This is a genomic window from Bacteroides sp. QWL-09, assembly GCF_058683585.1.
The window spans coordinates 2306861-2364531 of record NZ_CM178748.1 but is presented as its reverse complement, the minus strand read 5'-3'; the positions used below and the strand labels follow the sequence as shown (position 1 = coordinate 2364531).

Below are 57671 nucleotides of genomic sequence, written 5' to 3'. Positions count from 1 at the left end.
AAAGTGAGTATCACTATTGAGAATTCAAGTGAATTTAAAGCAGGTGACATAGGTAAGTATTTGACTGGATTTGAAGTGTTAAATCCGGAATTAGTTATTTGTCATTTAGATTCTGAGGCAACTATGCAAATTGATATTACAATTAACAAAGGCCGTGGTTATGTTCCTGCTGATGAGAATCGCGAATATTGCACAGATGTTAATGTAATTCCAATTGATTCCATTTATACTCCGATACGTAATGTTAAGTATGCTGTAGAAAACTTCCGTGTTGAACAGAAGACTGACTATGAAAAGCTTGTACTTGAAATTAGTACGGATGGTTCCATTCATCCGAAGGAAGCATTGAAGGAAGCTGCTAAAATTTTGATTTATCATTTCATGTTATTCTCTGATGAGAAAATTACTCTTGAGACTAATGATGCAGATGGTAATGAAGAGTTTGATGAAGAAGTTCTTCATATGCGTCAATTATTGAAGACTAAGTTAGTTGATATGGACTTGTCTGTTCGTGCTCTTAACTGTTTGAAAGCGGCTGATGTAGATACATTAGGTGACTTAGTTCAATTTAATAAAACGGACTTATTGAAGTTTAGAAACTTTGGAAAGAAATCGCTTACCGAGCTTGATGATTTGCTGGAAGGTCTGAATCTTTCGTTTGGAACTGATATTTCTAAATATAAATTAGATAAAGAATAAAAAATGAGACATAATAAAAAATTCAATCACTTAGGTCGTACTGCTTCTCATAGAAATGCGATGCTATCTAACATGGCTTGTTCTTTGATTAAGCACAAAAGAATCACTACGACTGTTGCTAAGGCTAAAGCGTTGAAAAAGTTTGTTGAGCCTTTACTTACTAAGTCGAAACAAGACACAACTAACTCTCGTCGTGTTGTGTTTAGCAACTTGCAAGATAAATTTGCTGTAACAGAATTGTTCAGAGAAATCTCTGTGAAGATTGCTGACCGTCCGGGAGGTTATACTCGTATCATCAAGACAGGTAATCGTTTAGGTGATAATGCTGAGATGTGTTTTATTGAACTTGTTGATTTCAACGAGAACATGGCTAAGGAAAAAGTGGCTAAGAAAGCAACTCGTACTCGCCGTTCTAAGAAAACTGTAGCAAATGCAGAAGCTGTTGAAGCTGAAGCTCCAGTTGCAGAAGAACCTAAAGCTGAATCAGCAGAATAATTTAAGGTTATTCTTATAGATACAAGTATAAAGGGAGTCCATATGGACTCCCTTTTTATATGTCTCCAATCTAGCTCCTCTTATCTTTTGACGCTCGTGTGACATATCTATCTTCTGAGATCATTAATGATTCAATGTTTTGCACGCTCTGTCGAGATTTACAGACTCTAAAGTACAGGTGCTACCAAAAGCAACCGCCCAGGTCAACTTCGGCTGGAGTAATTTGGCTCTCTCAATTTGAAGAATTTTCCATTCCAGGCGTTCCTCCTGAAGGAGCTGTACACGACTTCCAGTTAGCATTTAGTGAAGGAAGTTCAGGCGACCGTTTTTCAAGAGAAAGGCCTCTAAAACCCGATTGGGTATTTGATGTATGCATCCAGTTTCTAAACCGACATTTATCAATTAATTGCCCCGTGGCAGTGATGAGTACGAGTATTCCATCTGAGTTATTTAAAGGAGGGAAATTGCTGATTTCAACGAGAGATTCATCAGTCACGTTATGAGTTCTCTCTAGCTTTTCGATTGATTTGGTAAAACACAAGTAGTGATATGGAGGAATGGTACGTTTGGCATTGCCCGTATAAAGCCATGTTTTGCTCATGTATGTACCATTTTCACGAAGTTTACCCAAATAAAGTTCATCTATGGGAAGGGCTGCATTAGTCGGATTATAAATCTCTACATATTCTGCACCGTCACTTTTTGCATCGTACATGACTTCATTGAACAACAATAGCCCTCTAACTTGATCCGGTAAATCGGGCGTTTCGTCTGGCTGATCCGGTTTCGTTCCAGAAGTATCCGAGAAAGTGGGAACTCCTTTGGTTAAACAAATATGATGAAAGCGAAACCCTTTAGAGCGTGAGGAAGTATAGACACATAGTAATCCGCAACAAGAGGTTGTTGTGATTTGAGTATCTTTCATCCTTCCTTCAATAAAATAATCTTTTTCTTCCGCTTTGTGAGTCCACAAGGACCAAACCCCATTGACATCACATTCCACCTTAATGGCAATATTAGGTGAGTTATCTCCCTGCATAATCATCCGTCCACTGATTAGCAACGTACAGTCATCACTTTCTTGTCGATAGAGCGAGACGTTATCACTCACTCCTCCGATTTCTAGAAAATAGCCATTCAGCTCTTCGTTTAAGATGGGAGAGGAGGACGTTAAATAGAAACGCGCAAAATTCCTTGAAGAGGGATTAAACTTAAGTGTGACCTCTAATTCCCATCGTCGGTCACAGATTTCATCTAATGGGGTGGATAGATAAGCGACTCCTTCTGTTTGTTCTTGAGCATTAAGTTGAATACCCTTTTGTGAATCAATGATAAACTCTTCCTTATTGCCCGACCACTGAAGATCTGCTGTATGATCAGTAGAAGATTCTTCACTCTCTTCGTCTAGAGGTAAACTACAACTGAGAAGTAGGGACGAGAGTGAGGTCAGTACACATAGAATAGCGTGATTAACTTTCTTATAGTACAACACTTCTGTATTAGAATTTGGTTTTCTTTCCTACAAAATTAGAACTAAAACGTGAGAACGGTCTATTTACTTGTTTATATTTTGTTAAAAGTAAACCTTCTAAGGAAACTAAAGTGGTAATGACCTATTGAAATCTGTAGCAAGTAGATGGGCCTATTGTAGTGTGATGACGCCCTACGCTTATGGTTTATTCTTGATGAGTCTTGAGTCATGATCTATGGTTCACGGCCCACGGTTCACGACTCACGGCTCACGGCTTTTGCTTGATGCTTGACAATTTTTGTCTCATGAATTACCTGAACAGTCCGGTAGACAGAAAAAGAATAATTGGAAGCCTCCTTTAATCGTATTTCTTACTTCCTTACCCAATAGTGATTATCGTAATGGTGATTATCATAATAGTGATAATGATAGTTTAATACTAATACAAATGCAAATACGAATTAATGCTAATGATGCTAATAACGTTAATAACTCTAATACTAATAAGCGGTGCTAAAGTTCCTTTCTATTGCTAGTCCAAAGAGGTTGTCTCAACAACGGTGAGTCCCTCAAAAGGTTGCGGAAACTTTAGCAGCGCCTATCGCTAAGATTTATGATACTAAGACTTATTGACTATTTAAAGAATCAGTCCGTTGAGCGCCTCAAGATAGAGTCCGATTGCCTCTTCAATCTCTTTTAGCATGATGTATTCATCCGCGGTATGCGATCGTGAAGATCGTCCCGGTCCCATCTTTATAGACGGGAAATTCATTAATGCTTGATCAGATAATGTTGATGAGCCAAAAGGAATTCGTCCCATGCCAACCACTTTCTTAACAAATGGATGATTAGGATCAATCCTAGAAGAGTTGAGTCGGAATGAGCGTGCTTTAGCTTCACAACCAATCTGTTTTCTGATGTCATCGTATAGCATCTCATTACTATAAAGCTCATTACTTCTGATATCCACCACAAAAGAACATTTATCCGGTACGACATTATGTTGAGTGCCGGCGTTGATCATCGTTACGCTCATGGTTACCGGACCCAATAATGGAGATTCCTTTTCAAATTGATGATCACGGAACCAAGCGATATCATTCAGCGTTTTATAAATAGCATTGACCCCTTCTTGGCGTGCGGCATGTCCTGCTTTTCCTGTAGCGGTGACGTCCAGAACCATTAGTCCCTTTTCCGCAATGGCGGGTTGCATCTCTGTTGGTTCACCCACAATGGCGAATGAGATAGGAGGAAGGCCCGATAGAACAGACTCTATTCCTCCTTTTCCGGAGATCTCCTCTTCGCAAGAAGCCAAGAAGATCAAGTTATAATGTTGGGTGGTCCGACAAAGTTGTAAGAAGACCTGTAGTAATGAGACTACACTAGCGCCGGCATCGTTACTCCCTAGTCCGTAGAGCTTTCCATTCTCTTCGTGCGGCATGAAAGGAGATTTCCGCCAACCGTTGACCGGTTTTACGGTATCGATATGAGAATTAAGTAAGATGGTCGGTTTATTTAAATCGAACATTGGACTTAAGCACCATACATTATTCCCTTTTCGTCCGGTTTGCATACCTTCGGCTTCAATATAGTTCTGCAAGAAATCGGCCGCTTGTTCTTCTTCCCGGCTAATAGAGGGAATAGCTATTAACGACTTTAAGAGGCTAACAGCTTCATTGGTCATATAAGGAATGTCATATTTCATACGACAAAATTACTGATAATTATCTAAAAAGACGATAGTTTCAAATAAAACCAATAACTTTGCACTGATTTAATAAAAAGAACAATATGGTTTATCATCATTTATCTGTCTTGGTTCATCGCCAAGCCCAAAAGTATGGCGACAGAATTGCTTTGAAATATCGCGATTACGAGTTGGGGCAGTGGATTCCGGTGACCTGGAATCAATTTTCGAAAACGGTTTCTCAAACGGCTAATGCTTTCGTCGCTTTAGGAATTGAGGAAGAAGAAAATATTGGAATTTTCTCTCAAAACAAACCCGAGTGGTTCTATACTGATTTTGGGGCTTTTGCCAACAGAGTGGTCACCATTCCCTTTTATGCGACAAGTTCACCTGCACAAGCACAATACATCATCAATGATGCTCAGATCCGTTTCTTGTTTGTGGGCGAACAATATCAATATAATGCAGCTTTCAGCGTTTTTAGCGTTTGTCCTTCATTGCAGCAGATCATCATCTTCGACTCTTCCGTAGTCAAAGACCCGCGTGATGTTTCTTCGATCTATTTTGAAGATTTTCTCAAAACGGGTGAAGGCTTACCCTTTAATGCTATTGTTGAGGAACGTACAGCTAAAGCTTCTGAAGATGATTTAGCCAATATCCTTTATACATCGGGTACAACCGGTGAACCTAAGGGCGTGATGTTGCATCACTCTTGTTATTTGGAACAATTCCGTTCACATGACGAGCGACTGACAACAATGTCTGATAAAGATGTATCGATGAACTTCCTACCGCTAACTCACGTCTTTGAGAAGGCTTGGTGTTACTTATGTATCCACCGAGGTGTGCAGATCTGCATCAATCTTCGTCCGGCAGATATCCAAACGACCATTAAAGAGGTCCGCCCTTCGTTGATGTGTAGTGTCCCTCGTTTCTGGGAGAAGATTTATACCGGTGTTAAAGAAAAAATTAATGAGACGACCGGATTGAAGAAGACCCTAATGCTCGATGCGATTAAGGTGGGTAAGGTGCATAATATTGACCATTTGCGTTTAGGAAAGACGCCGCCATTATTGAATCAGTTGAAGTATAAGTTTTATGAGAAGACCATTTATTCTTTACTGAAGAAGACGATTGGTATTGAAAATGGTAATTTCTTCCCAACGGCAGGTGCGGCAGTACCTGATGAGATTAATGAATTTGTGCATTCGGTAGGGATCAATATGATTGTTGGCTATGGATTGACAGAATCTACGGCGACGGTTTCTTGTGCTTTGCCGACCAATTACCAGATCGGATCAGTCGGCGTGCCACTCCCTAATGTGGAAGTTAAGATTGGTGCTGATAATGAGATTCTTCTTCGTGGAAAAACGATCACTAGAGGTTATTATAAGAAGGCAGAGGCTACAGCAGCCGCGATTGATGCCGATGGATGGTTCCATACCGGAGATGCCGGGTATATTAAAAATGGAGAGCTGTTCTTAACCGATCGCATCAAGGACCTGTTTAAGACGTCGAATGGAAAGTACATTGCGCCACAAGCCCTAGAGACAAAACTTGTGATTGACCGTTACATTGACCAAATTGCAGTTATTGCCGATCAACGTAAGTTTGTTTCCGCCCTGATTGTGCCGGTTTTTGAGTTCGTCGAGGAATTTGCAAAGAGCAAAGGCTTGCCATATGCCGATCGCAAAGAATTGATCAGTCATCCTGAGGTGATTCAATTGTTCCGTACGCGGATTGATACGTTGCAGCAGCAATTTGCCCATTATGAACAGATCAAACGTTTCACTTTACTCCCCAAACCATTTAGCATGGAGCAAGGAGAGGTAACCAACACCTTGAAACTTAAACGTTCGGTGGTGGCTGAAAACTATAAAGAAGTGATTAATAAGATGTATGAGGAATAAAATCTAACGGGTTTTAATCCATTTGAAAATAGAATCTTATCATATTGCCCTGGCTTGTCGAGAATGCAAGCTAGGGCAATTTTCTTTTCTGCATTGTTGAACCCCAATTCCGAGACGTTGATGAGTTGGCGTGACCCTGTTATTAGCTGCTGGCGCAATTGAAATAAAGCCCTATTGCCGTTGCTTTTCTTGAGCCCTCGAACGAAGGCCGATCAGCCCTCGAACGAGAGCCGAAGAGCCTTCGAAGGAAAACCGTTGAGCCCTCGAACGAGGGCTCAAGAAAGGAAGTGACGAAAACGATTAATGATTATAGGAAAACCGTTAAATGCATTAAGATGGCCGCTCATGCCCTGCTGCTTTGGTTTTATTTCATAGGCGAATGAGAGTTATACGTTAAGGTCGGCCGGGTTTAAATCAATAAAAGAGCACCATCGACAACCAATCGTTCATTATTGGTTTGTCAATGGTGCTCTTTCTATGTTCTAAACTCCACGTTTTCAACCGGAGGAGAAGGGAGCTTAACGCTTTCCTTCAATGCCCCCGTTTATGAACGTTCTTTTTCTGATGAACAATCAAGAGATGTACGGCTTAGTAACCAAAGATCTGTTCTTGTGTCAGTTCTTCGATAGGGCCAACTTGTTTGAGTTTCTCTAAATCCAAGTCTTTCTTATCTCCAAGGATACAGTAAGTATAGGTGCGTCCCTTTACCCATTTCTGTTGGAAGTTGATGATATCTTTCAGCGTTAAATTCTGTACCTCTTTATATAGAGTGCTTCTTGAATCGACATCCAATCCTAAATCTTGAGCTTCAATGTAAGCCCAGATGACATCTTCTTTAGTGGTGCGATCAGTGCGTAAACGATTAATGATTCCATCTTTGGCTAACTTAAATGCGGCTTCTGATTCCGGCATCTGATTGATGATTTCATTGAACGTGTTGATCGCATCAATCATCTTGTCGTTCTGAGTAGCAATGTATGTTTGAACAATATAAGGATACTTCAAGAATCTAGGCTTAACCATGCCGGCCCAAGCTGAGTAGGCGAGCCCGCGGCTTTCACGCATTTCTTGGAAAACGATTGAGTTCATGCCACCTCCGAAATATTCATCGTATAATTCACGAGTCGGCTCTATTGCTGGATTGAACTTTTCATCATTGTTGGAGACTTGAGCCATATAGATTTGCTTAGCTTCGTATGGGGCAATCAGTACCTTGTTCTGACGAGTCGTGAAATAAGGAAATACTTTCCCTGCCGGAATCTCTTTCAGTTGTTTTGGAGTGCGATGATTTTCCTTAATGATAGCTAGTACTTCTTGCTCAGCCTTTGGTCCGTAATATAAGATACGGTGGTTGTAAGAGGTTTGTGCATGAATACGGTCGACCAATTCTTGCGGATTCATCTGCTTGAGTTCGCTTTCCGAGACTAAGTTTGTAGTCGGCGAGTTTTGGCCATACATGCCGTAGCTCATTAATCTTCTGAAGTTTTGAGCCTGATTGAGTTTGCTGTCTTTACGGGCTTTTAGGATATCTGCCACCATATTGGTGTAGGCCTCTTGGTTCACTTGGGCATCAGCCAATAGCTTTTCGAAAAGGCGCATGGCCGGTAGCATGTTTTCACTTAAACCTGATAGGGTTACATACGTGCGTTCATTGCTTGGGCTAACAGAAAAGTTACAAGCCAATCGGTAGAATTCGCTTTTTACTTCTTCAGGCGTCATGTCTGAGGTTCCTAAATATTCAAGATAGTCGAATGCTGTACCAAGTACTTTATCGTTGTTATTACCCATCTCGAAGACATAAACCAATCGGAAAAGATCGTTAGTGGTGTTCTTCTTGTAGAGTACAGGGAGGCCTAATTGAGCTTGTAACTGGCTTAGATCTGTTTTGAAATCTAAGAATTTAGGCTCGATAGGACTAACTGCGCTGTGCTGAATCTCTTTTAAGAAAGGACTGACAGCATCTCTATTCATGGCTATCGGAGTGATGGCCGGTTTAGACATCTTCTTCTCATTAAGGTCTTTGCCTTGCTTTTTGTAGATAATCGCCAGGTTATTTTCTTTTAGATATTTCTGAGCGAAGTTGACAATGTCATTCTTGTTTAACTTGCTCATTCGTTCGATAGAGTTGACTTCGTCAGCCCACTTGCTTCCGTTGATGAAAGAGTTGACAAACATATCAGCACGACCTTCGTTGTTTTCAAGTTGCTTCATTAGGTACATCTTGAAATTGTTGATGTTGGCTTGGAGCATTTTCTCATCAAAATCGCCTGCACGTAATTTCTTAAGTTCGCCAAATAGTAATTGCTTGAGTTCATCTAAAGTTTGTCCCTGTTTTGGACGAGCTTGCATGAATAATACTGAATAATCGGACATTCCCATCGGATAACAATAAGCCGATAAAGCTTTCTGTTGTTGATTGATGTCTAGGTCGATTAACCCGGCTTTGCCATTGTATAGAATTTGAGAAACAACTTGTAGGATTTCATAATCTTTGCTAGCTGCTCCCGGGAAACGCCAAGCTAAGGTTAGGCTTTCGGCATCAGGCCCAAGGATCTCGCGGACAACCGGTTGCTTGATTTCGCTTTCTTGTTGACGTTTCAACTTTGGAAGTTGTTGGTTTGGATGCATCTTTCCAAAGTAGTGGTCAATGGTCTTGATGGTTTGATCAGGATCGAAATCACCCGACATACAGATGGCCATGTTATTGGGCACATACCATGTTCTATGGTAATTCTTGATATTCGTGATGGATGGATTCTTCAAATGCTCTTGTGTTCCCAAAACGGTTTGTTGTCCATATGGATGGTGTGGGAACAATGAGGAGAGTGTGGCTTCATAGACCTTACGAGGATCTTTGGTTAACGACATGTTTTTCTCTTCGTATACCGTTTCCAACTCAGTGTGGAATCCGCGGATCACATTGTTCTCAAATCGGTCGGCTTGGATCTTGGCCCAATTATCGATCTGATTGGATGGGATGTCCTCTACATAAACAGTTTGATCGAAGCTGGTGTAGGCGTTAGTTCCTTTAGCTCCGATGGCTGCCATAAGCTTGTCATACTCGTTAGGTATGGAATATTTTGAAGCTTCGTAAGATAAACTGTCAATGATGTGATAAATCGCTTTCCGTTTGGCTTCATCTTTCGTTTGGCGGTAGATCTCGAAATTCTTTTCTATTTGGTCGAGTAAAGGTTTCTCTGCCGCATAATTTTGAGTTCCGAATTGTTGACTTCCTTTAAACATAAGATGTTCAAAATAGTGAGCTAGTCCGGTGGTCTCTGCCGGATCATTCTTTCCGCCTACGCGTACGGCGATGAATGTTTGAATTCTTGGAAGCTCCTTGTTTACAGTTAGATAGACTTTTAATCCATTATCCAACGTATAAATACGTGCCTTCAAAGGATCGTTTGGAACGGTCTCGTAGTGATAGGCTTTTTGAGCACTACACAGGCTTGAAGCTAACATAAAGAGAACTGTCAAGCTGTAAAAAATAAGACGTTTATTCATAATGAAACTACATTTTGGTTATAAAAACAAAGGTAAAAGATTTTTGTGTATATTTGCATTTTTAATTATAATAAACCATAACGTCATAAAAAAACGTGGTGTTTATTGATAAATTCTAGACAAACAAGATGATTACAATTGAACAATTAAAAGACATGAAAGAGCGCACTGATGCGCTGAGGAGGTATCTTTGACATCGACGGGAAGAAAATACAAGTCGAGGAAGAACAACTGAGAACTCAAGCTCCGGGCTTCTGGGATGATCAGAAGAGAGCTGAAGCTCAGATGAAATTGGTGAAAGATCTTCAGAAATGGATCGAGGGGTATACGAGTGTCAAAACGTTGTGTGATGAATTGGCCTTGGCTTTCGATTTTTACAAAGAGGAGCTGGTCACTGAGGAAGAGGTGGATGCGAATTATGCCAAGGTTTGTGAGGCGGTTGAAGCTTTAGAACTTAAGAATATGCTTCGTGAAGAGGCCGATCAGATGGATTGCGTCTTGAAGATTAACTCCGGAGCGGGGGGAACTGAGAGTCAGGATTGGGCCTCAATGTTGATGCGTATGTATTTGCGTTATGCTGAAATGAATGGCTATAAAGCTTCGGTTGCTAACTTGCAAGAGGGTGATGAGGCCGGAATAAAGACCTGTACCCTTAATATTGAAGGTGATTTTGCTTACGGTTATTTGAAAGGAGAGAACGGGGTTCATCGTTTGGTGCGTGTGTCGCCTTATAATGCCCAAGGAAAACGAATGACCTCTTTTGCTTCAGTATTCGTAACGCCATTGGTCGACGATTCTATTGAAGTGAACATCGAACCGGCTCGTATTTCATGGGATACTTTCCGATCGGGTGGTGCCGGTGGACAGAATGTCAATAAGGTGGAGTCGGGTGTGCGTTTGCGTTATCAGTATAAAGATCCTTATTCGGATGCGGAAGAGGAGATCTTGATTGAGAATACCGAGACTCGTGACCAACCGAAGAATAGAGAGAATGCAATGCGTCAGTTACGTTCGATCTTATACGATAAAGAACTTCAACACCGTATGGCCGAACAAGCTAAGGTGGAAGCCGGAAAGAAAAAAATCGAGTGGGGGTCGCAAATCAGAAGTTATGTCTTTGACGACCGTCGTGTAAAGGATCACCGTACGAATTATCAGAGTTCTGATGTGAACGGGGTGATGGATGGAAAACTCGATGGCTTTATAAAGGCTTATTTGATGGAATTCTCTTCAGAAGAGATTTGATTCGAGTTTTATATATTATTCTTCTTGGATTCTTTGAAAAAAAGTTCTTACTTTGTTTATGTTGAACCTAAAAAACTAAAGTATGAATAGTAACAAGAAGAAGGCAAAGAGCAAGAAGGAAGAGCAGAAGGCTAAGCGTTTGATTACAACGGTTTTTATATCGTTAGTTGTACTAGCTTTTCTCATGATGGTTGTTTTTTCTGTCTTTGCTTAATGGAATTCGCTACAGACCCTAATGTCTTACATTGTCCTTATTGAATAGGGGCAAAGGCGTAGGATCTGGAGCGATTTTTTTGTTATTCTGTTTTGGAAGGCTTTTCTACCAATGTGTGTTGCCTGGTTTTAAGTCGGTTTAAATAGAATTTAATAGCGCGGTATTAACATTGTCATATGAATCGTGTTTTTTTGTATCAACAGTGGAAGTCATCATCGGCATTGCTTCTCTATACTTTTTTAATGTCTTTAAGTAATAATCTATGGCTATAGAAATAGAACGTAAGTTTCTGGTACAAGGTGATTTTAAATCACAGGCTTTTTCAAAAAGCCGAATTATTCAAGGTTATATTAGCTCGTCTCACGGGCGTACTGTTCGGGTTCGAATCAGAGATGATAAAGGATACTTAACGATTAAAGGGCCTACGGACTTGTCGGGGATGAGCCGATATGAGTGGGAAAAGGAGATTTCGGTGACAGAGGCGCAGGAATTAATGAAGTTGTCCGAACATGGCGTTATTGATAAAGTACGCTATTTGGTGCGAAGTGGAAAGCATATCTTTGAGGTGGATGAGTTCTTGGGTGATAATTGGGGACTCATTATTGCGGAGGTGGAGCTTGACGATGAGAATGAAGAGTTTCTTAAACCTTCTTTTGTTGGAGCAGAGGTGACCGGTGACAAACGTTATTACAATTCCTCACTAATGAAGAAGCCTTTTAAAAACTGGAGCTTAGATAAAGATATTTAAGGAATTAGGATGCTGTTGTTTTCTTGTTGTTTATTTCTACTTTATCAAAAAAAGTCCTATATTTGTTTCTGTTGTTGTTTGGAAAGGAGACAGTATGGAACAATTATATCATTATCTTCCTCAAGAGTTGGTGACCTTTATTTTGGTCACTCTGTTCTCTTTACTTATTGGCCTTTCGCAGCGGCGTATCAGTCTAAAGCGTGAGGGAGAAGCAACCCTTTTTGGGACAGATCGCACGTTTACTTTTATTGGCATATTAGGCTATTTGCTCTATATTCTTGATCCTCAAGAAATGCGCTTATTTATGTTAGGTGGTGCCATTCTTGGGGTTTTATTAGGGATAAACTACTATGTTAAGCAATCTCAATTCCACGTATTTGGGGTGACTACCATTGTTATTGCACTCATTACCTATTGCATTGCGCCTATCGTTTGTACGCAGCCTTCATGGTTTTATATTATGGTGGTGGTGACCGTTCTGTTGCTCACCGAACTTAAACATACATTTACCGAATTGGTGCAGCGCATGAAGGGAGATGAGATGATTACTTTAGCTAAGTTTTTAGCCATAAGTGGCATTATTCTGCCAATTTTGCCAAACAAACCGATCGTTCCGGGAATTAATCTAACTCCTTATTCTATTTGGTTGGCCACTGTGGTGGTTTCTGGTATTTCTTATTTATCTTACTTACTGAGAAGATATGTGTTTAAGGAATCCGGCATTTTAGTGTCGGGCATTCTGGGAGGATTGTATAGTAGTACTGCTACCATATCTGTTCTCGCTCGAAAGAGTTGTAATGCTACGGAGCAGAATGCTACTGAGTATGTTGCAGCGATGTTGATGGCCGTGAGTATGATGTTTCTCCGTTTCCTCGTTTTGATTCTGATCTTTAGTCGGGAGGTTTTTGGAGCTATTTATATTTACTTGCTGATCATGTCTTTAGTGGCTGCTCTCGCATCGTGGTATTTGCATTCAAAGCATAATGTCATTAAAGGTGAACTCGAAGAGGAAGATTCGAGTAATCCTTTAGAGTTTAAAGTCGCCCTAATTTTCTCTTTATTGTTTGTCGTCTTTACACTTTTGACTCATTATACGCTTATTTATGCGGGAACTGAGGGGTTGCGTGTTTTATCGTTTGTCTCTGGATTGAGCGACATCACTCCATTTATTCTCAACTTGTTACAGGGCACGGGAAATATTACTGTGACTATTATTACGGCCTGTACACTGCAAGCTATTATTAGTAATGTCATTGTAAATATGGGTTATGCGATTTTCTTCTCTGGACTTAAAAGCCCTTTAAAGCGTTGGATCTTGAGAGGTTTTGGCTTTGTTATCGGAGTAAATCTGTGCTTACTCATCTTGATTTATATTCTTTAATTCTTTTTTTAAGACTTATTTTATTACTTTAAATGTCGTGTGTGTAATGAAATAGGCGATTTTGCGTCTATTAATGTAATTATGGACTAAAAATATAGATATGAGAAACTACTTGCTTTTTTTACTGTTCTTGCTAACGTCTGGAACAGCTCTTGCCCAATCTCCAAGTATCTTCACCGTGAAAGGAGTCCTTGTTGATTCGTTGACAAACGAGGGAGAACCTTTTGCCACTATTCGTATTGTCAATAAGAATACACCTAATAAGGCGGTTAAGATGGGGGTTACTCGTAATGACGGGCGATTCCAAGAGACATTATCGACTATAGAAGGTCGATATGTCCTGACGATTACTTCTATTGGTAAAACGACTGTGGTTAAAGAATTTGCAGTATCTTCCAAGCAAAAAAAGATCGATTTAGGAACTTTGTATACAACAGAGGCAACGAACCAGCTGAAAGGAGTTGAGATCGTAGCTCAAAAATCTTTAGTTAAGGTGGATGTTGATAAGATCGAATATAATATAGAGGATGATCCGGATGCAAAAACCAATAGCGTATTGGAGATGTTGCGTAAGGTGCCTTTGGTGACTGTTGATGGAGAAGATAACATTCAGGTTAATGGCAGCAGCAGTTTTAAAGTGCATGTTAATGGGAAACCGAATACGATGATGAGTAATAATCCAAAGGATATTCTTAAAAGTATGCCGGCTAGTTCGATTAAACATATTGAAGTGATTACCTCTCCTGGGGCAAAATATGATGCAGAGGGCGTAGGAGGTATCTTGAATATTGTGACTGTCGGAGGTGGCTTTGAAGGCTATACGGCTAATGTACGTTCGGATGTGAGAAATGATGGATTTGGACTTGGGGGATATGCCACAGTGAAAAAAGGAAAGCTGACGGTATCTGGTAATTATAACTATTATCACCGGAATTCTCCGACGATTTATTCAAGTAGTTATCGTGAAAATTATAATTCAGACTCGGAAAAGTATTTAGAATCGGATCGCAGTTTTAAGAGTAATGGTGAGTTTCAACATGGCAATTTGGAAGCTAGTTACGAAATAGACTCATTGAGATTATTAAGCATGTCTTTTGGAATTTATGGTGGGGCTAATAATAGCAAACCTTATGGAACAACGACGATGTATAACTCCGGACGTACTCCGGTTTATGGATATAATTCTGCAGGTGTTGATAATGGTTCTTGGTATTCGGTTTCTGGAAATATCGACTATCAGAGAGTCTCAAAAAAGAATAAGCAGAGAATGATTACCTTGTCGTATCGTATAAATTCGAATCCGCAAACTGGTAAATCATCTAGCGTCTATACAGATATCACACCGGAAGCTGAGAAGACTGAAATTGTTGATCGTTTGAATTTGTATAATTATCGATCTAATAATAAGCAAAATACGATAGAACATACTTTTCAAACGGACTATACAACCCCTATAGGAAAATATCAAACAGCGGAGGTTGGGGTTAAGTACATCTTTAGAAACAATACGAGTGATGATAAGTATTATGATGCTAAAGCAAGTGAGGATGTTTACAAGTATAATGAGGATCGGAGTAGTAAGTATGAACATCTTAATCAGATCCTTTCGGCTTATGCGGGATATACGTTACGTTACAAAGTTTTGTCGTTTAAACCCGGCTTACGTTATGAACATACCAAACAGAACGTGAAGTTTCATGTTGGATCAGGCGAAGACTTTAACTCAAGTTTTAATGACTTGATTCCTTCTGTATCGCTAGGCGCGAAAATCGGCAAGACTCAAAACCTGCGTTTGTTGTATGATATGCGAATTTCTCGTCCGGGAATATGGTTCTTAAATCCTTATCTAAATTTTAATAATCAGAATCGAATGATTATCTCACAGGGTAATCCTGATTTGAAGAGTGAAAAAATGCATTCATTCGATTTGAGCTATAGCAGCTTTAGTGCAAAGTTCAACTTGAATTTGGCCTTGAGACACTCTTTTGGAAATAATGGCATCGAACGAATCAGTCGATTGATCACAGCGGATGGTGGTGAGACAATCGGTGAGCACGTGCTGCCTCAAGGAGCGATTTATTCGACTTATGAAAATACTGCAAAGAATAATGAAACAGGATTAAATGTGTATATGAATTGGAATTTGTCTCCTAAAACTCGCTTTTATATGAATGGTCGAGGTAGTTATAAAGACATTAAGAGTGATGGTCAGAATTTGCATAATTATGGTTGGATGGGTTCTGCTTTTTGTGGAATTCAACATACCTTACCGTTGAAATTGAGGCTGAGCTTGAATGGAGGGGGAAGCACGCCAATGGTTAGCTTGCAAGGGAAGAACTCCGGATATTATTTTTATAGTTTGAGTGTGAATCGTTCTTTCTTAAAAGAGGATCGTTTGACTGTTAGTGCGTTCTGCGGAAATGTCTTTGAGAAGTATCGGTCATTTAATAATACGACGATTGGGGATAATTTTATCTCAAAGGATGTAACTAAGTATCCGGCTCGTCGATTTGGATTTTCTGTTAGCTATCGTTTAGGTGAACTTAAAGCGAGTGTTAAGAAGGCTGTGCGTAGTATTAGCAATGATGATGTGAAATCGGGTGGAGATTCCTCTCAAGGTAAAGAAAGTTCTTTATAAGACAACTATTTTTTATAATGTAAGTGAGCCGCCTTCTAGAAAATAGAAGGCGGCTCATTTTGTATGAATTAAACATTTGAAATCTTTATGAGGTCGTTTATGGTTAACGTTGAAAGTTTTTTTGGTAATGTTCAGAAAAGTGTGTATGTTTTATTTCTTAGGCATAAATATTTCTCAAAAATATAATTATTCTGTTTTGATAAAAAGCTTTGATTCAAGAAAGTTGTAAATTGGATATTTAAATACATCTTTATTCATAGCCACATTGCCAAGCAATAATATCACAGAATCATAGTTTGGCATCGCACCACGCATTTTCAGCACTCTTTTAAAATCCTTATTGAGTCGTTCAATCCAATTGGTTGTATATATCATACCTCTTATTTCTCTCTCATATTTGAAATAAGTGAAATAGAATTTGTACCTTTCATGTTTATACCTTTTAAGCATGGGGTAACTCTTCACCCATTTATCTATAAAATCTAGAAATTGTTTATGTGAGCTTTCAGGGGTGGCCAAATCTTGATCCGGCCTAAATACTATCTGCATTTCAGCCGCAATTATTTTTTTATCTCGAGGTTTAATTTTCCCCAATATATTCCTCTTTAAATGCACCGTGCACAATTGGATATCTGCACCAGGAAATGCATGTGCGATAGAATTTTCAATACTAGATAAGCCATCGCATACAAATAAATTAATCTCACTAACTCCTCTTTCTTTTATATCATCGAATATATCAAGCCAGTTGGAAGCACTTTCGGTTGGGAAATTCACAATTGATAAGACCTCACGAGTTCTATCTTCTTTTACTCCTAATATTACGTAGTATGCTTCATTTGAAACCGAGTCATTGCGCCTGGTGGCAACATACGTAGCATCAATATAAACGATTGGATAACGTGCATCTAATCTACGGTTCAGCCACGCAGAAACATCTCCACGTGCCGTATCAAGGAGCCGGCTTACTTGACTCTTACTATAATGCTTACCGTAAAATTCCTCAGAGATATCACCAACTTGCTTGGTGGTCAAGCCTTGAGCGTATAAACTACAAATTAAGCGCTGAACTTCAGCTTCTTGATCTTTAAGTACCCCTAATAAAACAGGATAAAAGTTGCTCTCACGACTCCGAGGAACGCGAATCTCAAACATTTGACCGCCATGACATACTCGACGATCACGATAGCCATTACTCACATCATCAGTCTGAGAATTATAAATCTTACGCTCTGATTTCATTAATGATTCCATCCCTAAACGGATTAATTCCTGAAATCCTTCTTTACCATTTGTAAGTGAAGAAATAATTTCAGACATTTGTTCTTGTGTAAATTCCATTTCTCTTTCATTTTAGGTTACAATACAAATCTAAGAAATATTGGGATTTACACACTTTTTAAAACGCTATCCTTTTTTTGGATCGGGATTCATTATGATTCGTGAAGAATCTTTTTTTGAATAAAGAAACAGCGCAAATACTTTGTTAAAGAGTACTTGCGCTGTTTGTTGTGCGGGTGATAGGACTCGAACCTACACGTCTCTCGACACCAGATCCTAAGTCTGGCGCGGCTACCAATTACGCCACACCCGCATTTTTTGTTGTAGCTTTTCTTGTTTGCGGTGCAAAGATAGAAAGAATATTTGAACTGGCAAACTTTTCCAGTCTATTTTTGTTGATTAATTAATTTTCTTGCTGTTTCTATCAGTGTATCTTTATTCCTTTTTTCATCCTCAACGGATAAGTTAACCTTATAATCCGGATCTATTCCGAACTCTATTTGTTCTTTGTTTCTATCTAGCATAGGGCTGGCAGAGAAGCGTATACTCCAACCATTCGGGAGTTCAGAACTAAAAGGAAGTCCAGAACCTCCACCCGTTTTATCGCCTACTAGGATCGTGTTTGGTAATGCATTCATGGCATTAACAAAATCGTTGGTTGCACTGTAACAACGTCTGTTGGTTAATACAACAACTTTTTTCTGCCAACGTATTCTTTTGGATGGTTCTAGATAGATGGCGTTTGGCTCAGAAAAATTATCATGCTGTGTCCCCGTTTTATGATAAATATATCCTGTAAGCACCGATTTATTGGTAAATCTGGCTGCTATCCTTGTGGAGTTTGATAATTTCCCACCACCATTATCTCTCACATCGATAATTAAACCATTGCATACTGCTAAATAAGAGAGTACTTCGTCTAGATTTCCTTCTCCTATGTCATTGCTGAAACTCTCATATCGGATATATCCTACATTATCATTTAAGATTTTGTATTTCATACCGGCCGATGTGCGAAAGTCGCTGCTAGCTTTCCCTAAGTAGTAAGTTGACACAATATCTTCTCTAAAGTTCCATGGATAATCTTGATACCATGCATCATAAAAAGAGACTTGACCTGCTGAAGCTAAATTGACGTGTCCGTCTTTTAGTTCATATAACATGCGACTAAGGACTTCAAATAATTCACTATCGGTCATGGACGGAGTGATGAATTGTTTGTATTCGTCGTGAACAGCCTTCCAGTCAATATCTTTATAACTAAAGAAACAATATTTCTCGTCGATAATTTTCCATAACTCCTCAAAATTACCCAGAGGATCGTTTGTGTAATTCTCTTCTCTAATACATCCAACTAAAGATAATAATAGGATATAAATAGCAAGGTGATAGTTTAGGATTTTGTATCTCATTGTTATACCTTCTTTGTTTTAGAAATTTAATAGGCTTTTATGGATGCCGGAAATTTATCCATAGTCTTGTGACTGATTTTATAGAGGTTCTTCACCCATCCCAGCATAAAGACGTGAGAGTATGTATGCGATTTGACCCCATTGATATGAGCTTGTTGTATGTCGGCGATATAACTTACTCTCATTTTAATGTTTTTGATTGGGAAGTCTATAGATAACATTTGACGTAGAGCTGGCTGGTTGAATGGAGTCGTGAATTTTACGACTCCATCGGAGTTCTTAAGACTAAATATTTCATAGTAAGACTGTCCGTAGTGTGGGGAAAACATAAGTCCTACAACTGGAAGATTGGCTTGATAACGTAAAACTAAGGGGTATTTCTTTATTCTAATTTTCCAAATAGCCATTCCTGAGAGATCGAGGTTTACGTATGCTCGAGCAGATGCGGGATTGTTGGTATTCCGTAGGTTGTACACAAAGCCGGCATTTACATCGGTCAGTCCTCCGGCTAAAAGCTTGAAGTTATCAGTTAGTCGGAATTGGTAATGAAGACCGTAATTCCAGTTAACTAATCCGGAGAATGTATTGTTATTGTCAGCGATATTGTGGGTATAGCCGACGTGAGCCTGAAAAAGGTTTTGAACAGAGATATTCCCATCGAAAAGATTAGTCATCCGGATACTTTCGCGTAGAAAGCGAAATTCGGTACCTTGATATTCCTGCGGAGATAGATACGTGTCGAAAACATTGGTGTATCCCGCTCCATACATGATGGCGCGGGTGATGCATTTGGGGGCTTGTATGGTGTCTACAACCTGAGCATTCAAGTGAGTACCTAAAAAGATGAGCAATCCGGCAATGATGGTTGATCTAACCGTAATTTTCTTTCTCATTGGCTAATGTGTTTATTGCCAGATGTCTTTGCTTTCTAAAAAAGTTTCATCTGACCGGTTATCTCGTCAATAATATCTTTTTCACTTTTCCCTTGGTCTGGGTCTAAATTCTCCGGTTCGTCTTGCTCCTCTGATTCCGATTTTGGAGGTTCCGGAAAACGAATAGGTTCTAATTCATTAATGGTGTCAATGGTGTAGGTGGTTATACGCTTTCCTTTGGCTTTAACTCCTTTCACGGCGATAAAATCTTCGGCATCAATGATTAATGATTCTCTAAAATCATCGTGACCGCCAAAAAGGACTTCCAATCTAGGGAAGTGCTCATCAGTTAACAATATTAATCGACTGTTGTCATTTTCACCTAAATAGTTCATCTTCTTAGATGAGGCCTCAAAACAGAATCGCTTGATATATGGATAGTTCTGTTGGTCTGCATCGTATAGAGCAGCTGTCCAAATTTTATTAGGATCGAATTTTTCAATAACCCGAATATCGTCATCGTAGTGATTGCTTAAATCAAAGCCAGAGGTGTAAAACTCCCCGTTGTTTTGTATTACGAGGATGCTATCATTACTTTGGAACTCGCCTAGATACTCTCCGCGACCATCATAGTTGAGGCGGAGTACATCTCGGTCAAACCAAACTTTACGTCCGCCAAGAGTTGAACCTCCTTTTTGCTTCAATGTGATTTTATGAACCGGTAGACGGGTTAAGATAATTCCCATGGCTTGTCTTGATCGGATACTGAGCTCACTAAAGTCGCGTTCGAATATGATGCGTCGGACTCTAGGGTTTGGTTTTAAAGTAACCTTAATAACCTCTGCTTCACCATTCGGGTTAGCACTGAAATAGGTAATCTTAGAATCTGGAGTACCTTGAGTTAAATCGTATTCCTTATCACGAATAACTGAGGTTACTGCAAATCTCTTGATGTAGGTGGTTCCTTCTTTTCCGTCCCTATAGGCTACATTATAAATGGTTCGTTTATCATTTTTCTTGAAAACAGCAATGTAAAGGATATTTTTGCCGACAAACTTTTTGTCCGCTACAGGGGTAATCATGTATTTCCCGTCTCTGAAGAAAATAATGACATCGTCAATGTCTGAACAACAAGCAATAAATTCATCTTTCTTCAATGAAGTGCCAATAAACCCTTCTTCGCGATTGATGTAAAGCTTTTCATTGGCTTCAACGACCTTTGTTGCTTCTATCGTATCGAAATTTCGGAGCTCTGTTCGCCGAGGGAAATCTTTTCCGTATTTATCTTTAAGCATCTTATACCATTGGATGGTATACTCTACGATCTGGCTAAGGTGTTTGTTGATGACTGTGATTTCGTCTTTCATACGAGCAATCACCTCGTCGGCTTTATCCGAGTTAAATTTAAGAATACGTCCCATTTTGATTTCCATCAATCTGAGGATATCATCTTTGGTAACCTCTCTGATGAATTGTGGATAGAAGGGCGTTAATCTAAGATCAATGTGCTCGCAAGCCATATCAATGCTTTTAGCTTGCTCAAACTCTTTGTCTTTGTAGATTCGTTCTTCTATGAAGATTTTCTCAAGTGAAGCAAAGTGAAGACTTTCTTGTAGTTCTTGTTTTTTGATCTCTAGTTCTTGACGGAGGAGATCTTTTGTATTATCCGTTGATTTTTTTAAGACATCACTGACGCGTAGAAAATGAGGCTTATTATCATCAATGACACAACAATTCGGAGATATGCTGACTTCGCAATCCGTGAAAGCATAGAGAGCATCTATTGTTTTATCGGAAGATGTACCACTAGCCAAATGGACTAAAATTTCCACATTGGCAGAAGTGTTGTCGTCCACCTTCTTAATCTTTATTTTACCCTTGTCGACAGCTTTTAATATAGAATCAATGATGCTGGTCGTTGTTTTCCCATATGGAATTTCCGAAATACATAAAGTCTTATTATCTACTTTAGTGATTTTAGCTCGCACTTTAACCACACCGCCTCGTTCGCCGTCATTGTACCTTGAAACATCTATAGAACCTCCGGTTTGAAAGTCGGGATAAAGTTTGAATGTCTCTTCTTTCAAGTAGTGTATAGAAGCATCACATAACTCATTGAAGTTATGTGGTAAGATCTTCGATGACAAGCCGACTGCAATACCTTCTACGCCTTGTGCTAAAAGAAGGGGATATTTTACAGGAAGGGTAATTGGCTCTTTATTTCTGCCGTCATAGGATTGTTTCCAAGTTGTCGTTTTTGGATTAAAGACCACATCTAATGCAAACTTAGAAAGTCTGGCTTCGATGTAACGTGGGGCCGCAGCTCCGTCTCCGGTTAGGATGTTACCCCAGTTTCCTTGACAGTCGATTAATAAATCTTTTTGTCCGAGTTGCACGAGTGCGTCTCCAATTGATGCATCACCGTGAGGGTGAAATTGCATGGTATGCCCTACAATGTTAGCGACTTTATTGTATCGACCGTCATCCAAACGCTTCATCGAATGTAAGATGCGGCGTTGTACGGGTTTTAAGCCGTCGTTGATGTGTGGTACTGCACGCTCCAGAATAACGTACGACGCATAATCTAGAAACCAACTTTGGTACATCCCTGTCAGTTGGTGTTTGATATTTTCGTCTCGTGTTTCCGATGGTTTATAATCTGAATGTTGCTCTGTGATTTCGTTGCTTTCGTCGCTCATAAGTCAGTTCTTACTGTTTTTTTACATACGAAGGCAAAAATACAAAAAAAGAAGAGACTTTTATTATAATGAAGCGAAAGTTTCTAGCAGATAAAAGTTTATAAACCTGAAAAATGAACATCGTCTATTTTATTATAAGATAAATTAATAAGCAGCATGGCCTATTTTGGATATAAATCTCTATCTTTGTGACGTTTTTACTGAATTTTGAGAAATTAAAATAAACATTAGTTATAAGATGGCACAAGAAGATGTTTTTAAGAAACTAGTATCGCATTGCAAGGAATATGGTTTTGTTTTTCCGTCTAGTGATATTTATGATGGATTAGGTGCAGTGTATGATTATGGTCAAATGGGCGTTGAGCTTAAAAATAATATAAAAAAATATTGGTGGGACAGTATGGTCTTGTTGCACGAGAATATCGTGGGTATTGATTCTGCTATCTTTATGCATCCGACCATTTGGAAGGCTTCCGGACATGTTGATGCATTTAATGATCCGTTGATTGATAATAAGGATTCTAAAAAACGTTATCGTGCTGATGTGCTCATTGAAGATCAGCTGGCTAAGTATGACGATAAAATAAATAAAGAAGTCGCAAAGGCGGCTAAACGTTTTGGAGAGACATTCGACGAAGCTCAATTCCGTTCGACTAATGGTCGTGTTTTGGAACATCAAGCTAAACGTGAGGCGTTACATGAGCGTTTTGCGAAGGCTCTAAATGATAATGATTTGGAAGAACTTCGTCAGATTATTATTGATGAAGAAATAGCTTGTCCGATTTCTGGAACTAAGAACTGGACTGAAGTTCGTCAATTCAATTTGATGTTCTCTACTGAAATGGGATCTACTGCCGATGGTGCAATGAAAGTTTATTTGCGTCCGGAAACTGCTCAAGGTATTTTTGTGAACTATTTGAATGTTCAGAAGACTGGTCGCATGAAGATTCCTTTTGGTATTGCGCAGATTGGAAAAGCTTTCCGTAATGAGATTGTCGCTCGTCAGTTTATCTTCCGCATGCGTGAGTTTGAACAGATGGAGATGCAGTTTTTTGTTAAACCGGGTACCGAACTAGATTGGTTTAAAACTTGGAAGGAACTTCGTTTGAAGTGGCATAAGGCTTTAGGCTTTGGCGACAGCCAATATCGTTATCACGATCATGATAAATTGGCTCATTATGCAAATGCGGCTACTGATATTGAGTTTTTGATGCCTTTTGGCTTTAAAGAAGTTGAAGGTATTCACTCACGTACGAACTTTGACTTATCTCAACACGAAAAGTATAGTGGTAAGAATATTAAGTATTTCGATCCGGAACTTAATGAATCGTATACGCCCTATGTTATCGAGACTTCTATTGGTGTTGACCGTATGTTCTTAAGTATTATGAGTGCGGCTTATACTGAGGAAACACTTGAAAGTGGTGAGAGCCGTGTGGTACTAAAACTCCCTGCTGCACTGGCTCCTGTTAAACTTGCGGTGATGCCGTTAGTTAAGAAAGATGGCTTGCCAGAGAAAGCTCGTGAGATTATTGATGGTTTAAAGTTCCATTTCAATTGTCAATACGATGAGAAAGATAGTATCGGTAAACGTTATCGTCGTCAAGATGCTATTGGTACCCCATATTGTGTGACTGTCGATCATCAGACATTGCAAGATAATTGTGTAACCTTGCGTAATCGCGATACGATGCAACAAGAACGTGTGGCTATTGCTGATTTGAATAATATTATTGCAGACCGAGTAAACATAACTTCTTTATTGAAGTCAATCCAATAATACCTTAAATAGATGAATACAAAAAGCTGCTTTTTAACACTGATGTTACTTGTGTCTATGCTAGTAACTTCTTGTGACGAAACCAAGGAAGTTGGTCTGTATGATAATTGGCGTGAACGTAATGAGGCTTTTATCGATTCTTTGCAGAATGTATATGATACAAAAACAGATCATGGAGGTTTAGATACAATACATTTGGTTTCGGATCCTTATGGGTATCTTTTCTTTAAAAAGAAAACTGCTGTTGCGCCAGTGGGGCAAGAACCTGTTATAAAGGATGTCTCGCCTTTGTTCACTGATGACGTTTTAGTATTCTATAAAGGATCAAAGATTATTGGCTCTGTTGATGCTAAAGGGAATTTTGTAGGAGAAATTTTTGGTGGCAATTTTACGGAGTCTGATCCGAGTTTTGAGTTCTCAAAGCAGGCCCAGCTTAAAGTAAATGAGATGATCACTGGCTGGACTGAAATGTTACAACGAATGAAAGTGGGTGAGCGCCGTGAGATTTATATTCCTTGGAAATATGGCTATGGCGCTTCTGGAAATAGAGACATTTTGGGTTATTCTACTTTAATTTTCGATATGCAATTAATTGATATTGTTGAGAAATAATTTTCAATAAATAAAATATTGAACTTCCCCTTCGATTAGATTTTTTTATAATCTATCGGAGGGGATTTTTATTGAAAAGAATGTTAGCCTTAAGTTTTTAGCAAATGATCTCACGCTTTATTCTCCAATATTCTAATCTTTGTGCGATAATCCTTTTCTTTTCCTCCTCTTTTTTTGATCATTTCTTATTTAACCTTTTTCATTGTATAAGTGTTTTTATATTGTAATTTATAGGTGTACTCTAGTGGTTTCTATTTGACTTTTATAGAGGAGTTGACATGCATTTTCGTTTGTCTTACCGATGATTCATCGTTCTTAATCCTTTATTGGTCGATTTTGTCCCTATAATGGTCGTTTATTGTTGGGCCCTATGCTGTAATTGATCTATTTTTGTGAGGTTGATTAACAGTCTTTTAGGATTTGGTTGTTTTCTATAAATTAGTTAAATCTATGATAAAAAGTAGAAAACTATTTATGATGATAAAGTTTTCTGCGTATATTTGCCTCGGTTTTTAACGAAGTGTCTTCTCTTTGATTTTTTAAGACACTTATTAATGAGTAAAAGAAAAAACGATTTATGGTAAATCAGTCAAAGGAAGATTCTTCTAAGGAGTTATTAAAAGATAGAATAATAAAAACAGCAACAAAAGCTTTTGCGGAAAATGGTATAAAGGGTGTTACAATGGATGAGATAGCAGCTTTGTTAGGAATCTCCAAACGTACGCTTTATGAAGTTTTTGCCGATAAAGAAGCTTTATTAAGAGAGTGTTTGTTGTATTTAAAAGATGAGAGGGACCGCTATTCGCAACAGGCTTTTGAGAATTCGAATGATGTTCTAGAGGTTATTTTGATGGTTTTTAAGAAAAGCCTTCAGACTATTCATAGTACAAATAGACGTTTCTTTCTAGATCTGAAACGTTATCCCAGAGTTTATGAGATCATGAAGAACAATCGGCAGATCGATTCCGAGCAGGCTATTTCGTTCTTTAAATTAGGTGTTGAACAAGGGTTATTTCGATCGGATATTAACTTTAAGATAGCAACGTTATTGGTACGTGAACAATTCGAGCTTTTACTGAATACAGATATTTGTAAAGATTATCCGTTTGTAGAGGTTTATGAATCGATAATGTTTACTTATTTGAGAGGAATCGCTACTGAATTTGGTGCGAAGAGATTAGAAGCATTTTTAGTTGATTATCGCGAAGGTAAACTCGATGATATAAAAGAATAATAGGAGATATATACATAATACTTAAACTAGAGAGTAAATTTTATGGATAAGATGAAAATGTTTTTTGGTAAAAGATTTTTTTTGACTATTCTGTGTTTTGGCCTGATTGGTCTTTTGCAAGCTCAGGAACAGAAAGAGGTATTGACTTTGACTTTGGAGAAGGCGATACAGGTTGCTTTGGATGAGAATCCCACAATAAAAGCTGCCGATAAGGAAATCACTTTAAAAAAGATTGCGGATAAGCAGGCTTGGCAGACCCTATTGCCACAAGTTGATATCACCGGACGGTTAGATCATACTATTACGGCGGCTCAGATGAATCTTGGAGGACAATCATTTAAAATGGGGAAAGACAATTCAAACACAGCTAATGCAATATTTGCAATTAGTCTTCCTGTTTTTGCACCTGGAGTTTACAAAACCATGTCAATGACAAAAGCGGATATTGAGCTGGCTGTGGAACGATCACGTGCTTCAAAACTTGATTTAATGAACCAAGTAACTAAGGCTTACTATCAACTGATATTAGCACAAGATAGTTACCGTGTACTTAAAGCGAGCTATAAATTGGCTGAAGATAACTTTAAAGTCGTATCTGAGAAATTTTCTCAAGGAACAGTGAGCGAATTTGATAAGATCAGTGCTGAGGTTCAGATGCGTAGTATTAAACCGAATGTGATTTCTGCTGATAATGCAGTTAAATTAGCTAAACTTCAGTTGAAAGTTTTGATGGGTGTTACTGCTGATGTTGACTTAGACATTAAAGATCAGTTGGATAATTATGAGACAAGTTTATTTGGAGAACAATTGGAGGCTTCTGAGCATGGTTTAGTAAACAATACGACTATGAAACAGTTTGACTTGAATAAGAAATTGCTTCAGAAAAACTTAAGTTTGCTTAAAACAAACTTTATGCCAACATTGTCTTTGAGTTATTCATACCAATATCAATCACTCTATAATCCGAACTTTAATGTCTTTAACTATAATTGGGGAAATAGTTCGTCTATTATGTTGAATGTCAGTATCCCGTTGTTTAAAGCAAGTAATTTCACAAAGGTGAAATCGGTGCGTGTTCAGCTTGACCAGTTGGAGTACAATAGGGTAGATACTGAGCGCAAATTGAATATGCAGGTCACAACCTATAGGGATAACATGAAGAAGAGTTCAGAACAGGTTGTAAGTAATAGAGAAAATGTGATACAAGCCAAAAAGGCTGTTGAAATAGCTGGAAAACGTTATGAAGTAGGTAAGGGGACAGTCCTTGAGTTGAATACGTCTCAGGTTTCTTTAACCCAAGCTCAGCTTGCTTATAATCAGTCTATTTATGACTATTTAGTCGCTAAATCTGACTTGGACAAATTGATGGGAAAAGAATAAATGTAATTTTGAAAAACTAAAAAGATAAAAATATGAATAAGAATTTTCAATGGACTCTTCTGCTATTAATAATGATTTTAGGTTCATGTAGCGGGGGTAAAGAAAAGCGTGTCGCAGATAATGGAGCTGAAAAACCTAGAGTAAAATTGGCTACGGTGCAAGCTCGTCCTGTAGAACAGATTCAAGAATATACAGCTACAGTTGAGGCTGAGATTAAGAATAATATAGCACCTGTTTCTCCTGTTCGTATCGATAAAATTTTGGTGGAAGTTGGTGACCATGTTGGTAAAGGGCAGAAGTTGGTACAAATGGATGCCGCTGCTTTGAAACAAGCTAAATTGCAGTTGGAAAATCAACAAATGGAGTTTAAGCGTGTAGATGAACTTTATAAAGTCGGAGGAGTCTCTAAATCTGATTGGGATGCAATGAAAACAGCATTGGACGTGAAAAAGACAGCTTATAAGAATTTGCTTGAAAATACGGCTTTGCTTAGTCCGATTAATGGAGTTGTAACAGCACGTAACTATGATAATGGCGATTTATACAGCTCTGGTAAACCTGTTTTAACGATCGAGCAGATTACTCCGGTAAAACTTCTTATCAACATCTCGGAGAGCTATTTCACAAAGGTAAAAAAAGGAACTCCTGTAGAGATTAAGTTAGATGTTTATGGAGATGAAATCTTTAATGGACGCATCAGTCTGGTATATCCAACTATTGATCCGGTGACACGCACATTCCCTGTGGAAATCAAACTAGATAATAGAAAAGAACGTGTGCGCCCAGGTATGTTTGCCCGCGTTACTTTAAACTTTGGAACAGTTGATAATGTGGTTGTGCCTGATCGTGCTGTGGTAAAGCAAGCTGGTTCTGGCGATCGTTATGTTTATGTTTATGATAATGGAAAAGTATCTTATAACAAGGTTGAACTTGGACGTCGTATGGGAAATGAATATGAGTTGAAATCAGGTGTGCCCAATCATTCGCAAGTGGTTATTGCTGGTCAAGCACGTTTGATTAACGGTCTTGAAGTGGAGGTAGAAAAATAAATTATTAATGTTGAATAGATCGAGCCAGATTAGTTGGTGGCTTTGGTCATTCATTAGCTAGATTCATATTATGAGTTTATACGAAGGAGCGGTTAAAAAACCGATTATGACCTCCCTCTGCTTTTTGGCAGTGGTAATATTTGGTCTTTTTTCTTTATCTAAACTACCAATTGATTTGTATCCGGATATTGATACAAATACAATTATGGTATTGACTGCTTATCCAGGAGCAAGTGCTTCGGATATCGAAAATAATGTTACTCGTCCGCTGGAAAACTCTTTAAATGCGGTGAGTAATCTAAAGCATATCACGTCACGTTCATCAGAGAACATGTCACTCATTACTTTGGAGTTTGAGTATGGTAATGATATTGATGTTCTAACTAATGATGTCCGTGATAAACTAGACATGGTGAGCTCTCATTTGCCAGACGCTGTTGAAACACCTGTCATCTTTAAGTTTAGTACGGATATGATTCCTATCGTGTTATTATCTGTGCAAGCTGATGAGAGCCAGGCGGCACTTTATAAGATACTAGATGATAGGGTCGTGAATCCTTTGGCGCGTATACCTGGTGTCGGAACAGTTTCTATCGCAGGTGCTCCTCAGCGTGAAATTCAGGTTTATTGTGATCCGAATAAATTGGAAGCATATCATTTGAGTGTTGAAACAATCAGCTCAATTATTGGAGCTGAGAATAAGAATATTCCTGGTGGTAATTTCGATATTGGTACAGAGACTTATTCTTTGCGGGTTGAAGGTGAGTTTAGAGATACTAAGGCATTAGAGGATATCGTTGTAGGAACGTCTAACGGGGCTAATGTTTATCTTCGTGATGTAGCGAAAGTGGTCGATACGATTGAAGAACGCTCGCAAGATACTTACAATAATGGTGTGCAAGGGGCAATGATCATTGTTCAAAAGCAATCTGGAGCCAATTCTGTGGATATTTCTAAGAAAGTTGCTGAGGTCTTGCCTGAATTACAGAAGAACTTGCCGAGTGATGTTAAGCTTGGAGTCATTGTCGATACGTCTGACAATATTTTGAATACCATTGATAGTTTGACTGAAACGGTAATGTACGCTCTATTGTTTGTGGTCATTGTAGTATTCCTCTTCTTAGGGCGTTGGAGGGCGACTTTGATTATTTGTATTACCATCCCATTGTCACTGATTGCCTCGTTTATTTATTTGGCAGTAACAGGTAATACCATTAATATTATATCACTCTCATCGTTATCTATTGCTATTGGTATGGTGGTCGATGATGCGATCGTGGTGTTAGAGAACGTGACGACTCATATCGAGAGAGGTGCCGATCCTAAACAAGCTGCTGTTCATGGTACTAATGAAGTTGCAATTTCGGTAATTGCTTCAACTTTAACTATGATTGCTGTGTTCTTTCCATTAACAATGGTGGGAGGTATGTCTGGTGTGATGTTTAAACAGTTGGGTTGGATGATGTGTGCGATTATGTTTATTTCTACTGTGGCTGCTTTATCACTAACACCTATGCTTTGTTCTCAGTTGTTGCGTTTGGAGAAGAAACAATCCGGCGGGTTGAAAAAGATATTCAAGCCGATTGAAAAGGGTTTGGATAAACTTGATAATGGATATGCCAAAACCTTGAATTGGGCAGTTCGTCATCGTTGGATCGTTGTGATCGGTTGTATCTTGTTTTTTGTCGTTAGTTTGCTCTGTGCTAAAAGAATCGGTACCGAATTTTTCCCGGCACAAGATAATGCTCGTATTGCGGTAAAACTAGAATTGCCTATTGGAACTCGCAAAGAGATGGCGCAACAAGTTTCCGAACGTTTAGCTAGTCAGTGGATGACTGAATATAAATCGGTAATTCGAGTATGTAACTATACTGTTGGACAAGCTGACTCGGACAATAGCTGGGCTTCTATGCAAGATAACGGATCGCACATTATTTCCTTCAATATTAGTTTAGTCGATCCTGGGGATCGTGACATGACACTTGCTGAAGTTTGTGATGCAATGCGTGAAGATTTGAAGAAATATCCGGAATTTACAAAGGCTCAGGTTATTTTTGGAGGTAGTAATAGTGGAATGTCTGCTCAATCAAGTGCTGACTTTGAAGTGTATGGTTATGATATGCAAGCGACTGATAGCGTTGCCCTGCAATTAAAGCGCGAACTGCTCAAGGTAAAAGGGGTATCTGAGGTTAATATTAGCCGAAAAGATTACCAACCGGAGTATCAAGTTGAGTTTGATCGTGAGAAATTAGCTTTACATGGTCTGAATTTATCGGTTGCAGGTAATTATTTACGTAACCGAGTTAATGGCGCTGTGGCTTCTAAATTCCGTGAAGATGGTGATGAGTATGATATTAAAGTACGTTATGCTCCGGAGTTCCGTACAAGCATTGAGAGTCTTGAAAATATTTTGATTTACAATGCCAAAGGCGAATCTGTACGAGTGAAGGATGTTGGAAAGGTTGTTGAAAAATTTGCTCCGCCAACTATTGAACGTAAGGATAGAGAGCGTATTGTTACCGTTTCTGCAGTAATTTCCGGCGCTCCTCTTGGTAATGTTGTAGCCGCTGGTAAGGAGATAATTTCAAAGATGGATATTCCATCTGAACTTAGTGTACAAGTTGCCGGATCGTATGAGGATCAGCAGGACTCTTTTAGAGATTTAGGAACTTTGGCTTTGTTGATCATTATATTAGTCTTTATTGTAATGGCTGCCCAGTTTGAGTCTTTGACTTACCCATTTATCATCATGTTCTCTCTTCCGTTTGCATTTAGTGGGGTACTGATGGGGTTGTTTATCACTCAGAAGACCTTGAGTGTGATGAGTTTGCTTGGAGCAATCATGTTGATTGGTATTGTGGTGAAGAATGGTATTGTGCTTATTGACTATATTACATTATGTCGTGAACGCGGATTAGCTGTGATTAACTCTGTAATTACTGCAGGAAGAAGCCGTTTACGTCCGGTGTTGATGACAACTGCTACAACTGTGCTTGGTATGATTCCTATGGCAGTTAGTACCGGCCAAGGTGCTGAGATGTGGAGCCCGATGGCTGTTGCTGTTATCGGAGGATTGTCGGTGTCTACCGTGTTGACTTTGATTTTGATCCCAACGCTGTATTGTTCATTTGCCGGCACTGGAATTAAGAGAAAACGTAAAGCTTTAAGAAAGAAAAAGCACAGTGAACTATTAGAAAATTAAATAAAGAAAGATATGAAATCTATATTAATAGCTTTTGATCAGGCTCATTATGATAACATTATATCATTACTCGATCGATTGAACTGTAGAGGGTTTACTTATTTAGATAAAGTACAAGGGCGTGGCTCAAAAACCGGAGATCCGCATTATGGAAGTCATGCTTGGCCGGCAATGTGTTCTACGATTATCACCATTGTGGAGGATAATAAGGTGGAACCGCTGATGGCAGCCCTTGAAAAGATGGACAAGGCTAAGGAACAATTAGGGCTTCGTGCATTTGTTTGGAATATAGAACGAATGATTTAGGCAATTATTCTGTTAAAATTAAAAAAGGAGGGAGAGTGCATTAAAATATGTCATTCTCCCTCCTTTTTAGTGCTTTTATCTATCTTTGCAACCTAAAATGGATAATCTATGAGAAATCAGTTAAAATATTCGTTAGGACTAATATTAGGTTTACTTATCGCTTTATTGGCTCTTTATTTTCTTCCTACATTGACTCTGGAAGGGCATGTCTTGCGAAAAGTTGATTTGCTTGGTGACTTACGTCTACCTACGATAGAGGTTGATTCTGTTCAAAATGATAGTCTAAATCTGCTGCCGGTTGTTAAACCTATATTTGTTGACACTTGTCTGACGGGGATGACCTGTATTGAAGACTATGGCGATTCAACAAAGCGTGGTATGACCCCTTTCTATAATGCTTTAGATCGAATCCATCAAGAAAATGGTTTGGTGCGCGTTGCATTTTTTGGCGATTCATTTATTGAGGCGGATATTTTTACGGCCGATTTACGAGAAATGCTGCAGAAAAAATTTGGGGGACGGGGGGTTGGTTTTGTTCCGATGACTTCGGTGACTAATGGATATCGCCCAACGGTTCGACATTCTTTTTCCGGATGGAAGAGTCATGCTGTAACTGATACCGTATTCTTTGATCGGAGCAAACAAGGGATATCAGGGCATTATTTTGTTCCTCGCTCTGGAGCTTATGCTGAGCTTCGCGGACAAAATAAATATGCGTCATTATTGGATACTTGCTATAAAGCTTCCGTCTTTTTTATGAATAAGGATTCGCTTTCTCTTGCTGTACGGGTGAATAAAGGAGAGAATAAGAAACTTAATTTTGCACCATCTGGAACAGTTCAAATGGCTCAAATCGAGGGACGGATAGGTGCTGTTCGTTGGTCGATTGATCAGGCCGATTCAGTCTTGTTCTATGGCATGGCAATGGATGGTAATAAAGGACTTGTATTAGATAATTTCTCCTTGAGGGGAAGCTCTGGTTTGACTTTAAGGAATATTTCCTCAGCAATATTAAAAGGGTTTAATGATTGTCGCCCATATGACTTAATCGTATTGGAATATGGTTTGAATGTTGCGACAGAACGTGGACGTAATTATGATAATTATATGAAGGGTGTTCTCAAATCAATTGCTCATCTGAAAGAGTGCTTTCCTCAAGCTGGGTTTTTATTGATCGGTGTTGGCGATCGAGAGTATCGAACAGAAAATGGGGATTTGCGTACGATGCCTGGCATAAAGAATTTGATTCGTTATCAACAGCACATTGCGGCCAAAAGTGGCATCGCTTTTTGGAACATGTTTGAAGCGATGGGAGGGGAGGGCAGCATTGTAAAAATGGTGCAAGCAAAACCTGCAATGGCTAATTATGATTATACTCATATCAATTTTCGTGGAGGGAAACATTTAGCTAAGTTGCTTTATGAAACATTACTATATGGCAAATCGCAACATGATAAACGACGGGCGTATGAAGGAGAATAGGGCGTTGCTTATTTTTAAGATGGGATGTTTGTTGTTGCTATGGTTGTTTCCGGGAGTGTTAGGGGCTCAGGATCGTTTACCTGTACGTGCTCCAAAATCTCACCGTATGAAGCGGCTGAAGCCTTATCGTGCTGTTTATTCACTAGCCGATACGATTGCAGTGACCGATAGTTTTCCCTTGCGATTCCGTGGTATGGGTGATAATCTGATTGAGAACCAGTCTACTGTGTTGGATTCTATATTTTCCCGTTTACGTGAGATGCTTTCTGGCAATAAAGGAGATACGTTGCATATTGTGCATATTGGAGATAGTCATGTGAGGGGACATATCTTCCCTCAAAGAATTGGAGAATTACTGACTCGCACGTTTCAGGGCATCGACTATGTTGATATGGGAGTAAATGGGGCGACTTGCTTAACATTTACTCATCCGAACAGAATCATGGAAGTCGCTAAGAAGAAACCGGACCTTTTGATTTTATCATTTGGCACCAATGAAAGTCATAATCGGTCTTATCAGGAAAATCCACATTATCACCAAATGAATGAATTGATTTCTCTTTTGAGAGATAGCTTGCCTAAAATACCTATTATTTTAACCACCCCTCCGGGATCTTTCGAACGTATACGCTATCGTCGGCGTCGAAGCCGCTATGTCGTGAATCCTCGTACCGAAAAGGCGGTTACGACGATCAAACGATATGCCAACGCTCATCAACTGGCCGTGTGGGATTTGTATGCAGTCGTTGGTGGGCGCCAAAGAGCTTGTGAGAACTGGATCGATAGTGGGTTGATGAGGCCTGATCATGTGCATTTCTTTGCTGATGGTTATTTGTTCCAAGGTGATTTGTTTTATCGAGCATTTATTAAAGCTTATAATAAGTATGTTGTTTCCCATTGATCTTGATCTTACACGTTTAAAAGAGGTGTTGAGTTATAATGCTCAGTCGCCTATGATATTTAGTAGTGGCGTCTTTTTGTGGTTGTTTGCTGCATTTATGCTGATTTATGTGCTGTTGCAACGTAAACAGACTGCGCGTTTATTGTTTGTTACGGCTTTCTCTTATTATTTTTATTATAAAAGTAGTGGGACTTATTTCTTTCTATTGGCTATTGTGACAGTGTCCGATTTCCTTATCGCTCGTGGAATGTCTGCCCTTTCTGTCTCTTGGAAACGTAAAGGTTTAGTGGTATTAAGCTTGTCGATCAATCTAGGGTTGTTGTGTTATTTTAAATACACTAATTTCTTTGGTGAGTGTTTTGCTAATTTGCTTAATAGACCGTTTGAGGCTCTTGATATTTTCTTACCGGTGGGGATTTCCTTCTTTACCTTTCAGTCGCTGAGTTATACCATTGATGTGTATCGCAAGGAAATTCAGCCTTTGAATCAGATTCTTGATTACGCCTTTTATGTCTCGTTTTTCCCTCAGTTGGTTGCAGGCCCGATCGTGCGTGCGCGTGATTTTATTCCTCAGATCAGAAAACCGCTTTGGGTTTCGCAGGAGATGTTGGGACATGGTGTTTTCTTGATAGTGGCAGGGCTCTTTAAGAAGGCGGTGATCTCTGATTATATTAGTGTGAATTTTGTAGAGCGGATCTTCGATAACCCGATGCTTTATTCGGGTGTTGAGAATTTGATAGGTGTTTATGGGTATGCGCTACAGATCTATTGTGATTTTTCGGGTTACAGTGATATGGCTATTGGTATCGCATTGCTGCTTGGGTTCCACTTTAATATCAACTTTAATTCTCCTTACAAGTCGGCTTCTATTACTGAATTTTGGCGTCGTTGGCACATCTCGTTATCTAGTTGGCTACGGGATTATCTTTATATCTCCTTAGGAGGTAATAGAAAGGGTAAATTACGTCAGTACTTGAATTTGATCATCACAATGTTCTTAGGCGGATTATGGCATGGAGCGTCATGGAACTTTGTTTTCTGGGGGCTATTCCATGGTGTAGCTTTGGCTGTACATAAGCTGTGGTTGTCGTTGACGGGTCAATCAGAGAAGAAGTCTCTTTGGAAACGAATGATAGGTGTTGTGATTACGTTTCATTTTGTTTGTTTTTGCTGGATATTCTTTCGAAATTCTGATTTTAATAATTCACTGGATATGCTTTCCCAGATTTTCACGAGCTTCCATCCTGAAGTCTTTAGTCAATTAGTTGAGGGCTATTGGCATGTTTTTGCTTTGATGCTTCTCGGTTTTTTATTGCATTTTGCTCCGGAGAGCTGGGAGAAGATTTGTTCCAAAGGAGTCACTCGTCTTCCTATTTTAGGTAAAGTGCTCCTGTTGACGGCTCTGGTTTATCTTGTTATACAGGTCAAAAGTAGCGATATTCAACCTTTTATCTATTTCCAATTTTAGAGGAATCGTTTGAAAACAGGGTATTAACGACCAATAGGGTATTTTGTCTTACACAGATTAACGAGGGTTAAATTATAAGATTTACAAACAGTCAATTCTATTTAAAAGTAAGTTTAATCAAAGTCAACCGACATGGTGAATAAGACAAAAAACGGTCAACCAAAATAGTTAACTAACAAGATGCGGTCGTTGTAACGCTGAGATACGGTGCTTGTGCCGATGAAGTACGGTCGTTGTGATCGTGAGGTGCGGTCGTTATGAGGCCAAAATACGGTCGTTATGGCACTGAACTACGGTTCTTATATTCGAGAGCTACGGTTCTCTTTTTCATGTTTACGATCAGGGGATCTAAGACTAATACGTCTTATTCTCTCCTGGAAATTCTTATTTTGTTGTTTATCTTACACCTTCTCACTCTTAGACTTTCATCATCCTTGTACTCCAAATGCTTATGAATAGGGCATTTTGTTCCAGTGCCAGATAAATTAATTCTCTTTTTTATCTTACGACTTTGTTATTTATCTATTGTCGTTTTCATCATCTCTCAGTTATTCAACAAATAGTTTTTTTTTGATCGGTTTTTCATCTTTCTATTGATCATTAATGATTTCTGTTATCGATAAATCGTTGAAAATAGCGCGATGTGGTAAATAAATGGTGCAATGTCTTAAATAAATAGCACGATGTCGTGGTGGAATAGCGCAATGCGCTATGGAAACTATACGGTGTGTTATAGGAGTGCTTTTATTGTTTTTTGTGTTTAGATTTATTAATAAATCTCGCTGTTTGCCTTCCTTCTTAATTGATAAGATGAATTGGTTGTATTGATCTCAAAAAATAAATTCAAGTGTGTCTTTTATTTATTAGTAACGATTCTCATCCTAGGTTGCATTTAAATAATGTGTATATTTATTTTATTATTTGTGTGGTTAAGTAAACACATGTTCGTGGTGTTGCAGATCGTTGATCTTACACCCATCTGCAACATCTATCTGCAACGCACTCAAACGATTCAAATTCAGTCATTTAAAACTTGTTTTGTGGCAGATGGCAGAGTGTGCTGTGAAAACATTGTTTGGCTGCAATGTTTGTAACTATGTAAAAGATGAGGGTTGGCCCCTCGTAACCGACTTACAGGAGTTGGTTGCACCAGTGTTGTATGCTGCTTTGTTAAAGAGACAAGGTGGTGAACGATACATTAAAAGTCGGCACAAGCCGGCAGGTACCTGTATAAGAGATGACCGCAAGGGAACTATTGATGAAGCATCGAAAACTGTTAGATGATGTCAGAACCGAATCCTTCTGCTTGATTCGGGATAAATTCAGAAGAAACCTGCTTACTGTCTGAGTGGTATCCGGTGTTAAGATAGCATGACTTGTATGGAGGCTTTTACCTGGAACGCAGGAACCTGTCTTAGTATGTCAAGGGAGAAATTCAGGCAGTAGGCCTGCAAGCATGAGCGTACCAATGACTAAGTGCAGGGGCGGAGTGTTTTGTAGTAGTGATGAAGTTTCTGTAATGGAAATGGAGCGAAGGGAACAGCTTATTCAGCAAATTACAATTGTACAACGATTAAATGTAGGAGGATTCAAATGCAAAATGCAAAACCTTATGAGATTTCAAAGTATTTAATTATGGAAGCTTTCCAAAGAGTGAAAGCAAACCATGGGAGTGCAGGAATAGATGGTGTGTCGATTAGTGATTTTGAGAAGAATCTCAAAGACAATCTTTATAAAATCAGGAACCGCATGAGTTCGGGCTGTTACTTCCCTCCGTCGGTAAAATTGGTAGAAATACCAAAGTCGAATGGAGGCAAGCGTCCGTTAGGTATACCAACCGTTGGAGACAGAGTAGCTCAGATGGCAGCCGTTATGATTATCGAGCCGCAAATAGAGCCTTGTTTTCATGTGGATTCGTATGCCTATCGGCCAAAACGTTCCGCACACGATGCAATTGCCAAAGCTCGTGAGCGTTGTTGGAAGTATGACTGGGTATTGGACATGGATGTTAGCAAGTTCTTTGATACGATTGATCATGAGTTATTGATGAAGTCTGTTAGATTACACACTGATTGTCAGTGGGTATTGCTTTACATTGAACGATGGTTGAAAGTATTTTATGAACTTAAAGATGGTATTGTGATAGACAGAGATAAAGGTGTTCCGCAAGGTTCCGTTATCGGTCCTGTTCTAGCCAACTTATTTCTGCATTATGTCTTCGATATGTGGATGATCAGATATCATTCGGATGTTCCTTTTGAACGCTATGCGGATGATACTATCTGTCATTGTTCTACAAGAGCCCGGGCCGAAGCACTGAAAGTCTCCGTTCAACAAAGATTTGCTGATTGCAAATTGGCCTTGAATGAAGATAAAACAAGGATTGTTTACTGTAAGGATAACCGTAGGAAAGGCAATTATGGAAATATCTCGTTTGACTTTCTTGGTTATACTTTTAGTCCCCGTAAAGCGGTGGATAAGAACGGTATATTATTTACAGGCTATCTGCCTGCAATCAGCAACAAATCAATGAATCGTATTCGTGAGAAGATACGTGGCTGGCAGCTTAAGAGACGTACGTTTCATCAGTTAGAAACTATTGCAGAAAAGATTAATCCTGTGCTTTGTTGATGGATAACCTACTATGGGAAGTTCTATCCAACCCGACTCAAAATCCTTCTAGAAGAAGTGAATCGACTCTTAGCCAGATGGGTAACGGCCAAATATAAGCGCTATCGTGGAAAACCATATCGTGCTTATTACTGGTTGGGGAATATCTCCGAAAAGGAGAAAAGCCTATTCTATCATTGGGTATGGGGTGTTACACCGACATCGAATATACGGAAATCTCATATAGTTTGAATAAGAAGAGCCGTGTGGCGGGAGACTGTCACGCACGGTTCTGTGAGAGGCTTGAGCTGAAATGCTCAAGCCTACTCGACTCATTTTAAAAAAACAACCTCAAGGGAGAGCCTCTATAAAGTTATTGGTGCTTGAAGATAAGCGATAAGTATGATAGATTATAGACTGGCTACTGTTTCTTTAAGTTGACCGAAAGTAAAATCTGCAAAGTTATGATCAAGAAATGGGAAGTAGTTCTCCTCTGCACTCGTCCCTTCCCAAGCTGCACATCGTGTAACTTGTAATACATGCATGCACGCGCGTGCGCATGCGAACACCCGCGCCCGTAATCGCGGGTATCCGCGCGCTCGCACATTCACGCACGCACGTGTGAATATTATATGGTGTTTGTTTTTCCGCCCCTTGACTCACCCCTCTAAAACTATGTTTTGTAACCTGTCTATTTTTCAACCCTTTATCTATTATCTTTAAAAAAACTCAGAAAAAACCTTCTGATGGATTTGTGTATTGCCGCTTAATGCTCTACTTTTGCATCCGCTTTGCAAGAGAGACAAAGCCTTTTGATTGACATTTTGTTTTGGTTCGATGGCCGAATGGGTTCTCCGGATACTTTTTTCAGTAGTTTCCCTTTGAGGTGACTTTGATTCGCTTTAAAAATTAAATTAAAAATAACTTCGAAAAGAGTTGTTGTTTTAATATTAAAGTTTGTATCTTTGCAGTCCGATTCGCTTAGGTTTTCAGCCTTTCGATTTTGAATGGTTCTTTCGCAAGAGAGTTTACTGATTTGAAGTTGAAAAAACCTGAAAGATTAACTTTAAAAAAAACTTTCCAAAACGTTTGGTGGTTTGCTTAAAGAGTTTTACCTTTGCACCCGCTTTTGAATCGAAGATTTGATCAGAAGCCACGTTCTTTGAAATATTGATAAACAATACAAGTAGTACAAGTAAAAAACAAGAACCGTCAATACTTATTATTAGGTATTATTAGATCGTCAATAAATTTTTACGGTATCCTGAACAGAGCTAAAAAGGTATTGGCTTTTATTTATATAAGAGTTAATATTCAAACAATATTATTACAATGAAGAGTTTGATCCTGGCTCAGGATGAACGCTAGCTACAGGCTTAACACATGCAAGTCGAGGGGCATCAGGGATTAGCAATAATCTGCTGGCGACCGGCGCACGGGTGAGTAACACGTATTCAACCTTCCGATAACTCGGGGATAGCCTTTCGAAAGAAAGATTAATACTCGATAGTATATTTTCTTCGCATGTTGAAAATATTAAAGAATTTCGGTTATCGATGGGAATGCGTTCCATTAGGCAGTTGGCGGGGTAACGGCCCACCAAACCTACGATGGATAGGGGTTCTGAGAGGAAGGTCCCCCACATTGGAACTGAGACACGGTCCAAACTCCTACGGGAGGCAGCAGTGAGGAATATTGGTCAATGGACGGAAGTCTGAACCAGCCAAGTAGCGTGAAGGATGACTGCCCTATGGGTTGTAAACTTCTTTTATATGGGAATAAAGTGCGCCACGTGTGGTGTTTTGTATGTACCATTATGAATAAGCATCGGCTAACTCCGTGCCAGCAGCCGCGGTAATACGGAGGATGCGAGCGTTATCCGGATTTATTGGGTTTAAAGGGAGCGTAGGTGGGCTGGTAAGTCAGCTGTGAAAGTTTGCGGCTCAACCGTAAAATTGCAGTTGATACTGTCAGTCTTGAGTACAGTAGAGGTTAGCGGAATTCGTGGTGTAGCGGTGAAATGCTTAGATATCACGAAGAACTCCAATTGCGAAGGCAGCTGACTAGACTGTTACTGACACTGATGCTCGAAAGTGTGGGTATCAAACAGGATTAGATACCCTGGTAGTCCACACAGTAAACGATGAATACTCGCTGTTTGCGATATACAGTAAGCGGCCAAGCGAAAGCGTTAAGTATTCCACCTGGGGAGTACGCCGGCAACGGTGAAACTCAAAGGAATTGACGGGGGCCCGCACAAGCGGAGGAACATGTGGTTTAATTCGATGATACGCGAGGAACCTTACCCGGGCTTAAATTGCAAATGAATATAGTTGAAAGATTATAGCCGCAAGGCATTTGTGAAGGTGCTGCATGGTTGTCGTCAGCTCGTGCCGTGAGGTGTCGGCTTAAGTGCCATAACGAGCGCAACCCTTATCTTTAGTTACTAACAGGTCATGCTGAGGACTCTAGAGAGACTGCCGTCGTAAGATGTGAGGAAGGTGGGGATGACGTCAAATCAGCACGGCCCTTACGTCCGGGGCTACACACGTGTTACAATGGGAGGTACAACAGGCAGCTACACGGCGACGTGATGCTAATCCCCAAAACCTCTCTCAGTTCGGATTGGAGTCTGCAACCCGACTCCATGAAGCTGGATTCGCTAGTAATCGCGCATCAGCCACGGCGCGGTGAATACGTTCCCGGGCCTTGTACACACCGCCCGTCAAGCCATGAAAGCCGGGGGTACCTGAAGTACGTAACCGTAAGGAGCGTCCTAGGGTAAAACTGGTAATTGGGGCTAAGTCGTAACAAGGTAGCCGTACCGGAAGGTGCGGCTGGAACACCTCCTTTCTGGAGCGATACCGTTCAAATGACGATTAATGGTTCTTGGTTTTTGTACTACTGGTACTTGTTTATTTAAGATATAGATCTTTAATAAGGATAAACAAGAGATAAAAAGAAGCCGGGCCTATTTTAGGCACGAGTGTACTGACAGTCCTATAGCTCAGTTGGTTAGAGCGCTACACTGATAATGTAGAGGTCGGCAGTTCAACTCTGCCTGGGACTACCGATGTACGAGATTTGGATGACCATCTCTTTTTTTGTTACTTCGGGGGATTAGCTCAGCTGGCTAGAGCACCTGCCTTGCACGCAGGGGGTCAACGGTTCGAATCCGTTATTCTCCACCTTTTCTTTGAGACATAAGAAAAACGATCTTTGACATGTTGTACAAAAAGTAAAAATTTAGTAAGAGCTAAAAGTATATATCAAACTTTACGCATGTTACTTTTATAGTAACAGTGAACGTTTGTAAGAAAGTAAATAAGGGCGCATGGCGGATGCCTTGGCTCTCGGAGGCGATGAAGGACGTGATAAGCTGCGATAAGCTGCGGGTAGGTGCAAATAACCTTTGATCCGCGGATTTCCGAATGGGACAACCTGATATTTTGAAGAAATATCATCCTGATTATGTCAGGAGGCTAACGCAGGGAACTGAAACATCTTAGTACCTGTAGGAAAAGAAAATAATAATGATTCCCCTAGTAGTGGCGAGCGAACGGGGAACAGCCCAAACCATCCATGTTACGGCATGTGATGGGGTTGTAGGACCACGTTGTGGAATCTGTTTAAATGAGAAGAATGATCTGGAAAGTTCAACCATAGCGCATGATAGTTGCGTATTCGAAGTTTAAAAGATCCTAGTGGTATCCTGAGTAGGGCGGGACACGTGAAATCCTGTCTGAATCTGCCGGGACCATCCGGTAAGGCTAAATACTCCCGAGAGACCGATAGCGAACCAGTACTGTGAAGGAAAGGTGAAAAGCACTTCGAATAGAAGAGTGAAATAGTCCCTGAAACCGTGCGCCTACAAGCGGTCGGAGCAGCTTTATGCTGTGACGGCGTGCCTTTTGCATAATGAACCTACGAGTTACTTTTACCGGCCAGGTTAAGGATCTTGAGATCTGCAGCCGAAGCGAAAGCGAGTCTGAATAGGGCGTATAGTCGGTAGGAGTAGACGCGAAACCAAGTGATCTACCCTTGACCAGGTTGAAGGCTAGGTAACACTAGCTGGAGGACCGAACCAATAAGCGTTGAAAAGCTTCTGGATGAGTTGAGGGTGGGGGTGAAAGGCTAATCAAACTTGGAGATAGCTCGTACTCCCCGAAATGCATTTAGGTGCAGCCTCGTGAGTTACTAATGTGAGGTAGAGCGACTGATAAGATGCGAGGGCTTCGCCGCCTATCAAGTCTTGATAAACTCCGAATGCGCATTAGTTTAATCACGGGAGTGAGGGCATGGGTGCTAAGGTCCATGTCCTAAAGGAGAAGAATCCGGACCACCAGCTAAGGTCCCCAAATATACACTAAGTTGAACTAACGAAGTCAGATTGCTAAGACAGCTAGGATGTTGGCTTGGAAGCAGCCATTCATTTAAAGAGTGCGTAACAGCTCACTAGTCGAGGAGTTTGGCGTGGATAATAATCGGGCATTAAGTGTATTACCGAAGCTGTGGGATATGTAAATATCGGTAGGGGAGCATTCCACTACGCGTTGAAGGCCAAGCGTAAGCTTGTCTGGAGCTTGTGGAAAAGCAAATGTAGGTATAAGTAACGATAAAGGGGGTGAGAAACCCCCTCGCCGAAAGACTAAGGTTTCCTGATCAACGCTAATCGGATCAGGGTTAGTCGGGTCCTAAGGCTCAGCCGACAGGTGATGCCGATGGCAGAACAGGTTAATATTCCTGTACTACCTTTAAGAGTGACGTGGGGACGGAGGAGTGACAATGCCGCGAACAGACGGATGTTCGTTAAAGGGTGTAGATGTTGATCGATACAGGCAAATCCGTATCGAGAGTCGAACCTGATAGTATGGAGCGTTCTTCGGAACAATTCAATAGCGCATGTAACCATACTCCCAAGAAAATCCGCTAAACATAATCTTTGAGGTACCCGTACCGTAAACGGACACACGTAGTTGGGTTGAATATACTCAGGCGCTTGAGTGAATCACGGTTAAGGAACTAGGCAAATTGACCCTGTAACTTCGGGATAAAGGGTCCCACAGCGATGTGGGCGCAGAGAATAGGTCCAGGCAACTGTTTAACAAAAACACAGGGCTGTGCAAAATCGAAAGATGAAGTATACAGCCTGACACCTGCCCGGTGCTGGAAGGTTAAGAGGAGATGTCATCGCAAGAGAAGCATTGAATTGAAGCCCCAGTAAACGGCGGCCGTAACTATAACGGTCCTAAGGTAGCGAAATTCCTTGTCGGGTAAGTTCCGACCTGCACGAATGGTGTAATGATCTGGACACTGTCTCAACCGTGAGCTCAGTGAAATTGTAGTATCGGTGAAGATGCCGATTACCCGCGATGGGACGAAAAGACCCCGTGAACCTTTACTATAGCTTAACATTGAATTTGGGCCATTGATGTGTAGGATAGGTCGGAGACTTTGAAGCAGGTACGCTAGTATTTGTGGAGTCGCTGTTGAAATACGACCCTTTGATTGTTTGAGTTCTAACTCGCTTTTGCGAGGACATTGTTTGGTGGGTAGTTTGACTGGGGTGGTCGCCTCCAAAAGTGTAACGGAGGCTTCTAAAGGTACCCTCAGGACGATTGGTAACCGTCCGTAGAGTGTAATGGCATAAGGGTGCTTGACTGGGAGACAGACAAGTCGATCAGGTAGGAAACTAGAGCATAGTGATCCGGTGTTTCCGCATGGAAGGGACATCGCTCAAAGGATAAAAGGTACTCCGGGGATAACAGGCTGATCCCTCCCAAGAGCTCATATCGACGGAGGGGTTTGGCACCTCGATGTCGGCTCGTCACATCCTGGGGCTGGAGAAGGTCCCAAGGGTTGGGCTGTTCGCCCATTAAAGTGGCACGCGAGCTGGGTTCAGAACGTCGTGAGACAGTTCGGTCTCTATCTATCGTGGGCGTATGAAATTTGCGTGGCTCTGACACTAGTACGAGAGGACCGTGTTGGACTGACCTCTGGTTTACCAGTTGTGCCGCCAGGTGCATCGCTGGGTATCTAAGTCGGGATCGGATAAGTGCTGAAAGCATCTAAGTACGAAGCCGGCCACAAGATTAGATTTCTTAGGGTCGTTATAGACGATGACGTTGATAGGACGCAGGTGTAAAGGTGGCAACATCAAAGCCGAGCGTTACTAATTGCCCGTGCACTTTCTTACAAACGCGCGTTGTTTGTTATATCCATTTAGCTATCCTTTTTAGGAGTCTAAATTTTTACTGTACACATGTCATAACCTTTTTTAGGTGGTTATAGCACGAGGGTTCCACCTCTTCCCATTCCGAACAGAGAAGTTAAGCCTCGTCACGCCGATGGTACTGCGTAACAGTGGGAGAGTAGGTAGCCGCCATTTTGATTGACCCTTCGATTCAGTAATGTTTCGAAGGGTCTTTTTTTTGTGCCCTGCCGTGCCGTTGTCTTGGGTATCGGTCTGGGCTGTCTGGTGCAACTAGTAGATAGTGTTTTAAAAAGTGTGTAAATCCCAATATTTCTTAGATTTGTATTGTAACCTAAAATGAAAGAGAAATGGAATTTACACAAGAACAAATGTCTGAAATTATTTCTTCACTTACAAATGGTAAAGAAGGATTTCAGGAATTAATCCGTTTAGGGATGGAATCCTTAATGAAATCAGAGCGTAAGATTTATAATTCTCAGACTGATGATGTGAGTAATGGCTATCGTGATCGTCGAGTATGTCATGGCGGTCAAATGTTTGAGATTCGCGTTCCTCGGAGTCGTGAGAGCAACTTTTATCCTGTTTTATTAGGGGTACTTAAAGATCAAGAAGCTGAAGTTCAGCGCTTAATTTGTAGTTTATACGCTCAAGGCTTGACCACCAAGCAAGTTGGTGATATCTCTGAGGAATTTTACGGTAAGCATTATAGTAAGAGTCAAGTAAGCCGGCTCCTTGATACGGCACGTGGAGATGTTTCTGCGTGGCTGAACCGTAGATTAGATGCACGTTATCCAATCGTTTATATTGATGCTACGTATGTTGCCACCAGGCGCAATGACTCGGTTTCAAATGAAGCATACTACGTAATATTAGGAGTAAAAGAAGATAGAACTCGTGAGGTCTTATCAATTGTGAATTTCCCAACCGAAAGTGCTTCCAACTGGCTTGATATATTCGATGATATAAAAGAAAGAGGAGTTAGTGAGATTAATTTATTTGTATGCGATGGCTTATCTAGTATTGAAAATTCTATCGCACATGCATTTCCTGGTGCAGATATCCAATTGTGCACGGTGCATTTAAAGAGGAATATATTGGGGAAAATTAAACCTCGAGATAAAAAAATAATTGCGGCTGAAATGCAGATAGTATTTAGGCCGGATCAAGATTTGGCCACCCCTGAAAGCTCACATAAACAATTTCTAGATTTTATAGATAAATGGGTGAAGAGTTACCCCATGCTTAAAAGGTATAAACATGAAAGGTACAAATTCTATTTCACTTATTTCAAATATGAGAGAGAAATAAGAGGTATGATATATACAACCAATTGGATTGAACGACTCAATAAGGATTTTAAAAGAGTGCTGAAAATGCGTGGTGCGATGCCAAACTATGATTCTGTGATATTATTGCTTGGCAATGTGGCTATGAATAAAGATGTATTTAAATATCCAATTTACAACTTTCTTGAATCAAAGCTTTTTATCAAAACAGAATAATTATATTTTTGAGAAATATTTATGCCTAAGAAATAAAACATACACACTTTTCTGAACATTACCAACTAGTACCCTTAATCGTCAGTTTGCTTCAACCAAATTGAACTCCAAAATGGAGAAGCAAGGTAGCGGATATATTAAAGATAATTCTGCTGAGATGAATACATTCTTTGATCCTTCCGGTAAAGAGACGACTGATATGTTCCTCTATTTCAGTCCTGTCTTGTGCTGCCCGCGCTGTTTTGTACCATGCAATAGTGTTTGAACTTGTCTTACCTTGCCTTCTTATCTAATCCAATCCAATGTTGTGCTACATTATCTCATACCATCCCATCCCATCTTATTTCATTCCATCCCATTCCTTCGATGCTATGTTATCTCCTATCGTGCCATGTCTTTTGACCCCGTCCATGAATCTGATGCAGCTTTTCTTCTTCAAACCTCCATTGATAGGCCCCGATTGAATATACAGATGAAGAGACATTGACTGATGTTAGGTACACCTACATCTACATCTTACCGCGCATGATTGCCACGCTGTACATTATCACTGTACATAACTACACGTAATAACCCACATTACACAAACGTGCATAGTTATGTGCGATTGCATATAACGTATATCGTTACATCTGACAGATCTATTGATCCAGCCAGTTTAATCAATATACTCTTATATTCACATAATCACCATAAATGCCTTTGGACTACTTTGAATAGCCCTGAATTATTCAGAATCCTTATCCATCTCTTATTCTTTATGGGTAATTACCGTTGTAAGCCATGATTAGAGTCGTACTATAACTCCAATATTTTGTCGATTGATTATTTACGGATTTGTTTCCTTTTGAAGGTGATATTGTTGTTGTGTGTTTCCTTTTCGATATAATAATTTAGTCTCACTTGTTGCATGACTATCTAATTTGATGATTCAATATCGTTTTATGCGTTCTAAAAGATTTTTAGCTAAATATTGATTTATAGATAGTTATATTTCATTGATTCTTTTTTTTACAAATAAAGTTCAATAAAATTTGAATATGTACAATTAATGCTCTACTTTTGCATCCGCTTTGCAAGAGAGACAAAGCCTTTTGATTGACATTTTGCTTTGGTTCGATGGCCGAATGGGTTCTCCGGATACTTTTTTCAGTAGTTTCCTTTTGAGGTGACTTTGATTCGCTTTAAAAATTAAATTAAAAATAACTTCGAAAAGAGTTGTTGTTTTAATATTAAAGTTTGTATCTTTGCAGTCCGATTCGCTTAGGTTTTCAGCCTTTCGATTTTGAATGGTTCTTTCGCAAGAGAGTTTACTGATTTGAAGTTGAAAAAACCTGAAAGATTAACTTTAAAAAAAACTTTCCAAAACGTTTGGTGGTTTGCTTAAAGAGTTTTACCTTTGCACCCGCTTTTGAATCGAAGATTTGATCAGAAGCCACGTTCTTTGAAATATTGATAAACAATACAAGTAGTACAAGTAAAAAACAAGAACCGTCAATACTTATTATTAGGTATTATTAGATCGTCAATAAATTTTTACGGTATCCTGAACAGAGCTAAAAAGGTATTGGCTTTTATTTATATAAGAGTTAATATTCAAACAATATTATTACAATGAAGAGTTTGATCCTGGCTCAGGATGAACGCTAGCTACAGGCTTAACACATGCAAGTCGAGGGGCATCAGGGATTAGCAATAATCTGCTGGCGACCGGCGCACGGGTGAGTAACACGTATTCAACCTTCCGATAACTCGGGGATAGCCTTTCGAAAGAAAGATTAATACTCGATAGTATATTTTCTTCGCATGTTGAAAATATTAAAGAATTTCGGTTATCGATGGGAATGCGTTCCATTAGGCAGTTGGCGGGGTAACGGCCCACCAAACCTACGATGGATAGGGGTTCTGAGAGGAAGGTCCCCCACATTGGAACTGAGACACGGTCCAAACTCCTACGGGAGGCAGCAGTGAGGAATATTGGTCAATGGACGGAAGTCTGAACCAGCCAAGTAGCGTGAAGGATGACTGCCCTATGGGTTGTAAACTTCTTTTATATGGGAATAAAGTGCGCCACGTGTGGTGTTTTGTATGTACCATTATGAATAAGCATCGGCTAACTCCGTGCCAGCAGCCGCGGTAATACGGAGGATGCGAGCGTTATCCGGATTTATTGGGTTTAAAGGGAGCGTAGGTGGGCTGGTAAGTCAGCTGTGAAAGTTTGCGGCTCAACCGTAAAATTGCAGTTGATACTGTCAGTCTTGAGTACAGTAGAGGTTAGCGGAATTCGTGGTGTAGCGGTGAAATGCTTAGATATCACGAAGAACTCCAATTGCGAAGGCAGCTGACTAGACTGTTACTGACACTGATGCTCGAAAGTGTGGGTATCAAACAGGATTAGATACCCTGGTAGTCCACACAGTAAACGATGAATACTCGCTGTTTGCGATATACAGTAAGCGGCCAAGCGAAAGCGTTAAGTATTCCACCTGGGGAGTACGCCGGCAACGGTGAAACTCAAAGGAATTGACGGGGGCCCGCACAAGCGGAGGAACATGTGGTTTAATTCGATGATACGCGAGGAACCTTACCCGGGCTTAAATTGCAAATGAATATAGTTGAAAGATTATAGCCGCAAGGCATTTGTGAAGGTGCTGCATGGTTGTCGTCAGCTCGTGCCGTGAGGTGTCGGCTTAAGTGCCATAACGAGCGCAACCCTTATCTTTAGTTACTAACAGGTCATGCTGAGGACTCTAGAGAGACTGCCGTCGTAAGATGTGAGGAAGGTGGGGATGACGTCAAATCAGCACGGCCCTTACGTCCGGGGCTACACACGTGTTACAATGGGAGGTACAACAGGCAGCTACACGGCGACGTGATGCTAATCCCCAAAACCTCTCTCAGTTCGGATTGGAGTCTGCAACCCGACTCCATGAAGCTGGATTCGCTAGTAATCGCGCATCAGCCACGGCGCGGTGAATACGTTCCCGGGCCTTGTACACACCGCCCGTCAAGCCATGAAAGCCGGGGGTACCTGAAGTACGTAACCGTAAGGAGCGTCCTAGGGTAAAACTGGTAATTGGGGCTAAGTCGTAACAAGGTAGCCGTACCGGAAGGTGCGGCTGGAACACCTCCTTTCTGGAGCGATACCGTTCAAATGACGATTAATGGTTCTTGGTTTTTGTACTACTGGTACTTGTTTATTTAAGATATAGATCTTTAATAAGGATAAACAAGAGATAAAAAGAAGCCGGGCCTATTTTAGGCACGAGTGTACTGACAGTCCTATAGCTCAGTTGGTTAGAGCGCTACACTGATAATGTAGAGGTCGGCAGTTCAACTCTGCCTGGGACTACCGATGTACGAGATTTGGATGACCATCTCTTTTTTTGTTACTTCGGGGGATTAGCTCAGCTGGCTAGAGCACCTGCCTTGCACGCAGGGGGTCAACGGTTCGAATCCGTTATTCTCCACCTTTTCTTTGAGACATAAGAAAAACGATCTTTGACATGTTGTACAAAAAGTAAAAATTTAGTAAGAGCTAAAAGTATATATCAAACTTTACGCATGTTACTTTTATAGTAACAGTGAACGTTTGTAAGAAAGTAAATAAGGGCGCATGGCGGATGCCTTGGCTCTCGGAGGCGATGAAGGACGTGATAAGCTGCGATAAGCTGCGGGTAGGTGCAAATAACCTTTGATCCGCGGATTTCCGAATGGGACAACCTGATATTTTGAAGAAATATCATCCTGATTATGTCAGGAGGCTAACGCAGGGAACTGAAACATCTTAGTACCTGTAGGAAAAGAAAATAATAATGATTCCCCTAGTAGTGGCGAGCGAACGGGGAACAGCCCAAACCATCCATGTTACGGCATGTGATGGGGTTGTAGGACCACGTTGTGGAATCTGTTTAAATGAGAAGAATGATCTGGAAAGTTCAACCATAGCGCATGATAGTTGCGTATTCGAAGTTTAAAAGATCCTAGTGGTATCCTGAGTAGGGCGGGACACGTGAAATCCTGTCTGAATCTGCCGGGACCATCCGGTAAGGCTAAATACTCCCGAGAGACCGATAGCGAACCAGTACTGTGAAGGAAAGGTGAAAAGCACTTCGAATAGAAGAGTGAAATAGTCCCTGAAACCGTGCGCCTACAAGCGGTCGGAGCAGCTTTATGCTGTGACGGCGTGCCTTTTGCATAATGAACCTACGAGTTACTTTTACCGGCCAGGTTAAGGATCTTGAGATCTGCAGCCGAAGCGAAAGCGAGTCTGAATAGGGCGTATAGTCGGTAGGAGTAGACGCGAAACCAAGTGATCTACCCTTGACCAGGTTGAAGGCTAGGTAACACTAGCTGGAGGACCGAACCAATAAGCGTTGAAAAGCTTCTGGATGAGTTGAGGGTGGGGGTGAAAGGCTAATCAAACTTGGAGATAGCTCGTACTCCCCGAAATGCATTTAGGTGCAGCCTCGTGAGTTACTAATGTGAGGTAGAGCGACTGATAAGATGCGAGGGCTTCGCCGCCTATCAAGTCTTGATAAACTCCGAATGCGCATTAGTTTAATCACGGGAGTGAGGGCATGGGTGCTAAGGTCCATGTCCTAAAGGAGAAGAATCCGGACCACCAGCTAAGGTCCCCAAATATACACTAAGTTGAACTAACGAAGTCAGATTGCTAAGACAGCTAGGATGTTGGCTTGGAAGCAGCCATTCATTTAAAGAGTGCGTAACAGCTCACTAGTCGAGGAGTTTGGCGTGGATAATAATCGGGCATTAAGTGTATTACCGAAGCTGTGGGATATGTAAATATCGGTAGGGGAGCATTCCACTACGCGTTGAAGGCCAAGCGTAAGCTTGTCTGGAGCTTGTGGAAAAGCAAATGTAGGTATAAGTAACGATAAAGGGGGTGAGAAACCCCCTCGCCGAAAGACTAAGGTTTCCTGATCAACGCTAATCGGATCAGGGTTAGTCGGGTCCTAAGGCTCAGCCGACAGGTGATGCCGATGGCAGAACAGGTTAATATTCCTGTACTACCTTTAAGAGTGACGTGGGGACGGAGGAGTGACAATGCCGCGAACAGACGGATGTTCGTTAAAGGGTGTAGATGTTGATCGATACAGGCAAATCCGTATCGAGAGTCGAACCTGATAGTATGGAGCGTTCTTCGGAACAATTCAATAGCGCATGTAACCATACTCCCAAGAAAATCCGCTAAACATAATCTTTGAGGTACCCGTACCGTAAACGGACACACGTAGTTGGGTTGAATATACTCAGGCGCTTGAGTGAATCACGGTTAAGGAACTAGGCAAATTGACCCTGTAACTTCGGGATAAAGGGTCCCACAGCGATGTGGGCGCAGAGAATAGGTCCAGGCAACTGTTTAACAAAAACACAGGGCTGTGCAAAATCGAAAGATGAAGTATACAGCCTGACACCTGCCCGGTGCTGGAAGGTTAAGAGGAGATGTCATCGCAAGAGAAGCATTGAATTGAAGCCCCAGTAAACGGCGGCCGTAACTATAACGGTCCTAAGGTAGCGAAATTCCTTGTCGGGTAAGTTCCGACCTGCACGAATGGTGTAATGATCTGGACACTGTCTCAACCGTGAGCTCAGTGAAATTGTAGTATCGGTGAAGATGCCGATTACCCGCGATGGGACGAAAAGACCCCGTGAACCTTTACTATAGCTTAACATTGAATTTGGGCCATTGATGTGTAGGATAGGTCGGAGACTTTGAAGCAGGTACGCTAGTATTTGTGGAGTCGCTGTTGAAATACGACCCTTTGATTGTTTGAGTTCTAACTCGCTTTTGCGAGGACATTGTTTGGTGGGTAGTTTGACTGGGGTGGTCGCCTCCAAAAGTGTAACGGAGGCTTCTAAAGGTACCCTCAGGACGATTGGTAACCGTCCGTAGAGTGTAATGGCATAAGGGTGCTTGACTGGGAGACAGACAAGTCGATCAGGTAGGAAACTAGAGCATAGTGATCCGGTGTTTCCGCATGGAAGGGACATCGCTCAAAGGATAAAAGGTACTCCGGGGATAACAGGCTGATCCCTCCCAAGAGCTCATATCGACGGAGGGGTTTGGCACCTCGATGTCGGCTCGTCACATCCTGGGGCTGGAGAAGGTCCCAAGGGTTGGGCTGTTCGCCCATTAAAGTGGCACGCGAGCTGGGTTCAGAACGTCGTGAGACAGTTCGGTCTCTATCTATCGTGGGCGTATGAAATTTGCGTGGCTCTGACACTAGTACGAGAGGACCGTGTTGGACTGACCTCTGGTTTACCAGTTGTGCCGCCAGGTGCATCGCTGGGTATCTAAGTCGGGATCGGATAAGTGCTGAAAGCATCTAAGTACGAAGCCGGCCACAAGATTAGATTTCTTAGGGTCGTTATAGACGATGACGTTGATAGGACGCAGGTGTAAAGGTGGCAACATCAAAGCCGAGCGTTACTAATTGCCCGTGCACTTTCTTACAAACGCGCGTTGTTTGTTATATCCATTTAGCTATCCTTTTTAGGAGTCTAAATTTTTACTGTACACATGTCATAACCTTTTTTAGGTGGTTATAGCACGAGGGTTCCACCTCTTCCCATTCCGAACAGAGAAGTTAAGCCTCGTCACGCCGATGGTACTGCGTAACAGTGGGAGAGTAGGTAGCCGCCATTTTGATTGACCCTTCGATTCAGTAATGTTTCGAAGGGTCTTTTTTTTGTGCCCTGCCGTGTCTTGCCGTTGTCTTGGGTATCGGTCTGGGTCGTTTGTTGCCACGAGTACCCTTTGATACCGTTTGTCTGGTAATGTTCAGAAAAGTGTGTATGTTTTATTTCTTAGGCATAAATATTTCTCAAAAATATAATTATTCTGTTTTGATAAAAAGCTTTGATTCAAGAAAGTTGTAAATTGGATATTTAAATACATCTTTATTCATAGCCACATTGCCAAGCAATAATATCACAGAATCATAGTTTGGCATCGCGCCACGCATTTTCAGCACTCTTTTAAAATCCTTATTGAGTCGTTCAATCCAATTGGTTGTATATATCATACCTCTTATTTCTCTCTCATATTTGAAATAAGTGAAATAGAATTTGTACCTTTCATGTTTATACCTTTTAAGCATGGGGTAACTCTTCACCCATTTATCTATAAAATCTAGGAATTGTTTATGTGAGCTTTCAGGGGTGACCAAATCTTGATCTGGCCTAAATACTATCTGCATTTCAGCCGCAATTATTTTTTTATCTCGAGGTTTAATTTTCCCCAATATATTCCTCTTTAAATGCACCGTGCACAATTGGATATCTGCACCAGGAAATGCATGTGCGATAGAATTTTCAATACTAGATAAGCCATCGCATACAAATAAATTAATCTCACTAACTCCTCTTTCTTTTATATCATCGAATATATCAAGCCAGTTGGAAGCACTTTCGGTTGGGAAATTCACAATTGATAAGACCTCACGAGTTCTATCTTCTTTTACTCCTAATATTACGTAGTATGCTTCATTTGAAACCGAGTCATTGCGCCTGGTGGCAACATACGTAGCATCAATATAAACGATTGGATAACGTGCATCTAATCTACGGTTCAGCCACGCAGAAACATCTCCACGTGCCGTATCAAGGAGCCGGCTTACTTGACTCTTACTATAATGCTTACCGTAAAATTCCTCAGAGATATCACCAACTTGCTTGGTGGTCAAGCCTTGAGCGTATAAACTACAAATTAAGCGCTGAACTTCAGCTTCTTGATCTTTAAGTACCCCTAATAAAACAGGATAAAAGTTGCTCTCACGACTCCGAGGAACGCGAATCTCAAACATTTGACCGCCATGACATACTCGACGATCACGATAGCCATTACTCACATCATCAGTCTGAGAATTATAAATCTTACGCTCTGATTTCATTAAGGATTCCATCCCTAAACGGATTAATTCCTGAAATCCTTCTTTACCATTTGTAAGTGAAGAAATAATTTCAGACATTTGTTCTTGTGTAAATTCCATTTCTCTTTCATTTTAGGTTACAATACAAATCTAAGAAATATTGGGATTTACACACTTTTTAAAACGCTATCTTATACTCCTCTTGTATCTCCATCTCTTATCAACCATCATCATTGAAAAATCATGGTCGTACTGTAACTGCAGCATTTTATGGATTTATTATTGATGGGTCTGCTCTCTCTTGCGGTTAATCTTATTTTTGTATGTTGTTTTTTCAGTGTAATGGGTGAGTGTGGGTAGCACTTGTTGGATGACTCACTAATTTGATGATCTGCTGTCGGTTAATTTGTTCCAAGATGCCTTTAGCTGAATATTGATTTCTAGAGGTGGTTGATTTCGCTTTTGGAATTGCCTTGTTTAGATTTGGTGAGTGAATGCCGCTTATAGGACTGCTTGATCAGTTTTAATAGTATAAATGATACTTTTTGTCGTATTTATGGGGATTTAGGGTAAATAAATTTGTTTAGTCGTTTATAAATCCGTATCTTTGCACCCGTTAAACATCGCGGAGTGGAGCAGTTGGTAGCTCGTTGGGCTCATAACCCAAAGGTCGTCTGTTCGAGTCAGGCCTCCGCAACCATAAAAAAACGGGGAGATTCTATAAAGAGTCTCCCCGTTTTTTTATTAAGGTCTTTCACCGCCTTTTTTATCTTTATTCTGCATTCTCTGTTCCAAAGTATTCTCCTTTTCTAGTAAAAGGTATGCCGGTGTTCATCCAAGCAGGCATGGGCTGATATAAGAAGATAAGCGTGCTATTCTTATATGTTTATAAGAACGAACTGATAATATTTTCCCACTCTTGATATAGGCTGATCATTGATGGAAGAAGTAAATCAGCTCCAGCGTTAAGTAAGACTTGATCGTCCAATGGTCCTGTATTTACCGCAATAGTGAATATTCCAGCATTATGAGCCGATTCGACTCCTAATGGGGCATTCTCTATAACTATGGTTTCATTAGGTTTTAGGTTTCCTTTTTTAAGTGCCATTAAATAAGGCTCAGGATTGGGCTTCCCGTACTTTACATCAAATGCTGTGACCATTAATTCTTGGCAAAACATGCCGGGAAAATGATGCTCTAAACGATCCAAAAGTGAGTGCTGTCCAGATCCTGTTACAATTGTAGGAGTGATTCCGCTATTTCTTATCTTTTGGAGTAGTTCCCAAGCGCCAGGCATAGGTTCTGGAGACGGATAGGTATTAAATTCGATACTTTTCTTATAATAAAGATCTTCTATCTCTTTTGAAGTTGCATCACGTCCTAATTCTCTATTAAACAAAATGTTTATGGTTGATGCTCCTGTTCGACCTTCATGCATATATGCTTCTTCCCGACTAAGATTTAAGCCAACAGAAGCCATCGTCTTGTGCCAAGCTTCTGAATGATATGGCATAGAGTTGTAAAGGACGCCATCCATATCAAATAAAACCGATTTTAGTGTTATGTTTTTTTTGTTCATTATTATAATGTTAGGGTCTATAAACTATGAGGGAGTGAATCAGTTTTGACAGAATTCGGAATGGGTTAAAAAGAAAAGGCACCCAAGAGTGGAAGCCTCTCAAATGCCTTAATCTTTACTTTGTAGCGCGACCCAGGATTGAACTGGGGACCTCATGATTATGAATCATGCGCTCTAACCAGCTGAGCTATCGCGCCATTGTTTCTTGATTGCGGGTGCAAAGATAGATCTTTTTTGCTTTGTACCAAAGAATTCATCTACTTTTTTTTATTTTATTTGTTGATAGACTTTGGTACGATAACTTAAAACTAAGCTATCTTTTTCTTGTATAGGTTGTTATATAATATTTTTAAAACGAGGTTTAATTTGAAAAAAATACTTATATTGCGACACACATTAAGTTAATTGGACTATGAAAAAGGAAAAAATACATTTAGAGTATCCCTTAAACGCGACATCAAAAAATATTCTTTGGTCTGCGATTAGTACACCAACAGGTTTAGCGGACTGGTTTGCTGATCGAATAACATCTAATGATAAAATTGTAGACTTCTATTGGGGAAAAAATGAACAGCGAAGAGCTGAGATTATTGCTATTCGGGCGTTCTCTTTTATTCGATTTAGATGGTTGGATGATTCTAACGAAAGGGACTACTTTGAGATCAAAATGAATTATAATGAGTTGACTAACGATCATGTTCTTGAAATAACTGATTTTGCCGAACCTCATGAACTTGAGGATCTGAAGGAATTATGGGATTCTCAAGTTATTAAATTAAGAAGAACTTGTGGATTTTAGTTAAGTTTCAATTAAAAAGTTTCGATGCTTCCTTTTTTGTGCTACTTTTGCATTTTAAATGATGAGGTTTTTTAAAATGCTGCGCATAAAAAAATTAGATATATTCATAATAAAGAGTTTCTCGTTCCTTTTTCTTGGAACTTTTTTAATTTGCCTCTTTATTTTTATGATGCAATTCTTATGGCGATATGTCGATGAATTGGTGGGTAAGGGTCTAGAAATGGATGTTCTTGCTCAATTTTTCTTCTATTCAGGTTTAACATTAGTGCCTTTAGCTTTGCCACTAGCTATTTTATTAGCTTCGTTGATAACGTTTGGAAACTTTGGAGAGCGCTATGAATTGCTTGCAATGAAAGCGGCAGGAATCCCTCTGTTTCAGATTATGCGGCCATTGATGTTTTTTGCGTTTGGACTAGTCTTTGTTTCTTTTTATTTTCAGAATGTAATTTCACCCAAAGCTTGGAATAAATTAGGTACTTTAATTATTTCAATGAAGCAAAAATCGCCTGAGTTGGATATTCCTGAAGGTGTTTTTTATTCTGAAATACCCGATTATAATTTGAAAATAGGTAAAAAAGATCGTAAGACGGGCATGCTTTACGATGTTTTGATCTATAATTTTAAAGATGGATTTGAAAATGCTCATGTGATTTATGCAGATTCCGGGCGTATAGAGATGACGGCAGATAAGCAGCATTTATGGCTACATCTATATGATGGTGACTTATTTGAAAATTTGAAAACTCAAAATATGAATTCGGAAAATGTACCTTATAGACGGGAATCTTTCCGAGAGAAACATTCTATCATAGAGTTTGATTCTGAGTTTAATATGGCAGATGCCAGCATTATGAGCAATCAATCTGCTGTCAAGAATATGATTGCCTTGCAACTTTCTATTGATTCGATGAAGGTCCTCGGTGATAGTATTGGACGCTCGTACTATACGGAGATGTCTAAAGGTGCTTATAGTTTGCCTTATGGATTAAATCATCAGGACTCGTTGAAAGTGGAACAAGCTAATCTTAATGATTATTCAGTTGATAGCCTATTTAATTCTTCTACTTTAATCGATAAACAGCGGATTATGTCTTCTGCTGTAAGTCGGGTTGAAAGTACGACAAGTGATTTAAGTTTTAAGAATTATACCACAGAGCGCAATGATTATAGCATTCGCAAGCATGAAACTGAGTGGCATAAAAAGATTACCATATCGTTATCTTGCCTTTTGTTTTTCTTTATTGGGGCCCCTCTAGGAGGGATTATTCGTAAAGGAGGTCTCGGAATGCCAGTGATTGTATCAGTTTTGGTCTTTATTATCTACTATATCATAGATAACACTGGTTATAAGATGGCACGTGATGGCAAATGGATTGTGTGGATGGGAGTATGGATGAGT

34 protein-coding genes, 7 tRNA genes and 6 rRNA genes (2 of these 47 running past the window's edge) are annotated in these 57671 nt (G+C 40.1%); 36 read left to right on the top strand and 11 right to left on the bottom strand.

The genetic code is table 11. The features are described from left to right. Together AC4PG5_RS09295 and rplQ are read left to right on the top strand one after the other, a co-directional pair. Positions 1–699: the 3' portion of a DNA-directed RNA polymerase subunit alpha gene (locus tag AC4PG5_RS09295; RefSeq protein WP_492028632.1), read on the top strand. 294 nt of this gene lie to the left of the window's left edge; only the last 699 of its 993 coding nucleotides appear in the window; its start codon lies beyond the left edge, outside the window; its stop codon occupies positions 697–699. A gap of 3 nt (positions 700–702) precedes the next feature. Further along, positions 703–1194 carry a 50S ribosomal protein L17 gene (gene rplQ, locus AC4PG5_RS09290; protein ID WP_492028631.1) on the top strand — a complete coding sequence of 164 codons (492 nt, stop codon included), beginning with the start codon at positions 703–705 and terminating at the stop codon, positions 1192–1194. A gap of 232 nt (positions 1195–1426) precedes the next feature. Here the strand turns inward: rplQ and AC4PG5_RS09285 are convergent, their stop codons facing one another. Further along, entirely contained in the window at positions 1427–2686 is a 1260-nt protein-coding gene (locus AC4PG5_RS09285; protein WP_492028630.1) for a lamin tail domain-containing protein, read from the bottom strand. A gap of 616 nt (positions 2687–3302) precedes the next feature. Further along, on the bottom strand, positions 3303–4370 hold the full coding sequence (locus tag AC4PG5_RS09280; RefSeq protein WP_492028629.1) for a M20 family metallo-hydrolase: 1068 nt from the start codon (positions 4368–4370) through the stop codon (positions 3303–3305). An 86-nt stretch (positions 4371–4456) separates the two neighbouring features. On the opposite strand from AC4PG5_RS09280, the gene AC4PG5_RS09275 reads away from it, so the two are divergent. After that, on the top strand, positions 4457–6262 hold the full coding sequence (locus tag AC4PG5_RS09275; protein WP_492028628.1) for an AMP-dependent synthetase/ligase: 1806 nt from the start codon (positions 4457–4459) through the stop codon (positions 6260–6262). A 588-nt stretch (positions 6263–6850) separates the two neighbouring features. Here AC4PG5_RS09275 and AC4PG5_RS09270 read toward each other — a convergent pair. Next, on the bottom strand, positions 6851–9769 hold the full coding sequence (locus AC4PG5_RS09270) for a M16 family metallopeptidase (protein WP_492028627.1): 2919 nt from the start codon (positions 9767–9769) through the stop codon (positions 6851–6853). A 128-nt stretch (positions 9770–9897) separates the two neighbouring features. On the opposite strand from AC4PG5_RS09270, the gene prfB reads away from it, so the two are divergent. The 5 genes from prfB (at position 9898) to AC4PG5_RS09245 (ending at position 15995) form a co-directional block, all read left to right on the top strand. Further along, positions 9898–11014 (top strand): peptide chain release factor 2 gene (gene prfB / locus AC4PG5_RS09265; protein WP_492028626.1). Its coding sequence is split into 2 segments (ribosomal slippage): positions 9898–9960 and positions 9962–11014, totalling 1116 coding nucleotides; the frame shifts between segments, so codons are not numbered across the junction. 82 nt (positions 11015–11096) lie between these two features. Then, positions 11097–11228 carry a hypothetical protein gene (locus tag AC4PG5_RS09260; RefSeq protein WP_492028625.1) on the top strand — a complete coding sequence of 44 codons (132 nt, stop codon included), beginning with the start codon at positions 11097–11099 and terminating at the stop codon, positions 11226–11228. Between the two features lie 262 nt (positions 11229–11490). Beyond that, the gene (locus AC4PG5_RS09255) at positions 11491–11976 is read left to right on the top strand and encodes a CYTH domain-containing protein (RefSeq protein WP_492028624.1); all 486 of its coding nucleotides are present in this window, start codon (positions 11491–11493) and stop codon (positions 11974–11976) included. 94 nt (positions 11977–12070) lie between these two features. Further along, on the top strand, positions 12071–13357 hold the full coding sequence (locus tag AC4PG5_RS09250) for an MgtC/SapB family protein (RefSeq protein WP_492028623.1): 1287 nt from the start codon (positions 12071–12073) through the stop codon (positions 13355–13357). A gap of 100 nt (positions 13358–13457) precedes the next feature. After that, on the top strand, positions 13458–15995 hold the full coding sequence (locus AC4PG5_RS09245) for a TonB-dependent receptor domain-containing protein (protein WP_492028622.1): 2538 nt from the start codon (positions 13458–13460) through the stop codon (positions 15993–15995). A gap of 186 nt (positions 15996–16181) precedes the next feature. Here the strand turns inward: AC4PG5_RS09245 and AC4PG5_RS09240 are convergent, their stop codons facing one another. From AC4PG5_RS09240 to AC4PG5_RS09220, 5 genes are all read right to left on the bottom strand, one after another. Continuing rightward, the gene (locus tag AC4PG5_RS09240; protein ID WP_492028566.1) at positions 16182–17336 is read right to left on the bottom strand and encodes an IS256 family transposase; all 1155 of its coding nucleotides are present in this window, start codon (positions 17334–17336) and stop codon (positions 16182–16184) included. A 171-nt stretch (positions 17337–17507) separates the two neighbouring features. Beyond that, positions 17508–17589 (bottom strand) — tRNA-Leu (locus AC4PG5_RS09235). A gap of 73 nt (positions 17590–17662) precedes the next feature. Then, positions 17663–18688, bottom strand: coding sequence for a S41 family peptidase (locus AC4PG5_RS09230; RefSeq protein WP_492028621.1), 1026 nt, complete (start codon positions 18686–18688; stop codon positions 17663–17665). Between the two features lie 26 nt (positions 18689–18714). Next, entirely contained in the window at positions 18715–19581 is an 867-nt protein-coding gene (locus AC4PG5_RS09225) for a DUF3316 domain-containing protein (protein ID WP_492028620.1), read from the bottom strand. Positions 19582–19616: 35 nt separating this feature from the next. Beyond that, positions 19617–22259, bottom strand: coding sequence for a DNA gyrase/topoisomerase IV subunit A (locus AC4PG5_RS09220; RefSeq protein ID WP_492028619.1), 2643 nt, complete (start codon positions 22257–22259; stop codon positions 19617–19619). Positions 22260–22497: 238 nt separating this feature from the next. Here AC4PG5_RS09220 and AC4PG5_RS09215 point away from each other — a divergent pair, with 238 nt between their 5' ends. The 25 genes from AC4PG5_RS09215 to rrf (AC4PG5_RS09095) all read left to right on the top strand — a co-directional run bounded on the left by AC4PG5_RS09215 (position 22498) and on the right by rrf (AC4PG5_RS09095) (position 52669). Then, complete coding sequence (locus AC4PG5_RS09215; RefSeq protein ID WP_492028618.1) at positions 22498–24039, top strand: glycine--tRNA ligase; 1542 nt, start codon at positions 22498–22500, stop codon at positions 24037–24039. 12 nt (positions 24040–24051) lie between these two features. Further along, entirely contained in the window at positions 24052–24651 is a 600-nt protein-coding gene (bamJ, locus tag AC4PG5_RS09210; RefSeq protein ID WP_492028617.1) for a BamJ family beta-barrel-assembly machinery protein, read from the top strand. 577 nt (positions 24652–25228) lie between these two features. After that, positions 25229–25885: a TetR/AcrR family transcriptional regulator gene (locus AC4PG5_RS09205; protein WP_492028616.1), complete on the top strand. Its 657-nt coding sequence runs from the start codon at positions 25229–25231 to the stop codon at positions 25883–25885. Positions 25886–25927: 42 nt separating this feature from the next. Then, on the top strand, positions 25928–27265 hold the full coding sequence (locus AC4PG5_RS09200) for a TolC family protein (protein ID WP_492028615.1): 1338 nt from the start codon (positions 25928–25930) through the stop codon (positions 27263–27265). Positions 27266–27297: 32 nt separating this feature from the next. Then, entirely contained in the window at positions 27298–28314 is a 1017-nt protein-coding gene (locus tag AC4PG5_RS09195; protein WP_492028614.1) for an efflux RND transporter periplasmic adaptor subunit, read from the top strand. A gap of 70 nt (positions 28315–28384) precedes the next feature. Then, entirely contained in the window at positions 28385–31516 is a 3132-nt protein-coding gene (locus AC4PG5_RS09190; protein WP_492028613.1) for an efflux RND transporter permease subunit, read from the top strand. A gap of 12 nt (positions 31517–31528) precedes the next feature. Continuing rightward, complete coding sequence (locus AC4PG5_RS09185) at positions 31529–31822, top strand: PG0541 family transporter-associated protein (RefSeq protein WP_492028612.1); 294 nt, start codon at positions 31529–31531, stop codon at positions 31820–31822. Between the two features lie 108 nt (positions 31823–31930). After that, positions 31931–33304 carry an SGNH/GDSL hydrolase family protein gene (locus AC4PG5_RS09180; RefSeq protein WP_492028611.1) on the top strand — a complete coding sequence of 458 codons (1374 nt, stop codon included), beginning with the start codon at positions 31931–31933 and terminating at the stop codon, positions 33302–33304. Beyond that, entirely contained in the window at positions 33291–34205 is a 915-nt protein-coding gene (locus tag AC4PG5_RS09175; protein WP_492028610.1) for an SGNH/GDSL hydrolase family protein, read from the top strand. The genes AC4PG5_RS09180 and AC4PG5_RS09175 overlap by 14 nt, the downstream gene beginning before the upstream one ends. Next, positions 34192–35673, top strand: a complete 1482-nt coding sequence (locus AC4PG5_RS09170) for an MBOAT family O-acyltransferase (RefSeq protein WP_492030730.1) — start codon at positions 34192–34194, stop codon at positions 35671–35673. The genes AC4PG5_RS09175 and AC4PG5_RS09170 overlap by 14 nt, the downstream gene beginning before the upstream one ends. Before the next feature lie 1047 nt (positions 35674–36720). Continuing rightward, on the top strand, positions 36721–36957 hold the full coding sequence (locus AC4PG5_RS09165) for a hypothetical protein (protein ID WP_492028609.1): 237 nt from the start codon (positions 36721–36723) through the stop codon (positions 36955–36957). A 351-nt stretch (positions 36958–37308) separates the two neighbouring features. Continuing rightward, positions 37309–38304 (top strand): group II intron reverse transcriptase/maturase, encoded by a 996-nt coding sequence (ltrA, locus tag AC4PG5_RS09160; RefSeq protein WP_492028608.1) that lies wholly within the window; start codon positions 37309–37311, stop codon positions 38302–38304. A 3-nt stretch (positions 38305–38307) separates the two neighbouring features. Continuing rightward, on the top strand, positions 38308–38535 hold the full coding sequence (locus tag AC4PG5_RS09155) for a hypothetical protein (protein ID WP_492030729.1): 228 nt from the start codon (positions 38308–38310) through the stop codon (positions 38533–38535). Positions 38536–39612: 1077 nt separating this feature from the next. Beyond that, positions 39613–41136, top strand: a 16S ribosomal RNA gene (locus AC4PG5_RS09150). Between the two features lie 143 nt (positions 41137–41279). Then, positions 41280–41353, top strand: a tRNA-Ile gene (locus tag AC4PG5_RS09145). Between the two features lie 44 nt (positions 41354–41397). Continuing rightward, positions 41398–41471: transfer RNA gene (locus tag AC4PG5_RS09140), tRNA-Ala, on the top strand. Positions 41472–41597: 126 nt separating this feature from the next. Next, positions 41598–44479: ribosomal RNA gene (locus tag AC4PG5_RS09135) — 23S ribosomal RNA — on the top strand. An 81-nt stretch (positions 44480–44560) separates the two neighbouring features. Next, positions 44561–44671 (top strand): 5S ribosomal RNA (rrf, locus tag AC4PG5_RS09130). Together the 16S, 23S and 5S rRNA genes with 2 tRNA genes alongside form the textbook arrangement of a ribosomal RNA operon. A gap of 173 nt (positions 44672–44844) precedes the next feature. After that, the gene (locus AC4PG5_RS09125) at positions 44845–45999 is read left to right on the top strand and encodes an IS256 family transposase (RefSeq protein WP_492028566.1); all 1155 of its coding nucleotides are present in this window, start codon (positions 44845–44847) and stop codon (positions 45997–45999) included. A gap of 112 nt (positions 46000–46111) precedes the next feature. Beyond that, positions 46112–46264, top strand: coding sequence for a hypothetical protein (locus AC4PG5_RS09120; RefSeq protein ID WP_492030773.1), 153 nt, complete (start codon positions 46112–46114; stop codon positions 46262–46264). A gap of 1346 nt (positions 46265–47610) precedes the next feature. After that, positions 47611–49134, top strand: a 16S ribosomal RNA gene (locus tag AC4PG5_RS09115). A 143-nt stretch (positions 49135–49277) separates the two neighbouring features. Beyond that, positions 49278–49351: transfer RNA gene (locus tag AC4PG5_RS09110), tRNA-Ile, on the top strand. Between the two features lie 44 nt (positions 49352–49395). Next, a tRNA-Ala gene (locus AC4PG5_RS09105) sits at positions 49396–49469 on the top strand. Between the two features lie 126 nt (positions 49470–49595). Then, positions 49596–52477: ribosomal RNA gene (locus AC4PG5_RS09100) — 23S ribosomal RNA — on the top strand. An 81-nt stretch (positions 52478–52558) separates the two neighbouring features. Then, a 5S ribosomal RNA gene (rrf, locus tag AC4PG5_RS09095) occupies positions 52559–52669 on the top strand. Positions 52670–52859: 190 nt separating this feature from the next. Here rrf (AC4PG5_RS09095) and AC4PG5_RS09090 read toward each other — a convergent pair. Then, positions 52860–54014: an IS256 family transposase gene (locus AC4PG5_RS09090; RefSeq protein ID WP_492028251.1), complete on the bottom strand. Its 1155-nt coding sequence runs from the start codon at positions 54012–54014 to the stop codon at positions 52860–52862. A gap of 504 nt (positions 54015–54518) precedes the next feature. Between AC4PG5_RS09090 and AC4PG5_RS09085 the strand changes: the two genes are divergently transcribed. Further along, positions 54519–54594, top strand: a tRNA-Met gene (locus AC4PG5_RS09085). Between the two features lie 186 nt (positions 54595–54780). Here the strand turns inward: AC4PG5_RS09085 and AC4PG5_RS09080 are convergent. Together AC4PG5_RS09080 and AC4PG5_RS09075 are read right to left on the bottom strand one after the other, a co-directional pair. Next, positions 54781–55473 carry an inorganic diphosphatase gene (locus AC4PG5_RS09080; RefSeq protein ID WP_492028607.1) on the bottom strand — a complete coding sequence of 231 codons (693 nt, stop codon included), beginning with the start codon at positions 55471–55473 and terminating at the stop codon, positions 54781–54783. 123 nt (positions 55474–55596) lie between these two features. Next, a tRNA-Met gene (locus AC4PG5_RS09075) sits at positions 55597–55670 on the bottom strand. Positions 55671–55885: 215 nt separating this feature from the next. On the opposite strand from AC4PG5_RS09075, the gene AC4PG5_RS09070 reads away from it, so the two are divergent. Beyond that, a complete protein-coding gene (locus AC4PG5_RS09070; protein WP_492028606.1) occupies positions 55886–56272 on the top strand; it encodes an START-like domain-containing protein in 387 nt (128 codons plus the stop codon). 76 nt (positions 56273–56348) lie between these two features. Then, positions 56349–57671, top strand: partial view of an LptF/LptG family permease gene (locus AC4PG5_RS09065; protein WP_492028605.1) — the 5' portion only. It continues 570 nt past the right edge of the window; 1323 of the gene's 1893 nt are visible here — the first part of the coding sequence; its start codon is at positions 56349–56351; the stop codon falls past the right edge of the window.

What these genes read in the sequence shown, in the direction of transcription:
- AC4PG5_RS09225 (WP_492028620.1), bottom strand. Translation starts at nt 19,581, where the DNA reads ATGAGAAAGAAAATTACGGTTAGATCAACCATCATTGCCGGATTGCTC.
- AC4PG5_RS09270 (WP_492028627.1), bottom strand. Translation starts at nt 9,769, where the DNA reads ATGAATAAACGTCTTATTTTTTACAGCTTGACAGTTCTCTTTATGTTA.
- AC4PG5_RS09255 (WP_492028624.1), top strand. Translation starts at nt 11,491, where the DNA reads ATGGCTATAGAAATAGAACGTAAGTTTCTGGTACAAGGTGATTTTAAA.
- AC4PG5_RS09185 (WP_492028612.1), top strand. Translation starts at nt 31,529, where the DNA reads ATGAAATCTATATTAATAGCTTTTGATCAGGCTCATTATGATAACATT.
- rplQ (WP_492028631.1), top strand. Translation starts at nt 703, where the DNA reads ATGAGACATAATAAAAAATTCAATCACTTAGGTCGTACTGCTTCTCAT.
- ltrA (WP_492028608.1), top strand. Translation starts at nt 37,309, where the DNA reads ATGGAAGCTTTCCAAAGAGTGAAAGCAAACCATGGGAGTGCAGGAATA.
- AC4PG5_RS09280 (WP_492028629.1), bottom strand. Translation starts at nt 4,370, where the DNA reads ATGAAATATGACATTCCTTATATGACCAATGAAGCTGTTAGCCTCTTA.
- AC4PG5_RS09080 (WP_492028607.1), bottom strand. Translation starts at nt 55,473, where the DNA reads ATGAACAAAAAAAACATAACACTAAAATCGGTTTTATTTGATATGGAT.
- AC4PG5_RS09240 (WP_492028566.1), bottom strand. Translation starts at nt 17,336, where the DNA reads ATGGAATTTACACAAGAACAAATGTCTGAAATTATTTCTTCACTTACA.
- AC4PG5_RS09250 (WP_492028623.1), top strand. Translation starts at nt 12,071, where the DNA reads ATGGAACAATTATATCATTATCTTCCTCAAGAGTTGGTGACCTTTATT.
- AC4PG5_RS09180 (WP_492028611.1), top strand. Translation starts at nt 31,931, where the DNA reads ATGAGAAATCAGTTAAAATATTCGTTAGGACTAATATTAGGTTTACTT.
- AC4PG5_RS09245 (WP_492028622.1), top strand. Translation starts at nt 13,458, where the DNA reads ATGAGAAACTACTTGCTTTTTTTACTGTTCTTGCTAACGTCTGGAACA.
- AC4PG5_RS09175 (WP_492028610.1), top strand. Translation starts at nt 33,291, where the DNA reads ATGAAGGAGAATAGGGCGTTGCTTATTTTTAAGATGGGATGTTTGTTG.
- AC4PG5_RS09125 (WP_492028566.1), top strand. Translation starts at nt 44,845, where the DNA reads ATGGAATTTACACAAGAACAAATGTCTGAAATTATTTCTTCACTTACA.
- AC4PG5_RS09215 (WP_492028618.1), top strand. Translation starts at nt 22,498, where the DNA reads ATGGCACAAGAAGATGTTTTTAAGAAACTAGTATCGCATTGCAAGGAA.
- bamJ (WP_492028617.1), top strand. Translation starts at nt 24,052, where the DNA reads ATGAATACAAAAAGCTGCTTTTTAACACTGATGTTACTTGTGTCTATG.
- AC4PG5_RS09090 (WP_492028251.1), bottom strand. Translation starts at nt 54,014, where the DNA reads ATGGAATTTACACAAGAACAAATGTCTGAAATTATTTCTTCACTTACA.
- AC4PG5_RS09260 (WP_492028625.1), top strand. Translation starts at nt 11,097, where the DNA reads ATGAATAGTAACAAGAAGAAGGCAAAGAGCAAGAAGGAAGAGCAGAAG.
- AC4PG5_RS09195 (WP_492028614.1), top strand. Translation starts at nt 27,298, where the DNA reads ATGAATAAGAATTTTCAATGGACTCTTCTGCTATTAATAATGATTTTA.
- AC4PG5_RS09165 (WP_492028609.1), top strand. Translation starts at nt 36,721, where the DNA reads ATGGCAGAGTGTGCTGTGAAAACATTGTTTGGCTGCAATGTTTGTAAC.
- AC4PG5_RS09120 (WP_492030773.1), top strand. Translation starts at nt 46,112, where the DNA reads ATGGAGAAGCAAGGTAGCGGATATATTAAAGATAATTCTGCTGAGATG.
- AC4PG5_RS09230 (WP_492028621.1), bottom strand. Translation starts at nt 18,688, where the DNA reads ATGAGATACAAAATCCTAAACTATCACCTTGCTATTTATATCCTATTA.
- AC4PG5_RS09200 (WP_492028615.1), top strand. Translation starts at nt 25,928, where the DNA reads ATGGATAAGATGAAAATGTTTTTTGGTAAAAGATTTTTTTTGACTATT.
- AC4PG5_RS09190 (WP_492028613.1), top strand. Translation starts at nt 28,385, where the DNA reads ATGAGTTTATACGAAGGAGCGGTTAAAAAACCGATTATGACCTCCCTC.
- AC4PG5_RS09070 (WP_492028606.1), top strand. Translation starts at nt 55,886, where the DNA reads ATGAAAAAGGAAAAAATACATTTAGAGTATCCCTTAAACGCGACATCA.
- AC4PG5_RS09220 (WP_492028619.1), bottom strand. Translation starts at nt 22,259, where the DNA reads ATGAGCGACGAAAGCAACGAAATCACAGAGCAACATTCAGATTATAAA.
- AC4PG5_RS09205 (WP_492028616.1), top strand. Translation starts at nt 25,229, where the DNA reads ATGGTAAATCAGTCAAAGGAAGATTCTTCTAAGGAGTTATTAAAAGAT.
- AC4PG5_RS09275 (WP_492028628.1), top strand. Translation starts at nt 4,457, where the DNA reads ATGGTTTATCATCATTTATCTGTCTTGGTTCATCGCCAAGCCCAAAAG.